This window comes from Brytella acorum, assembly GCF_029309905.1.
GTDB lineage: Bacteria > Pseudomonadota > Alphaproteobacteria > Acetobacterales > Acetobacteraceae > Brytella > Brytella acorum.
Genome location: NZ_JARBJP010000013.1, coordinates 1 through 47623 on the forward strand (window position 1 = coordinate 1; position 47623 = coordinate 47623).

General features: G+C 55.8%; 44 protein-coding genes and 4 pseudogenes. 27 read left to right on the forward strand and 21 right to left on the reverse strand.

Going from position 1 to position 47623, the window contains the following annotated elements; all coding sequences use genetic code 11:
* Nucleotides 1–180: 180 nt before the first annotated feature.
* Together PWM43_RS13755 and PWM43_RS13760 are read right to left on the reverse strand one after the other, a co-directional pair.
* The gene (locus PWM43_RS13755; RefSeq protein WP_317134994.1) at nucleotides 181–501 is read right to left on the reverse strand and encodes an MFS transporter; all 321 of its coding nucleotides are present in this window, start codon (nucleotides 499–501) and stop codon (nucleotides 181–183) included.
* A gap of 57 nt (nucleotides 502–558) precedes the next feature.
* Entirely contained in the window at nucleotides 559–1350 is a 792-nt protein-coding gene (locus PWM43_RS13760; RefSeq protein ID WP_289843098.1) for an MFS transporter, read from the reverse strand.
* A 544-nt stretch (nucleotides 1351–1894) separates the two neighbouring features.
* Between PWM43_RS13760 and PWM43_RS13765 the strand changes: the two genes are divergently transcribed.
* The gene (locus PWM43_RS13765; RefSeq protein ID WP_394356093.1) at nucleotides 1895–2509 is read left to right on the forward strand and encodes an arginase family protein; all 615 of its coding nucleotides are present in this window, start codon (nucleotides 1895–1897) and stop codon (nucleotides 2507–2509) included.
* A 204-nt stretch (nucleotides 2510–2713) separates the two neighbouring features.
* Here PWM43_RS13765 and PWM43_RS13770 read toward each other — a convergent pair whose 3' ends face one another.
* Nucleotides 2714–3604: a LysR family transcriptional regulator gene (locus PWM43_RS13770; RefSeq protein ID WP_289843100.1), complete on the reverse strand. Its 891-nt coding sequence runs from the start codon at nucleotides 3602–3604 to the stop codon at nucleotides 2714–2716.
* A gap of 348 nt (nucleotides 3605–3952) precedes the next feature.
* Nucleotides 3953–4786 carry a helix-turn-helix transcriptional regulator gene (locus PWM43_RS13775; RefSeq protein WP_289843101.1) on the reverse strand — a complete coding sequence of 278 codons (834 nt, stop codon included), beginning with the start codon at nucleotides 4784–4786 and terminating at the stop codon, nucleotides 3953–3955.
* A gap of 114 nt (nucleotides 4787–4900) precedes the next feature.
* Here PWM43_RS13775 and PWM43_RS13780 point away from each other — a divergent pair, with 114 nt between their 5' ends.
* From PWM43_RS13780 to PWM43_RS13810, 7 genes are all read left to right on the forward strand, one after another.
* A complete protein-coding gene (locus PWM43_RS13780) occupies nucleotides 4901–5632 on the forward strand; it encodes an aspartate/glutamate racemase family protein (RefSeq protein WP_289843102.1) in 732 nt (243 codons plus the stop codon).
* 52 nt (nucleotides 5633–5684) lie between these two features.
* The gene (locus tag PWM43_RS13785) at nucleotides 5685–6380 is read left to right on the forward strand and encodes an aspartate/glutamate racemase family protein (RefSeq protein ID WP_289843103.1); all 696 of its coding nucleotides are present in this window, start codon (nucleotides 5685–5687) and stop codon (nucleotides 6378–6380) included.
* 58 nt (nucleotides 6381–6438) lie between these two features.
* On the forward strand, nucleotides 6439–6813 hold the full coding sequence (locus PWM43_RS13790) for a hypothetical protein (protein WP_289843104.1): 375 nt from the start codon (nucleotides 6439–6441) through the stop codon (nucleotides 6811–6813).
* Between the two features lie 520 nt (nucleotides 6814–7333).
* Complete coding sequence (locus tag PWM43_RS13795; RefSeq protein ID WP_289843105.1) at nucleotides 7334–7669, forward strand: SDR family oxidoreductase; 336 nt, start codon at nucleotides 7334–7336, stop codon at nucleotides 7667–7669.
* A gap of 40 nt (nucleotides 7670–7709) precedes the next feature.
* Complete coding sequence (locus tag PWM43_RS13800; RefSeq protein WP_289843106.1) at nucleotides 7710–8036, forward strand: carboxymuconolactone decarboxylase family protein; 327 nt, start codon at nucleotides 7710–7712, stop codon at nucleotides 8034–8036.
* 4 nt (nucleotides 8037–8040) lie between these two features.
* Complete coding sequence (locus PWM43_RS13805; RefSeq protein ID WP_289843107.1) at nucleotides 8041–8208, forward strand: SDR family NAD(P)-dependent oxidoreductase; 168 nt, start codon at nucleotides 8041–8043, stop codon at nucleotides 8206–8208.
* Between the two features lie 205 nt (nucleotides 8209–8413).
* Entirely contained in the window at nucleotides 8414–8932 is a 519-nt protein-coding gene (locus tag PWM43_RS13810; protein WP_289843108.1) for a dihydrofolate reductase family protein, read from the forward strand.
* 10 nt (nucleotides 8933–8942) lie between these two features.
* Here PWM43_RS13810 and PWM43_RS13815 read toward each other — a convergent pair whose 3' ends face one another.
* The gene (locus tag PWM43_RS13815) at nucleotides 8943–9836 is read right to left on the reverse strand and encodes a LysR family transcriptional regulator (protein ID WP_289843109.1); all 894 of its coding nucleotides are present in this window, start codon (nucleotides 9834–9836) and stop codon (nucleotides 8943–8945) included.
* A 129-nt stretch (nucleotides 9837–9965) separates the two neighbouring features.
* Between PWM43_RS13815 and PWM43_RS15365 the strand changes: the two genes are divergently transcribed.
* Nucleotides 9966–10115 carry a cupin domain-containing protein gene (locus PWM43_RS15365; RefSeq protein WP_317134993.1) on the forward strand — a complete coding sequence of 50 codons (150 nt, stop codon included), beginning with the start codon at nucleotides 9966–9968 and terminating at the stop codon, nucleotides 10113–10115.
* Between the two features lie 12 nt (nucleotides 10116–10127).
* Nucleotides 10128–10355: pseudogene (locus PWM43_RS15370) on the forward strand (cupin domain-containing protein); the annotation flags it as partial.
* 173 nt (nucleotides 10356–10528) lie between these two features.
* Here the strand turns inward: PWM43_RS15370 and PWM43_RS13825 are convergent.
* A complete protein-coding gene (locus tag PWM43_RS13825) occupies nucleotides 10529–11758 on the reverse strand; it encodes a multidrug effflux MFS transporter (protein WP_289843133.1) in 1230 nt (409 codons plus the stop codon).
* Nucleotides 11759–11872: 114 nt separating this feature from the next.
* Nucleotides 11873–12922, reverse strand: a complete 1050-nt coding sequence (locus PWM43_RS13830; protein WP_289843110.1) for an NAD(P)-dependent alcohol dehydrogenase — start codon at nucleotides 12920–12922, stop codon at nucleotides 11873–11875.
* A 244-nt stretch (nucleotides 12923–13166) separates the two neighbouring features.
* On the opposite strand from PWM43_RS13830, the gene PWM43_RS13835 reads away from it, so the two are divergent.
* The 10 genes and pseudogenes from PWM43_RS13835 to PWM43_RS13880 all read left to right on the forward strand — a co-directional run bounded on the left by PWM43_RS13835 (nucleotide 13167) and on the right by PWM43_RS13880 (nucleotide 26061).
* A complete protein-coding gene (locus PWM43_RS13835) occupies nucleotides 13167–14273 on the forward strand; it encodes an aldo/keto reductase (protein ID WP_289843111.1) in 1107 nt (368 codons plus the stop codon).
* Nucleotides 14274–14316: 43 nt separating this feature from the next.
* On the forward strand, nucleotides 14317–15306 hold the full coding sequence (locus tag PWM43_RS13840; protein ID WP_289843112.1) for an aldo/keto reductase: 990 nt from the start codon (nucleotides 14317–14319) through the stop codon (nucleotides 15304–15306).
* A 58-nt stretch (nucleotides 15307–15364) separates the two neighbouring features.
* Nucleotides 15365–16165 carry an SDR family oxidoreductase gene (locus PWM43_RS13845; RefSeq protein WP_289843113.1) on the forward strand — a complete coding sequence of 267 codons (801 nt, stop codon included), beginning with the start codon at nucleotides 15365–15367 and terminating at the stop codon, nucleotides 16163–16165.
* Between the two features lie 113 nt (nucleotides 16166–16278).
* A pseudogene (locus tag PWM43_RS13850) lies at nucleotides 16279–16936 on the forward strand (transposase); the annotation flags it as partial.
* Nucleotides 16937–17957: 1021 nt separating this feature from the next.
* A complete protein-coding gene (locus PWM43_RS13855; RefSeq protein ID WP_048854121.1) occupies nucleotides 17958–18590 on the forward strand; it encodes a restriction endonuclease subunit S in 633 nt (210 codons plus the stop codon).
* Between the two features lie 7 nt (nucleotides 18591–18597).
* Nucleotides 18598–20124 (forward strand): type I restriction-modification system subunit M, encoded by a 1527-nt coding sequence (locus PWM43_RS13860; RefSeq protein ID WP_289843114.1) that lies wholly within the window; start codon nucleotides 18598–18600, stop codon nucleotides 20122–20124.
* Nucleotides 20114–21421, forward strand: a complete 1308-nt coding sequence (locus PWM43_RS13865) for a restriction endonuclease subunit S (protein WP_289843115.1) — start codon at nucleotides 20114–20116, stop codon at nucleotides 21419–21421. Before PWM43_RS13860 ends, PWM43_RS13865 begins: the two co-directional genes overlap by 11 nt.
* Nucleotides 21418–24387: a type I restriction endonuclease subunit R gene (locus PWM43_RS13870; RefSeq protein ID WP_289843116.1), complete on the forward strand. Its 2970-nt coding sequence runs from the start codon at nucleotides 21418–21420 to the stop codon at nucleotides 24385–24387. Before PWM43_RS13865 ends, PWM43_RS13870 begins: the two co-directional genes overlap by 4 nt.
* A complete protein-coding gene (locus PWM43_RS13875) occupies nucleotides 24384–25124 on the forward strand; it encodes a M48 family metallopeptidase (RefSeq protein ID WP_289843117.1) in 741 nt (246 codons plus the stop codon). The genes PWM43_RS13870 and PWM43_RS13875 overlap by 4 nt, the downstream gene beginning before the upstream one ends.
* Before the next feature lie 7 nt (nucleotides 25125–25131).
* The gene (locus PWM43_RS13880) at nucleotides 25132–26061 is read left to right on the forward strand and encodes a DUF5655 domain-containing protein (protein WP_289843118.1); all 930 of its coding nucleotides are present in this window, start codon (nucleotides 25132–25134) and stop codon (nucleotides 26059–26061) included.
* Nucleotides 26062–26584: 523 nt separating this feature from the next.
* Here the strand turns inward: PWM43_RS13880 and PWM43_RS13885 are convergent.
* From PWM43_RS13885 to PWM43_RS13910, 6 genes are read right to left on the reverse strand one after another with little or no spacing between them, the layout of a single operon-like run.
* The gene (locus tag PWM43_RS13885; protein WP_042058412.1) at nucleotides 26585–27271 is read right to left on the reverse strand and encodes a response regulator; all 687 of its coding nucleotides are present in this window, start codon (nucleotides 27269–27271) and stop codon (nucleotides 26585–26587) included.
* A complete protein-coding gene (locus tag PWM43_RS13890; RefSeq protein WP_289843119.1) occupies nucleotides 27268–29949 on the reverse strand; it encodes a sensor histidine kinase in 2682 nt (893 codons plus the stop codon). Before PWM43_RS13890 ends, PWM43_RS13885 begins: the two co-directional genes overlap by 4 nt.
* A gap of 3 nt (nucleotides 29950–29952) precedes the next feature.
* A complete protein-coding gene (gene kdpC, locus PWM43_RS13895; protein WP_289843120.1) occupies nucleotides 29953–30567 on the reverse strand; it encodes a potassium-transporting ATPase subunit KdpC in 615 nt (204 codons plus the stop codon).
* Nucleotides 30568–30580: 13 nt separating this feature from the next.
* Nucleotides 30581–32680, reverse strand: a complete 2100-nt coding sequence (gene kdpB, locus PWM43_RS13900; protein ID WP_042058420.1) for a potassium-transporting ATPase subunit KdpB — start codon at nucleotides 32678–32680, stop codon at nucleotides 30581–30583.
* A gap of 33 nt (nucleotides 32681–32713) precedes the next feature.
* Nucleotides 32714–34420, reverse strand: a complete 1707-nt coding sequence (gene kdpA / locus PWM43_RS13905; protein WP_042058423.1) for a potassium-transporting ATPase subunit KdpA — start codon at nucleotides 34418–34420, stop codon at nucleotides 32714–32716.
* 3 nt (nucleotides 34421–34423) lie between these two features.
* On the reverse strand, nucleotides 34424–34513 hold the full coding sequence (locus PWM43_RS13910) for a K(+)-transporting ATPase subunit F (protein ID WP_077813867.1): 90 nt from the start codon (nucleotides 34511–34513) through the stop codon (nucleotides 34424–34426).
* A gap of 404 nt (nucleotides 34514–34917) precedes the next feature.
* Here PWM43_RS13910 and PWM43_RS13915 point away from each other — a divergent pair, with 404 nt between their 5' ends.
* From PWM43_RS13915 to PWM43_RS13925, 3 genes are all read left to right on the forward strand, one after another.
* Nucleotides 34918–36141, forward strand: a complete 1224-nt coding sequence (locus PWM43_RS13915; RefSeq protein WP_289843121.1) for an outer membrane beta-barrel protein — start codon at nucleotides 34918–34920, stop codon at nucleotides 36139–36141.
* Nucleotides 36142–36232: 91 nt separating this feature from the next.
* On the forward strand, nucleotides 36233–38155 hold the full coding sequence (locus PWM43_RS13920; protein ID WP_289843122.1) for a potassium transporter Kup: 1923 nt from the start codon (nucleotides 36233–36235) through the stop codon (nucleotides 38153–38155).
* Nucleotides 38156–38304: 149 nt separating this feature from the next.
* Nucleotides 38305–38754 (forward strand): phosphate-starvation-inducible PsiE family protein, encoded by a 450-nt coding sequence (locus PWM43_RS13925; RefSeq protein WP_062106294.1) that lies wholly within the window; start codon nucleotides 38305–38307, stop codon nucleotides 38752–38754.
* A gap of 366 nt (nucleotides 38755–39120) precedes the next feature.
* Here the strand turns inward: PWM43_RS13925 and PWM43_RS13930 are convergent, their stop codons facing one another.
* The 8 genes and pseudogenes from PWM43_RS13930 to PWM43_RS13960 all read right to left on the reverse strand — a co-directional run bounded on the left by PWM43_RS13930 (nucleotide 39121) and on the right by PWM43_RS13960 (nucleotide 45754).
* On the reverse strand, nucleotides 39121–39552 hold the full coding sequence (locus tag PWM43_RS13930; protein ID WP_132127028.1) for a ribbon-helix-helix domain-containing protein: 432 nt from the start codon (nucleotides 39550–39552) through the stop codon (nucleotides 39121–39123).
* 162 nt (nucleotides 39553–39714) lie between these two features.
* Nucleotides 39715–41121, reverse strand: a complete 1407-nt coding sequence (locus PWM43_RS13935; protein ID WP_289843123.1) for a DUF3363 domain-containing protein — start codon at nucleotides 41119–41121, stop codon at nucleotides 39715–39717.
* Nucleotides 41122–41191: 70 nt separating this feature from the next.
* A pseudogene (locus PWM43_RS15450) lies at nucleotides 41192–41284 on the reverse strand (hypothetical protein); the annotation flags it as partial.
* Between the two features lie 215 nt (nucleotides 41285–41499).
* Nucleotides 41500–41817 carry a hypothetical protein gene (locus PWM43_RS13945; RefSeq protein ID WP_289843125.1) on the reverse strand — a complete coding sequence of 106 codons (318 nt, stop codon included), beginning with the start codon at nucleotides 41815–41817 and terminating at the stop codon, nucleotides 41500–41502.
* A 753-nt stretch (nucleotides 41818–42570) separates the two neighbouring features.
* Nucleotides 42571–43048: pseudogene (locus PWM43_RS13950) on the reverse strand (DUF2840 domain-containing protein).
* Nucleotides 43049–43129: 81 nt separating this feature from the next.
* Nucleotides 43130–43582 (reverse strand): GNAT family N-acetyltransferase, encoded by a 453-nt coding sequence (locus PWM43_RS13955; RefSeq protein ID WP_289843126.1) that lies wholly within the window; start codon nucleotides 43580–43582, stop codon nucleotides 43130–43132.
* Between the two features lie 295 nt (nucleotides 43583–43877).
* Entirely contained in the window at nucleotides 43878–44582 is a 705-nt protein-coding gene (locus PWM43_RS15455; protein WP_394356092.1) for a toll/interleukin-1 receptor domain-containing protein, read from the reverse strand.
* Nucleotides 44583–44686: 104 nt separating this feature from the next.
* The gene (locus PWM43_RS13960; protein WP_289843127.1) at nucleotides 44687–45754 is read right to left on the reverse strand and encodes a hypothetical protein; all 1068 of its coding nucleotides are present in this window, start codon (nucleotides 45752–45754) and stop codon (nucleotides 44687–44689) included.
* Between the two features lie 630 nt (nucleotides 45755–46384).
* Between PWM43_RS13960 and PWM43_RS13965 the strand changes: the two genes are divergently transcribed.
* The 4 genes from PWM43_RS13965 to PWM43_RS13980 all read left to right on the forward strand — a co-directional run.
* On the forward strand, nucleotides 46385–46645 hold the full coding sequence (locus tag PWM43_RS13965) for a hypothetical protein (RefSeq protein ID WP_289843128.1): 261 nt from the start codon (nucleotides 46385–46387) through the stop codon (nucleotides 46643–46645).
* 107 nt (nucleotides 46646–46752) lie between these two features.
* Nucleotides 46753–47016 carry a type II toxin-antitoxin system RelB/DinJ family antitoxin gene (locus PWM43_RS13970; RefSeq protein ID WP_289843129.1) on the forward strand — a complete coding sequence of 88 codons (264 nt, stop codon included), beginning with the start codon at nucleotides 46753–46755 and terminating at the stop codon, nucleotides 47014–47016.
* On the forward strand, nucleotides 47009–47353 hold the full coding sequence (locus tag PWM43_RS13975) for a type II toxin-antitoxin system RelE family toxin (RefSeq protein WP_289843130.1): 345 nt from the start codon (nucleotides 47009–47011) through the stop codon (nucleotides 47351–47353). Before PWM43_RS13970 ends, PWM43_RS13975 begins: the two co-directional genes overlap by 8 nt.
* A gap of 32 nt (nucleotides 47354–47385) precedes the next feature.
* Nucleotides 47386–47623: recombinase family protein (locus PWM43_RS13980; RefSeq protein WP_289843131.1), on the forward strand; the 238-nt coding region annotated here is incomplete at its 3' end.

Below are 47623 nucleotides of genomic sequence, written 5' to 3' on the forward strand. Positions count from 1 at the left end.
AGGTCACAGGGCGCGGCTTGCTCATGCCAACCCGCTACCAGACTGCCCTCACTCCGTGAATCCCGCCGCAGCCATTTGCGCAACAGAGTCGTGACAGGCGGATTGCTGTTGATCGTTTTCGTAATTTTTGAACCGTCCTCTCTTGCAGACGTATTCTCTCAGCGCATGACACTCACAAAATTACTCTGCCTTTCTGTGAGTGGCCAGATAGAAAGCGCTCAGAATAACAATCAAAGCGCTCATCCAGAAATTGGCTCTTAGCCCGAAGTGATCGACTATCGCGCCTCCAAGACTTGAACCGATCGCAATGGCAACCTGCGCGGTAAAAGTGAACATGGCGGTGGCAGCTTCCGAATGTTCGGTCTCGATACTGCGGTGCCACGTATTCAGGCACAGTGGCAGAGCTCCCCAAGCGACGGCCCAGAGAAGAATGAGCACCGTTTCAAACTTTGGAAAGATCAGCAGCACCGGCAGGAGCAGAAAGAGTATTGCCAGCGATATTTTCGAAGCAAAAGCGTTGCTTTAAGATTATTTTTCAAAAAGCGGCTGGCCACAAGGTTAGATGCAAACCCGATAGCACCATAAACCAATAACAGGAGCGTCACAGCCGCCGAAGGAATACCTGCTTCGGGGATGAGAGGGGTCAGGTAAGTATAAGCTGCAAAATGCGCCGCAAAAAACGGCAGCAATCATAACGATACTTTTCCGTGCTTCGGGTAGTCTGACGAATGCTTTGAAGTCAGTGAGCCGGACATGGCTTTCCGCTGGAACAGTTGGAAGCATTCTCCACTGCATGACTAAAGCGGCAATAGCGATGATTGCGGCGGCCACGAATGCACCGCGCCAGGATGAGTACTCGGCTACAAGAGATCCCATTGGAACCCCAAGGATCATGGCTGCCGTGACCCCTGCAAAAACAGCTGCTGCTGCCTTATGCGCTTTTTGCTTGGCAACGAGTTCTACGGCAACAGAGAGGCCCATGGCCCAGAATGCACCAAGACTGATACCGACCAGTGCCCGGCTGAGCAGCATCACTGCAAATGTCGGTGCCATGGTGGCAGTAAGGCAACCTGCGAGCAGAATAAGGGAGAGCCATAAAATAATCCTGCGACGATCTGTGCGTCCGGAAAACAGCATGACTCCGGGAGCAGAAAGTGCTGCCATCATTCCAGGAACTGTCATGGTAAGCCCCGCCGTTCCCGGACTTACAGAAAATGTTCTCGAAATATGAAGCAGGATACCTACAGGAAGAAATTCGGTGGTGACTGACGCAAATGATCCCAACGCCAGAGACAGAACGGCCAATCTCTGGTGACCGGAAGAAAGCTCCCGAGAAGTCAAATGCTGCATGATGGGAACATTTTTGCTGAAACTTCAGGTTGAAAAAATATATTCCGAGATAACGCACTAATAATACAAAACAAAATAATTAAGTATTTACTGAGTGTGAAGTAATTATATTTATTTATGCACCAATTCCCATATTAATTCAGATATGAACAATCTACACGACGTGGATACAGCGTTGGCATCTTTCAGATATTTTTCTATCTTAAAATCGAAGGGTCTGCATGGCTATAGAGTTTTTCGTCAAAATATTTGTGAGCAAATTTCAGTAATGAATATCTATTAATTCTATCATTCTCATGAAATACTCTAGTGTATGAAGTGGCTCGGAAAATCTCGGATTTTTTACGAAAGAAGAAAGATAATCGCCCTCACATCTGGTGCGATGGTGAGTTGTCTGATCGGTGCCGAGGCATACCGCATGCACTTACCTGACAGGAGGTCTTCCATGGCAGATCAGAATGCCCAAACTTTGAGACTTATTTTCCCTCAGTGGCAGGGCGGCGATAATCCTCCCTATTATCTGGGATCAAAACTTCTGGCCTAGCTGGCTCCTCCTTCTGCTGGCCCTGTTGAGGAGGTTCCGGTTGGCGCTCCGACTGACGTCCCTTTGCCAGTCGAAGACGGAATGCGTGGACGCAGTGTTCTGCTGAAACAGATTCAGGAAGCCCGGAAAATCATTGAACGCCGTCAACCGAAGTCACTGGCGGTTCTGGGTGGGGACTGTCTTGTCTCGCTCGTGCCTTTTTCGTGGCTTTCAGAACGCTATGGCGACAGGCTGGGTGTGCTCTGGATTGATACTCATCCAGACGTTCAGACCCCAAAGCAGTATACGAACGCACATGCGCACGTTCTGGGGGCTCTGTTAGGCCATGGAGACCCCGACCTGACCAGGGCAGTGACGAAGCCGGTTCCTGCAAAGAATGTGATGATTGCAGGCATCCACGACCCACTTGCGTTCGAAGCTCAGTTCATCGCAGATCATGGATTGCGGACATGTTCACCCCAGCAGGTGCGGGATGGCGCACAGCCCGTCATGGAATGGCTAAAAGACAGTCAGATCGAAGTGCTTGCCATTCATCTGGATCTGGATGTGCTGGATCCGCACAACTTCCGTTCTCTACTGTTTGCAAAGCCGGGTCGTGGAAAGCATGATTTCTGAGATGTTGCCGAAGGCAAGCTCAACATCCCTGATGTTCTGAAACTGATTCAGGAAGTGGCAACCGAAAAAGAAGTGGTCGGTATGACAATTGCCGAGCACATGCCTTGGGATGCGGTAAACCTGCAGGAAATGCTCAAACAGCTTCCTCTTATCGGCAGTTAAACCTTCGCGCCAGAAAGCCTGTATTCTTAAGAGCAGGCTTTCTCATTTTACTTTCATTTCCTCGACAAACAGCGACAGAGGCATCGAATATCGATGGTGTCGGGGGTAGAAGAGATGAAACCCCAAATGCGTCGGACAGAATGGCTCCAGAACTGATATCAGTTTGCCATTCTGGATATGTTCTTCTGCAACAATTTTAGGAATATAGGCGAGGCCGATGCCGTCTAGGCAGGCATCCCGGGCGCCGAACACATTGTTGCATACAAATTGGCCGACGGGCTGAAACTTCAGGTCTTTTCCCTTCTGTCTGAAGCGCCACGGATAAATCTTTCCGTGGGTTGGCAGGCGAACAGCGATACAGTTGTGCTCTTGCAGACGAGCCGGAATTTTGGGGGTGACATGACTTTTGAAATAGGTCGGAGACCCAACAACCGCAAATTGGATGTCAGGCGATACAGGCACTGAAATCATGCCCTGTGTCACCAGTTCTCCAAGGCGCACGCCCGCATCGAAGCGTTCATCCACGATATCAATAAGGCGCAGATCCGTTGAGATCTCAAGGGAGATTTCGGGGTAGTTCTTTAGAAAATCTGCAATACGGGGTCGAAGAAAGAATCCCAGAGATTCATCTGTCACTGTGATCCGGATATTGCCTCTGGGGCATTTACGGAATTCATCAAGACTGGCCATCCGGTTCTCGATTTCGTCGAAAAGCGGCTGAATATTTTGCAGGAGATAGTCTCCCGCAGGCGTGGGAACGACACGCCGTGTTGTTCTCGTCAGAAGGGTGACACCCAGTCGTTCCTCCAGAAGACGCATGGTGTGACTTATTGCGGATGGCGTAACACCTCTGCGGGCCGCCGCCTTTGTGAAGCTCCGTTCTTGGGCAACTGCCAAAAAAGAAAGTAGTTCGCTGAAATTTTCTCGTGACACTTGCTGACCAGAACCCTGTTTTATCCCTTGTTATCACTGACAATCTTAACATCAAATGTCTTTGGGATCACGGTGTATCCTGATCATGAATGACTGGCTTTTGCTCTTCATCTGGGATCCCTCTGGCTTCTTAGACGTCCGTTTTTCTATATCTTTTGTGCGACAGGAGACGTGCCGTCCTCCCCCCTTTACTGACGAAGCACAGACATCAATCACAATGATGTCGTTGGGCGAGACGACTCTAGTTAGTGATCCGGCTCGGTGTCAGTTTGCATATCGTCGCTCATTCACGATTGACCCATACCCACAGAAACAGACGAGAGTGAGCTAGTTGTTCGTTCGATCTGCCTACCGTGATGCTATTGCGTACTGCTTTGGCGTAACCCCGAAATGTCGACGAAACTGATTGATTAAGTGGCTCTGGTCATAAAAGCCAACGCTCGTCGCCGTTTGCGCGGCACTGACGCCTCGGGCGAGCAGGGTCTTGGCGTGACTAAGCCGAATTTGTGTCAGGAATTGATGGACGGACAGTCCTGTCGCCGCACGAAAACTGCGCATGAGATGATATTGGCTGATCCCAACGACTGAAGCGACCTCATCAATGCTCAGAGGTTCACGGAATTCATCTGCGAGAAATGTCTGTGCCTTTCGGATATCGGCAGAACGCGATGCAGCTTTGACCGATCGTCCTGTGCGTTCGCCATAGCGTGCGATGACATGACCCAGCGCTTCATAGACAGCACATTGCCGCTCGAGCGGATCCTGAGACTGTGAGGCGAGCAACGAGGTCTGTAAGAACCTATCGGCGAGGTCCGTGTTCTGGCGAAGAAGGTCAAGTCCAAAATCGAGGTTGCCCGCCCCCGGCAAGATATCTGCCGCTAGCACGTCGATGAACTGGGCAGTTGGATAGAAAGCGCAGTAATCCCACCCGAGATCGCATTCTACGGCTTCGCCAGTATGCACTTCTCCCGGTGGGATAATCATGACGGTACCTGGCTCAGCGACGCCTTGATAGCGCGCAATGCGGTGTCGTTGAGCGCCGCGAACGAACGCGGCAATGACGAATTCATCATGCGAGTGCGCAGGATAGCGATAATCGAAGCAGGATGCCCGCAGCACATCCATCCCACCCTGCAGGCTGGAATCACGCCACAATTTCAACCTGTCTCGGGGGTTCGCCATCGATCCTTCATCCCAATCTGTGCCCTGTGACGCATCAGAGCAGGATTTTCCAATCCTGTCCCGAATGCATCGATTAGTCAGGATACAGATTATTATGGAGATGAGCGATCAGACATGAATGAGATTTCATCTCAGCGCCCTTTACGCCAGAAGACTATCGGCATTCTCGGCGGCATGAGCAATCAGGCGACTGGCGAATATTATCGGATGCTTAACGAGCAACTGAACCAGCACCTCGGCGGCTGGGATAATGGTGAGATCATCATCGCATCGGTTAATTTTGGGAACATCCAGTCTTTCGTGCGTGAAGATCGCTGGGAAGAAGCCGCGGCCTATCTGGAGGACAAGATCCTGCGTCTTGAAGCGGCAGGTGTTGATGTCATCGCCTGCGTCTCCAACACCATGCACCGCGTTGTCGAGCCTGCCATGGTGGGACGCACGACGCCGTTCATCCATATCGCCGATCCGACCGGCGAAGCCATACGCAAGGCCGAGATAGGCCGCGTAGCCTTGCTGGGCACGATGCCGGTCATGCAATCGGAAGCGCTACGCAAACGCTATCGCGAGAAATTTGGTGTAGAGGTGATTGTCCCGAACGAGACCGACAAGGAGATTGTCGATCGCATCATCTTTGACGAATTGGTTCGTGGTGATCTGAGGCCGGAATCCAAGGCCGAATATCTCCGTGTGGTTGAAGCACTGCGGGCCGAGGGCGCGGAAGGCGTAATTCTGGGTTGCACCGAGATATTCCTGCTTATCAACCAGCCAGATTTTCAAGACTTCCCTGTCTTTGATACGACCGCTCTGCATATTCAGGCCATCGTAGACTTTGCTCTGGAAAAATAACTGCTCACCGTGACCTGTGAAGAAACGACACCGACATTCAGGAGAGAATAATATGCACATGATCGGCCTTATCGGGGGCATGAGCTGGGAAAGCTCCGCAGAATATTACCGCATCATCAACGAAGGCGTTCGCAATCAGCGTGGGCCAACGGCATCCGCACCCTGCCTGCTCTGGTCTTTCGACTTTTCCGAGATCGAGGCGCTTCAGCATAAAGGGGACTGGGAAGGCCTGACCGCAAAAATGGTCGATGCGGCGCAGCGGCTCGAAGCTTGTGGAGCCAAGGTTCTGCTGATCTGCACCAACACCATGCATCGCATGGCCCCTGCTGTACAGGCGGCGGTCAGCATTCCGCTCCTGCACATTGCTGATCCAACAGCAGAGCGGATCAAGGCCGCAGGTTTTTCGAGAGTTGGCCTGCTGGGCACGGCTTTCACGATGGAGCATGATTTCTACAAAGGTCGCCTGATCAACAACCATGGTCTCGACCTCATCGTGCCAAACGACGAGGATCGCGCTACCGTTCACCGCATTATTTATGAAGAGCTGGTGGCAGGCCAGATCAAGGAGTCATCCCGCGCAGCCTACAAAGCAGTCATTGCCCGTTTAGTCGAAGCGGGTGCAGAAGCCATCATTCTGGGCTGTACCGAAATCATGCTGCTGGTAAGGCCCGAGGACAGTAGTGTGCCGATCTTTGACACCACAGTGCTCCACGCTGAGGCCGCGATAGAGTACACACTCAAAGATTGACGATTTCGCATCCGTTATACGATTGACGTACTGGCAAGTCAGGTCAGGGAATATGAGAATGAAATCCGTCTGGGTACTGTTCCTCGCGATTTACCTTCTGGCCTCACCCGCTGGCGCGCAAACGATCAAAACCGATTATCCCGCCTGCAACCTGATGGCGCAACACGAACTTGTCGGCACTGTTGGAGCCGAGATCACGGATCCGCAACAGGCGCATATTGCGGAACGCGCTAACATCCTTCAGGCGGACATTGGAACCGCCCGCAAGGCGCGCCGCATTTCACAACGACTGGCCGATCGTCTGTGGCGCAAGGTTGAGACTGTTCGTACGAATGCGAACACCCTCAAGCGCAATCAAACACTTCTGGGTGCGACAGAACGCGCATCTTATGACCGGCAACTTGATAGCATTGCTGGCACGTTATGCCGCTGACGGTATGGAAATTAGAACGTCTAAAGAAGCGCTATTTTCCGCAATAAGCCAACTTTCAGTTCCCTCCCCCAAGAACAAAATACGCATTCAGCCGATGGAATTGGAAAGACTTTCATTGGTTTCGTTCAGTAATGGGACAGCATATGAAGGAAGGCAATGCACAGGTCGAATTGGGCTATGGGCTCGTGCAATACATGATGGCAACCGATGAGAGCATGTGTGGTTGCGGGTAATCAGGTACAGAAACAAATTTCGTTACCCTAACGCACGAACCTCGACAACCATATAAAAATTCGTCATTTCATTTATGAATTTGAGAGATAGCTTCATACGAAATATATTGACTAATCATTGAAGTAAATCAGCTTTTAAATTTCACACCCGGCAACTCGAAACAAGGACGAAGGTGTGACAGAAACATTTTCCGGCAAGATCGCCTTCGTAACCGGTTCGGGTGCGGGAATGGGGCTGGCACCTGCACAGACCTTTGCCCGTGCAGGCGCGTCAGTAGCGCTTGCAGATGTCAATCCAGATGCGGCTAACCGAAGCCGCCCGATCCCTTATTCCTGAAAGAGCGACTGCCTTAGCCATGCGGTGCGATGTCGCTGTTGAACACGATGTTGCCGCCACTACCCAGATCAATGCGGTCTGCCCGGGTGTCATTCAAACGCCCATGCTGGACGGGCTGACCGCCGGAGATGAAGCGGCAAAAGCGGAGCTAATCAAAGCGCAGCCGATCGGACGTTTAGGCAAACCCGAGGAAATTGCGGACGCGCTGCTCGGGCTTTGCAGTTCACGTGCCAGCCTTGTGCTCGGGCACGCGCTTTCTGTCGCTGGCGGCTACTCCGCTCAGTAAATCAACCCTTGCAATAAACAACACGTAGAAAGTTCGACACATGCCCGATACTCCTTCACCCGCCCGTAAGGCTTTTGGTGATATCGCTCCCGGCCTTGCCGACTACACAGATCATGTTCTGTTCGGTGATGTCTGGGAACGGCCAGGTCTTGCCCCACGTGAGCGCTGTATTGTGACAGTCAGCAGTCTGATCTCGCTTTATCGCACCAACGAACTGGGTTTTCATATCCGTAAGGCGCTCGCCACCGGCGTCACCAAAGCGGAGATCATCGAGATTATTACGCATCTCGCCTTCTATTCCGGGTGGCCCACGGCATCCGCCGCTCTGACCATCGCGCGCGGCGTTTTTGACGAGCAGAAAGGCTGAATTCATGACGCAAAATGTTCAGGGGACAATCGTCGTTGTCACGGGTGCCCGCAGTGGACTTAGTGAGGCCACAGTTTACTCCGCGACCAAAACAGCTGTTCGGGTCATCTCCAAAGGTCTGCGTCAGGACGTTAAACCCTATAATCTTCGTCCGACCAGACAGGACTACTGAGTATTATGCAGCCCTTCATTATCTGCCATATGATCAGCTCAATTGATGGTCGCATTGTGCCTGATCGTTGGACTATTCCCGTTGATGGGGTTAATCGAGACAGTCTCGTCAACCAGTATTATGATGTTGAAAAGACATACGATGCCGATGGCTGGATTATCGGACGAGCAACTGCCTCTGAACATTTTGTAAAGACGACCGAGCCGTGGAAAGGCACCACCAACCAGTTTCCACGAGAACCTTATGTGGCACAAAACCTGACCGAACGCCTCGCGATCTTTATGACCCGCACGGCAAGTTGCAATATGAGCGTTCTGATATTGAAGAAGACGGCATTGTTGCAGTCCTTGCAGATAATGTTGCTGACGATTATCTGCAAACATTACGCGACAATGGTATCTCTTATTGTTTTGCTGGGCCAGATGGACGTAACATTCAAAAAGCCGGTGCAGTTCTAAGAAATACATTTAGACGTCGTAAACTGCTGCTCGAAGGTGGGGGCTTGATTAATGGTGCCTTCCTGCAAGCAGGAACCATTAACGAAATCAGTTTAATGATTTATCCAGGGATCGATGGTGTATCAGGAATTGCCAGTAGCTTCGACTGGGTTTGTGCAACAGACAATCAACCAGCGCGTGGGCAAGCCTTAAGCCTTCTACATGTTGAAAAACGCGATAACGGTGTTCTATGGTTGAGATATAAAATAGAAAAAACAATTTCTTGAATAAGGTTTTTTATTTCCTGTAGCGTAGAGCTTCCACAATCAAACGGAAGGCCGCAGACGATTGGCGGCGGCTTGGGTAATAGAGATGATATCCGGGAAAAGCCGGGCACCAGTCTTCCAAAACACGTATCAAACGCCCCTCCTCCAGATATGCCGCTATCTGGTCTTCCATAACACAGGCCAGACCAAAACCATCCAGCGCCGCCTGACGGATCATTGGCACATTATTGAACGTTAGTTGTCCATCCACACGCACACGCAGCGCCCGTTTCCCCTTTTCCAGCTCCCACGCATAAACACCGCCAGAGGTCGGAAGACGCAGATTGATACAGGTATGCTGGGATAAGTCCTGTGGTTTTCTTGGGATAGGATGCCGCTCAAAATAGGACGGTGTCCCGACGACGGCCATACGCAAAGGAGGTCCGATAGGAACCGCAATCATGTCGCGGGCAATTGTTTCCTCAAGGCGTACCCCGGCATCAAAACGTTCGGCAACAATATCGGTTAGACTGGCATCGATCGCCAGTTCAACATGCAAATCCGGATAATTGGGCAGAATTTTAGCAAGTGCTGGCCACAGCAGCGTCTTGGCGGCATGTTCGGAAGTCGTAATCCGGACTGTGCCTGATGGTCTCTCAGAAAGTTCGCTGAGGGAGGAAATTTCACCACTGATTGTGTCGAGCGCTGGCACAAGTGTTGTTAACAGACGTTCGCCCGCTTCCGTCGGGGCAACCCGGCGGGTCGTGCGTGTAAGAAGCCTGACATTCAGACGAGTTTCCAGTCGACGGATCGTATGGCTCAACGTGGATTGGGACGTACCAAGTTTCGCAGCTGCCCGTGTAAAACTCTGTTCTTCCGCGACCACCATGAACGCATTGAGATCGACCAGTTCCTCGCGACGCATTTATGAACTCCAAGCATAAGATCAAGCTGATCATAGCATCTAATCATGGAAATGACCTCATGCTTTGATGTCTGATGAACCTATTGGGTGGTGTTTTGCCCGTTAGGCACTCTTTGAAGGAGACTATGTATGGATATCCGTCGTCCTGGTTTCAAACCCTCCGTTAAAGGATCGGCCGAATGGTTTACCGGCGCTGTCCGGGTCGATGCGCCCTTTTCTGGTAGTGGTGCGCTTGCCTGCGCGACCGTCACTTTTGAGCCGGGCGCACGCACGGCCTAGCACACACACCCGCTCGGCCAGACTCTCCTCATCACTGAAGGCTTCGGCTGGGTTCAGCGTGAGGGCGGACCAATCGAAGATGTGCACCCCGGTGATATCGTCTGGTTTGAACCTGAGGAGAAGCATTGGCATGGTGCATCGCCAGAATGTGCTATGACCCATATCGCCATCACTGAAGCGAAAGACGGTAAATCTGTGGACTGTATGGAGTATGTCAGCAACGAACAGTATCGCCGCTGAAGTCCTAAAGGCATAAGACCTCGACCTGTACTGCAATCGGAAAATTCTATTGGGGAGTGGGGCAGTCATGACTATTACAGAACCCAGCACATTCCACTGGCAAACAGCGTATGGAAGCCATTGGGCCTGATTTCGGCGACAGCATTTTCTCTAAGTCCGGCGCCAAATGGCAATCATGCAATCTGCGAATGTGTTTTTGAAGGAGAAAGCGCGCACAGAAAACTGCCAACTCCTGTTAATGCGACCACCCAGCCCATAGGCCATGGAGTACCATCGGCAAAAAACCCGATCAGGCCGGAGCCAAGTATGCCGCTCCCATATTGCGCCGCACCCACAAATGCTGAAACCGACCCTGATCGTGCGGGAGAAACGTTAAGAGCGCCAGAAATCGAATTGGCAACAATAAAACCGGTCGCCGAGGCAAAGATGAAAAGTGGAACAATCAGTCCCCATAATCCTCCGTAGCCGCCCCACGCCGCGAGGGCTACCAGTATGCCTGCTGCGGCAGCCTGAAACGTTCCGAACCGGAGCATGCGATCACTGCCGATCCTGTGCGCCAGTCTGGCATTGAGCATGTTCGTTGCCATAATTCCAAGAATACCGGCACCGAACAGCAGACCATAATAACGCGGCGGCACATGATAGAAAGAAATATAGGCGAACGGCGTTCCCGCGACATAGGCGAACATCCCGCTATAAAAAAATGCTCCCGCACCCGTATAAGCCAGAAGACGTGGGGTCGTCAGAAGTTCGGCGTAGCGCAGGAATGCGCGCGAGAGTGGTTCGTGGTGACGTCTGGTAGGCGGCAGTGTCTCAGGCAGAGTGAAAATCGCTACAAGCGTGGCAATGCCGACAAAAGCCAGCACGCCAAAGACCGCCCGCCAGCCACCGATCGACAGGATCTGCGCCCCCACGATTGGTCCAAGTAGCGGAGCAATGGCCATAACGGTAATCAGCGTTGACAACATGCGGACTGCGTGATGGCCTTCATACAGGTCCCGCACCATCGCACGGGACAGCACCACCCCTGCGGAGGCCCCCAGAGCCTGAACAACCCGCCATACGATCAGACTGCCGATACTTCCGGCCCAAGCACACAGGACAGAACCGATGATGAAGATCACGATCCCGGTCGCAACCGGCACACGCCGCCCGTAACGGTCACTCACAGGCCCCCAGAAGAGCTGCCCAAGGCTGAACCCGACCAGATAGCCGGACACGGTCCACTCGACTGCTCCGGGAGAGGCCAGCAGTGCCTGCCCCATGGCAGGCATGGTCGGCAGGTAAATGTCTGTCGAGATCGATGCAAAGCCCATCAGAAGGCTCAACACCCCCAGAGTCCACCAGCGAGCCTCACGACTGGACCTGCATTCTGGTGCGGTGATGCTGGCCTTTACAGGCACACTCTTGCTCAAGGTCAGGATACGTTCCGTTTATTCATGAATGACTGGGGCGAACTGGCAAAGCATCCCTTGCTCCAGTTCTGGTTTGGCTGAAGATAAAGGCGTTTTCGTCGATCAGTTCAGCGTCGACATATCAACGACGAAGCGATAGCGCACATCATTGCGCTCCAGCCGTTCAAGCGCTGTATTGATCTCATCTGCGCGGATAAGTTCAATATCGGCAGTAATCTGATGTTCTGCGCAGAATTCCAGCATTTCCTGCGTCTCCGCGATACCACCGATGTTGGAGCCAGAAAAACTGCGGCGTCCCACGACGACATTGAACGCACCAACTTCTAGCGGTTCGGGAGGAAGGCCTACAAGCACCATGCTCCCATCAATCGCGAGCAACTGGAGATACATGTTAACATCGTGCTTCGCGGAGACCGTGTCGAGCAGCATATCGACCTTGGACGCAAAACGTTTCATTTGCTCGGGATCAGTCGAGAGAACTGCATCATGAGCCCCCAGCCTTCTGGCGTCCTCCATTTTTTCTGGTGATGTCGTGAACACCACGACATGCGCCCCCATTGCTCTGGCGATCCTGATGGCAACATGCCCCAAGCCGCCGATCCCTATGATGCCAACAACCTTGCCGGCTCCCGCGTTCCAGTGTTTCAGCGGGGAATACACCGTAATCCCCGCACAGAGCAGCGGGGCCGCAGCGGCAGGGGCCAGTGTATCGGGCATACGCAAGGTATAGTACTCCTTGCATACATAGCTTTGCGAAAAGCCCCCATATGTCATCCCGCCAAGGTATTTGTCGGGGGAGTTGAAAGAGAATGTCACGCCCGCTTCACAGAACTGTTCCAGATCGTGTCGGCAGGGAGAGCACGTACCACATGAATCCACAATGCAGCCAACTGCTGCCATGTCACCGACCTTGAAGCGTGTGACCGCGCTGCCGATGCCCGTAACGCGTCCGACAATCTCGTGTCCCGGCACCAGAGGATAGTGCGCCATCCCGAAATCATTCTTGATCTGATGAAGATCAGAATGACAGATCCCACAATAAAGTATCTCTATCCTGACATCATCCGGAAGCAGATCCCGACGTGCGATCTGCATGACCGCGAGCGGTTGATCCGCAGCCTGTGTGCCAACGGCCTTGACGGAAGTGGTCATCGGAATCCTCGCGCGTTATTTCTATGACTATCCGACCGGATGGTGCTGGCAGGGCGACAGAAAGCCAGAAAAACCGGCTTTAGGCTTCCGCCTCACATGTACTGGTCGCATCATCATTGGTAATCGGCGATGGGCGGCCCGGACAAGACGGTATAATCAGATTGCCGTTATATCCATAATTCATGAATTGCAGTGCCCGCGCTCCCAGACAACACCGGCATTCATGAACCCCTGACATGAGGCCATGCAAAATCAGGCGACTAATCGCATCCCGCCAGAACATGTATCATTTTCCATCGACCTGAAGTTGCTCGAACTTGCAAAGCGTTACTCGGTCGCCCTGAGCATCAGAGATAGGGGAATTAAGATGGATTATGTACGCCTTGGTGAATCCGGCCTGAAAGTCAGCCCCCTTACTCTAGGGTGCATGAGCTTCGGAAGCGGTGGTTTTTCCGGCGGATGGTCACTCAGTGAGACAGACGCTGAACCGATCTTCCGGCTCGCGCTGGATCTCGGAATCACTTTCTGGGACACAGCAAACGTCTATGGCAAGGGAACGTCCGAAGAAATTACCGGCAGGATGCTCGCCAGACTGGCACGGCGCGACGACATTGTGCTGGCGACCAAGCTCTTCGGCCCGATGAACGATGGCCCTGGTGGCGCCGGCCTGTCGCGCAAGGCAGTGATGGAGCAGATCGACGCGTCATTAAAGCGCCTCGGCACGGACTACATTGATCTCTATCAGATTCATCGTTTTGACCCGAACACCCCGGTCGAAGAGACGATGGAAGCGCTTCATGACATCGTAAAGGCGGGGAAAGTTCGCTACATCGGTGCTTCGTCCATGTGGGCATGGCAGTTTTCGAAAATGCAATATGCTGCCAACCTCAATGGCTGGACGCGCTTCATCTCGATGCAGCACCAGTATAACCTGGTTCAGAGAGAGGAGGAACGCGAGATGTTCCCTCTCATTACGGATCAGAGCGTGGGCTCAATGCCCTGGAGTCCGCTTGCAGCCGGTCTGCTCACCAGACCCTGGGGCGAGAAAAGCACAACGCGGGCCAAGGATAATCCGGTCACGGATTTTGCCGGACGCCCGCTTTTTCTTGAAAGTGACAAGGCCATCATCGATGCCCTCCAGAAGATCGCTGGCGTCCATGGCGTGTCGATGGCAACCGTTGCGATGGCCTGGGTGTTCCACAACCCACGCGTCACCTCACCAATCATCGGTGCGACCAAGCCTAAACATCTTGAAGATGCGGTCGCGGCACTTGAGATCAAGCTGACCGATGAAGAGGTCGCCGAACTGGAAGCACCCTATACACCGAGACTACCGACCTACTTTGTCTAAATACTCGACAACTACATAAAGACGAACAACAGGGACTCTTACCATGCAAAAGCGCATTCTCGGAAAGACCGGCCTTGAAGTTTCAGCTCTTGGTTATGGCTGCATGGGACTGGATTTCAGTTATGGCCATAAACTGAGCAAGGGCGATGGTATCACTCTAATTCGCCAAGCGGTCGATCTTGGCGTAACCTTTTTTGATACGGCTGAGGTTTATGGCCCTTTTACAAATGAGGAAATGGTTGGTGAAGCTTTACATCCGGTCCGTGAGCGGGTCGTAATCGCGACCAAATTCGGTTTTAATATCGTTGATGGCAAAATGGCAGGTTTGAACAGCCGCCCTGAACATATCAAGACCGTTGCCGAGGCTTCCCTGAAGCGTCTTGGTATCGAGCAGATTGATCTGTTCTACCAGCATCGCGTTGACCCTGAAGTGCCCATTGAAGATGTGGCGGGTGCAGTCAGGGATCTGATTTCTGAAGGGAAAGTCAAACATTTCGGTATGTCTGAGCCAAGTGCCGCAACCGCTCGACGCGCCCATACGGTTCAGCCGATTGCCGCCCTACAAAATGAATATTCGCTGTGGACACGTGGTGTTGAGACAAACGGCATTCTAGAGTTGTGCGAAGAACTCGGCATTGGCTTGGTTCCCTATAGCCCGCTCGGCAAGGGCTTTCTCACCGGCGCGATGAGCAAGGATACGAAGCTCGGCCAAGGCGATTTCCGTGCCATGCTCCCGCGCTTCACGCCAGAAGCGATAGCCCACAATCAGGCACTTGTCGATCTGCTGAAGCAGATCGGCACCGAGAAAGACGCGACGCCAGCCCAGATCGCGTTGGCCTGGCTGTTGGCGAAAAAGCCCTGGATCGTACCGATCCCGGGTACCACAAGGCTGGACCGTCTCAAGGAAAATCTCGGTGCTGCCGATATTACCCTGACGGCGGACGACGTGACTCGGATCGAGAAAGCAGCCGCAGCAATCCAGATCGAAGGCGATCGTTACCCGGCCCAGCTTCAAGCCATGATCGGTCGTTGACAGGTATTGCCGACGGCGGTCTTGAGTATCGCCGTCTTACATAATAACGGGCGAGCAAATGACTGGAACCAGGCTGAACATTCTTGTCGTTGGTGCGACCGGGAGCATAGGACGGCATGTTGTAGACGTGGCGCGAGAAGAGGGGCATGGCGTACGCGCCCTTGTGCGAGACCCTTCCAGAGGGCGAACGCTTCTGCCCGGAACTGAGCTTGCAAGCGGCGACCTTACCCAGGCGAAGACGCTGATTGCCGCTGTACAAGGAATTGATGCAGTTATCTTCACTCATGGCTCCAATGGCGGCAAGGAAGCAAACGAGGCCGTTGATTATGGAGGGGTTCGTAACATCCTTGCCGCCCTAGGCCCCTGTCAGGCACGGATCTCGCTCATGACATCCATTGGTGTGACAGAGCGAAATGGGCCATACAACCAGCGAACGGAAGCCCATGACTGGAAGCGCCGTTCGGAACGGCTGGTCCGGGCCAGTAGCTTGCCCTACACAATCGTTCGGCCCGGCTGGTTTGATTACAACAAGTCTGACGAGCACCGATTGGTTCTCTTGCAGGGAGATCGAAAGTATTCTGGAACACCAGACGATGGCGTGATCGCCCGCCGACAGATTGCCGAGGTTCTGGTGCATGCGCTGACATCAGTATCCGCTGCGGGAAAAACATTTGAACTCATTGCCGAACGTGGCAAGTCTCAGAATGATTGGGACGCCCTTTTTGCACCGTTGAAAAAGGACGGTTCTGGCGCACTCGATGGAATTGCGGATGAAGACAACATGCCTCACGCAGATGAGCCTAATCGCGTGAAAACTGATCTTGAGGCAGAACGCGCACCTCGTAAGACTACCTTTTAACAGCATTCAGCGAACCCGCACGCTCGGTAGCACAACGCGTGCAGGACTGTCTGTGACCTTGCCCCCTGAAATGCCCTCGCATCGAAGTAAGGTCTGTCCACTAGAGACAGACGATGAAGAAAGCGCGATTTACGCAGGACCAGATTATCGGGGTCCTGAAAGAGCATCAGACGGGCGCTACGGCTGCGGATCTGTGCCCCAAGCACGGGATCAGTGACGCGACCGTCTACACCTAGCGGTCGAACTACGACGGGATGGAGGTGTCGGAAGCGCGGCGGCTCAAGGCTCTGGAAAAAGAGAACGCGAAGCTGAAGCGGCTTCTGGCGGAGAGCGTGATGGCCGTCTCGACACTGAAGGAACTACTGGCAAAAAAACTCGTGACGCCCGGTTTGCGGCGGGAAGCCGTGACCTGGGCGATCCGGGAGAAAGAGTATTCGCAGCGACGGGCTATGCCGGCTCATTGGCATGGCCCCGAAGACCTGGCGCCATGCGTCACGCCGCCCGGATGATGCCGCAGCGCGTGGGCAGCTGCGCGAACTGACTCAGGATCGACGGCGATTTGGCTACCGGCGGGTGCATAACCTGCTCGACCGAGAAGGGATCGCTATGAACCACAAGAGGCTGTTTTGGCTGTACTGCGAGGAGGGTCTGTCCGTCCGCAAGCGGGGCGATCGGTAACGGACGCTGGGCACACGCTCGCCGATGATGCTGCCCGACGGGCAGAACCAGCGCTCGAGCCTGGACTGCATGCTGGGCGCGTTGAGCAACGGATCAGTGTCATAGTGGCTTCGCGAACTCGTCACGCAGACGTGAAAACCGACAAAATTGCGCCTGAATTCCTTTTCGTTTGTTTCCTATGTGTTTCCTGGGGGGGTGATTTGGGCACAAAAAAACCCGCTTGGTGAGGGCGGATTTATCGTGCCCTATCAAGGGCTTAGTTTGTGGTTGCGGGGGAAGACAACCAACGATACTTGCGATTGGTAGACCGTGAGATACCCCGCATCGCGGCATGAGAGAGTAACCCTGCCAGAGCACATGGGCACATCCAACTAGGATCCTTGTTATAAGCAAGCCGCCTCATATGCGATCCTGTATCATGGTCAATATATGAGGCTACTTTCTTCACTGACGCCTTCGATCCGTCTGCACTGATTACGGTGTGTACACCACACAGGAGGAACTGGCTCCCCTTGAAAAGCCAGAATCACCCTCCTGCGTTCGTGCGAAGGATTTTAAACATTGTATCGGACCCTCTCGGGCCGGAAATATGACCCGCCCGAAGCGTCGGATCATTGATTTTTGAAATGGGGCCAACTAGGTTAATGGTTCTGAAGCATGCTTAGCGGGCTTCGGCCCAGGTATTTGGAAATCGGCTGGTTTACGAGGCCAGTCGGTTTTCCATCCAGCTTGCCTTAGGAGTCAGATACGGCCCCCTAGGCGGAAGCTCATCAGGACTGGCCGGCGGAACTTCAGGAAACCGCCTCCCATCCTTTACCTCAGCGATCCGCCCCTGATTGAGGCCGAAGAACGCTGCGATGTCGTGGTGCCGATCGCCCCGCTCCACCATTCCCCGAATAAGCGCCACATCGCGCTCTGTGATTGTGAGGCCGCTCGGCCTCGCACGCAGTGTCATATGCTTCTCCTATATTTCTAAAGTCAGACTCTGGCCTGACACCCCGTATGTGAAAAAAAATCGGTGGGAAGTCAAGGTTAAATTTAATTATTACGATCCGTAGCATGTTACGATTTTATATCCCTTGACGTTGTAGCTTGCTACGGATATCACTTTCATATGAAAGATCGAAAGAAAACTGTCTCCCTATGTCGCTCCAGCGCACGCCTTTTGGATGTCGCGGAGGTTTTTGCGGGCGTTGGTGTGTCGCGCGAGGAAAAGGTAGTCCGCTCGGGTAAAAGACTGCCGGTTATCGGAGTGCGTGACTTTCAAGATGGCGCTGTAGCCGCACGAGAAGCGCTAGACACAGTAGGTTTTTCGTCCCCCGCCAAAGCCGCGACCTATGCGGTGCAGGTCGACGACGTTCTCGTCACGGGGCGCGGCACGCTGCTAAAATTCGGCCTCGTAGGTGATGAGACCGCAGGGGCTATCGCCAGCGCAAACATCATTGTCGTGCGGCCCGGCCCTGATGTGGCGGGCGGTGCCCTGTTTGCAATCCTGTCCAGCGATGTGTTTCGCCCAAAGATCGAGGTCCTACGAAGAGGGGCGACGACGCTGCTGTCCCTGTCGCCGAAAGACCTTGCCAAGCTCGAAATCAATCTGCCGTCGCGGAACGAACAGGAGCGCATAGCCGCCCTCGTTAAGAACGCGCAAATCGCCTACCGCACCGCCCTGGAGGCTGCCGAAATCCGCCGCTCACTCGCGCGGCGTCTGATTGACGCTCGTCTATTTGGCGACAACCAGAACAATTGAGGAAAACATGGCCAAGCTTACACGCACCGAACTGGAAAATCATCTTTGGAAATCCGCCGACATCCTGCGCGGCTCCATCGATAGTTCCGATTACAAGATCTACATCTTTGGCTTTCTGTTCCTGAAGCGACTGTCTGATCGCTTTGAAGAAGAAGTTAAGGAGGCCATGCGTCAGGGTCTGCCGGAGGATGTCGCCTACAGCGACCCGGACGAGCACGAGTTCTTTCTAGTTGAACGCGCGCGCTGGTCGTCGATCAAAAAGCTGACGACGGGCATTGGTGACCACCTCAACAAGGCATGCGCCGCGATTGAGGACGCCAATCCCTCGATTGAAGGCGTACTGGCCAATATCGACTTCAATTCCGAATCACGCCTTGGCGACGCCAAGAACCGCGAAGGCGTTTTATCGCGTCTGATCGATCACTTCTCACGCATTGACCTGTCGAACGCCTCGCTTTCCGAGCCGGACATGCTTGGTCGCGCCTATGAATACCTGATCGATAAGTTTGCAGATGATGCAGGCAAGAAGGGTGGCGAGTTCTATACCCCCCATCATGTCGTGCGGCTGATTGTCGAGTTACTGGACCCCAAGCCAGGCATGCGCATTAGCGATCCCACCTGCGGCTCCGGCGGCATGTTGGTTCAGGTCGCGGAGCATGTGGCGAAGCTTGAAGGTAAGAGGCTGGGTGAAGCACTCAACATCACGCTGCATGGACAGGAAAAGAACCTCGGCACATGGGCCATCGCTAAGATGAACCTGCTGCTGCACGGGCTTCGCGATGCGCGAATTGAAAAGGGTGATACGATCCGTAATCCGCGCCTGCTCGATAAGGACGGCAACCTCTTCCTTTATGATCGCGTGATCGCCAACCCGCCTTTCTCTCTGGATAGCTGGGGCGCAGAGGACGTCTCAGGCGACACCGAGAAGAAGGGACATAACCGATTCATCTACGGCATCCCCCCTAAAAATATGGGCGATCTGGCCTTCGTTCAGCACATGGTGGCGACGCTCAACGCTAAAGGTGTTTGTGGCGTGGTGATGCCGCACGGGGTGCTGTTCCGCGGCTCAGGTGACGGGCGCATTCGCGAAGCGATGCTAAAAGCCGATCTGTTCGAGGCGATCATCGGCCTGCCGGAAAACCTGTTCGCAGGCACCGGCATCCCCGCAACTGTTTTGATCCTCAACAAGGCAAAAGCGCCCGAGCGTAAAGGCAAAGTTCTGTTTATCCACGGCGCGAAGAAGTTTGAGGAGCGGCCCAAAAAGAACATCTTGGGTGAAGGCAATATCAGAGACATCTGTGACGCCTTCCGTGCATGGAAAGATGAGGACCGCTTCTGCCGCATCGTCGACGTGAAGGAAATTGAGGAGAATGATTTCAACCTCAACATCTCCCGCTACATCGACACGCTTGAGCCCGAAAAGCCAATCGATGTGAAAGCTGAGCTTGACAAGCTCTGGACCGCCGAGAAGGCACGCGATGAAGCCGCCGCGCGCATGAATGCCCTTCTCAAGGAGATGGGTTATGTCGGTTAAGGTGCCAAAAGGTTGGACTGCCGTGCGGTTTGGCGATGCAATGCGTTTGGAGGGGCGGCGCGAACCAATTGATCCCTCACGCTCTTATAAACTTCTCGGGGTACGTTGGTACGGAAATGGTGCTTTCTTACGTGAAGAGCGGATTGGCCAAGGGTTATCGGCGCATCACATCTATCGGGTTCAGCCGGGAGATGTGATCTACAATCGGCTGTTCGCCTGGAAGGGCTCGTTTGGATTAGTTGGCGACGATCTAGCGGATTGTTATGTCTCGAATGAATTCCCGCTATTTTCGGCGAGACTGGATAGAGTTGATCCCCAATTCCTACTCCGCGTCCTGCAGCATCCGCGAACGTCAGAGCGTGCGGACGCCTTCTCGACGGGAACAACTTCGATCAGCCGAAACCGATTGAGCGAAGACGATTTTCTTCATTTCCCTCTTGTCCTTCCTCCGCTCGCTGAACAACGCGCGATTGCCAAGGTCTTAGGTACGGTGGAGGAGGCCATCGCTAAGATTGAGGCGCTGATCGTGGCGCTCGTCGACGCCAAGCACGCCACCATGCGGGAACTGCTAACGCGTGGCGTTCGACGCGAGAAGGCTCCGATGAAGCGGTTACCAGCGCGCTGGGTACTTGGGCGAGTAGCCGAGGGTATCACGCATATCCCGGCAGATTGGGACCTCGTGACGCTGACGAAGGTTGCTAAACTCGAAAGTGGCCACACGCCCGACCGCAAGGAACCCACCTATTGGGACGGAAATATCCCGTGGATATCACTGCAGGATGCCGATGCACTCACCAAAGTGACCATCTCTGAAAGCGCCGAAGCCATCGGGGCTTTGGGCTTGGCCAACTCATCGGCACGCATGCTTCCGGTAGGAACTGTAGTGCTTCAACGAACTGCGAACGTCGGTCTTGCTTCGGTCATGGGGCGCGAGATGTGCACCAGTCAGCATTTCGCGAATTGGATCTGCGGAAACAAGCTTGATCCATACTATCTTCAGCAGGTTTTCCGGCACATGTCGCGTGAGTGGGAGCGTCTTGTCGCCGGGAGCGTCCTGCCTGACATCTACATGGGAACCTTCAAGGCATTGCAAATTCTTCTTCCACCATTGGCGGAGCAGAAGAAAATTGGCGAGGTCGGCGTCGCCTTCGACCTGAGGATTGAAGAAGAGCGAAGCACGTTGACCGCCCTAAGTGAGAACCGCAAGGCGCTTGCGCAAGAACTGCTCTCGGGTCGGGTCCGCCTTCCAGACAGCATGATTGCGCATCATCGTGACAAAGCCGGACAAGCTGCATGAACGAGACCAGTGAACAGCTTGAGCGCGAATGGGTTGAGGTGCCGGCGACGGACCTGCTGCGGGTGCTGTTCGATTATAGACCATTGTCTCCAAACGATGTGCGACTGTTGCGCGACGGGCTAGCAACCGAGCCGGTTCTGACGGTTCGCCTCGCGGAATGCCTGAAGCGCCTTAATCCGTGGCTTGGTGATGACGGTGTTAGCCGCGCTGTAGCCACTGTCACGCGGGTTACCGCCGTCGATGTGATGGAGGCGAACGAGAGCGCCTATACGGCTCTCACCTACGGCGTGACGGCCTCCCATACTGAAGGTGGCAGACGACAGGACCGCAATGTGCGGTTCTTCGATTTCGACGATCCATCCGCCAACACATTTGAGTTCGCGCGGCAAGTTGCCATCAGGGGCGCACGTCAGGACATTATTCCCGATATCGTCGTTTACGTGAACGGTCTCCCGCTCGCTGCCATCGAATGCAAATCGCCATCACTGGCCGACCCGATGGGTGAGGCGATCTGCCAATTCCGCCGCTATGAAAGCCGGGATGAATTCGCCGGGCTTGGCGCTACTCGCCTGTTCGAGACGGCTCAAATTTCCATTGCACTGGCGCGCGATGTGGCGAAGTACGGCACGACGCTCACGCCTGCTCGCCAATGGGCTGAGTGGAAAGACCCATATCCGCTCACGCTCGATGCGCTCGCGGCGCAATTGGGTCGGACACCAACCGGGCAAGACATCTTACTCGCCGGACTTCTCGCGCCGGCCAATCTGCTCGATCTCATCCGCAACTTCGTTATGTTCGAGACTATCGACGGACGGCGCATCAAGAAGCTGGCGCGCTATCAGCAGTTCGTTGCCATCGGAAAGGCGATTGAGCGCATCCGGACCGCACCTAACCCACAACGCCGTGGCGGGGTTATCCACCACACCCAAGGCTCCGGTAAGTCGCTGACAATGGTGTTTCTTGCGACCAAACTGCGCCGCCTTCCCGAAGCCGAAAATCCGACGATTGTCATCGTTACGGATAGAACCGACCTTGATGACCAGATCACCGGACAATTCCAGCGTTCAGGATTTGCCAACCCCATCCAGGCCGAAAGCGGAGACGCGCTGCGCAACGCTCTATCGGGCGGCGCTGGAACCACAGTTCTGACCACCGTCCACAAGTTTCACAGCGCCGTGCCGAAACGCTCTTCGGTCATTTCTAAAGCGCAGAACGTCTTCGTCATGGTTGATGAAGCGCACCGGACGCAATATGGTGCGCTTGCCGCTCGGATGCGGGCAGGACTGCCCAATGCCTGCATGATCGCCTTTACCGGCACGCCCATTGACAAAAAGGACCGCAACACCCGTGAGGTCTTCGGCGACTATCTGCACCGCTACTTGATCGACCAGGCTGTGAAGGATGGAGCGACCGTCCCAATCTATTACGAGATGCGCGACGCACAACTACGGATCGACGGCCGCGATCTCGAACGGGATATTCGGGCCATGTTCCCTGAACTGTCGAACGAAGAGATTGAGAAACTGAAGCGTGGCATGCGGCTTCAGGAGAAACTTGCCGGAGCTCAAGTTCGTGTTGAGGCCATCGCCAAAGATATCCTTGCACACTATCGAAGCACTATCGAACCGAATGGTTTCAAAGCCCAAATAGTGACGGTCAGCCGAGACGTCGCCGTGACCTACGTCGAATCTTTGCGGCAACTCGGTGCGCCAGAATGCGCGCTGATCATGTCCGCATCCAACAACGACAGCGCCCGGTTGCAAGCCCATCACCTGTCCAAACGCGACCGCGACACCATGATTGGCCGGTTCAAGAAGCGTGACGATCCACTGAAAATTTTGGTCGTGTGCGATATGCTGCTCACCGGTTTTGACGCGCCGGTAGAGCAGGTTCTGTATCTCGATGCCCCTCTACGAGAGCATACGCTTTTGCAGGCCATCGCCCGCGTGAACCGGGCCGCTGACGGTAAGACCTATGGGCTGGTCGTTGACTATTGGGGCGACAATCGACGCATTTCTGATGCCCTGGATATGTTCTCGGACGAAGACGGCATAGCCAGTGCGCTTCGTCCACTATCCGAGAAAGTCCAGCTTCTTGAAAGTCGGCACCGAGCGGCCATTCGGCTCTTCGAGGGTGTTGGCCGCGAGGACGATACGACGTGCGTCGAGCTGCTGCGCCCCGACGACATCCGCGCCAAATTCGAACTCGACTTCCTACGCTTTGCCGAGGCCATGGACATGGTCTTGCCTGACCCAAAGGCATTGGAAGAACCCTATCCATCCGACTTGAAGTGGCTATCGCGCATCCGCGTTCTCGCCCGTCGTGCCTATCACGAGGAGCCATTTGATCCGAAGGACTACGGCGCGAAAGTGGGCGAGATTATGACCAGCCACCTCTCGGTGACGGGTGTCGAACAGTTGTTGGTGAAGTTCGATATTCTCGACCCCGCCTTCCGTCCGCATCTGGAAAGCCTCAGGTCGAGCGATGCCAAGGCAGCGGAAATCGAGCACGCCATCCGCCAGGAGATCCATGTCCACCGCGACGAGAACCCCACGGCTTATGCCTCGCTTTGGGAGCAGTTGGAGCGGATCGTCAATGATAGGCGGGAAGCTCGCGTGTCCGCTGCCAGCGCCTTGACCCAGCTTGAAGCAATGGTCGGGCAAGCCGCAGATATTCGCTCGGGCTCAGCGGGCAGAGGCGACGGCCTTACTGGAACGGCTGCCGCCATCCTGCCCTTCATTGACGCAGACCTACCAGAACCCGAACGCTCCCGGAGCGCTGCCGGTATCACCAAGGCGCTTGAGGAATATGCCGAGGTTGTCGACTGGCATCAAAAGGAGGACGTCCAGCGACAGATGCGCCGAGCCATCAAGGAGCAATTGCGCAGCTTGGGACTGGATGCGCACAAGGTTGAAGCCACGACGGCAAAGATCATGGATGTCGCCCGCGCGAGGTATGCGGGATGACGGACGCGGCTCAGTATTCCATCGTTTTCGGTAACGAAACGTTTACGTTCCTGATCGAGCGGACGGCGCGTCGGAAGACCGTGGCAATATCCGTTGGCTTCGATGGGGTGCGCGTCCTCGCACCGTCGGACCTGGACGATGACCGCGTCCTCGGCATCGTTCGCAAGAAAGGCGCTTGGCTGCTTCGCAAACAGGCGGCGTATCGCGAACTTGGGGGGCAGGCGGCCGTCAAGGAATTTGTGAGTGGCGAGACCTTTCACTACCTCGGTCGGCAATATCGCCTGAAGCTCATTCCCGACGAAACCGCCGTCACGACCCGGATTGCTGCGAGGGGTTCAACCCTTGTCGCTCCGGTACTACCGAATGGCCATGAATCCATTCAGCGCGCCGCTGTCCGCAGCGGGCTCAGGCACTGGTACCGAGCACATGCGATCCAGCATTTTCCTGCCCGTGCGCGAATGATCGCAGAGATACTTGGCATTCCAACACCGACCGTCAATGTCGTTGACCAGTCCAAACGCTGGGGAAGTTGCGATTCACGGGGACGCATTCGCCTCAACTGGCGCTTGGTGATGGCTCCCATGCCGCTGGTCGACTACGTTATTGCACACGAGGCTTGTCACGTTCTTGAGCACAATCATTCACGGCGATTTTGGCGGTCGTTGGAAACGATCATGCCGGATTACGAGGATCGCCTAAGAAGACTTGATAGAATGGGGCATCAGTTCATTTGGTGATTTTTGTATGAGTGATATAAAACTCTTTCGCACGGACACTGCTTCGGTCACAGAGCTTCGTGGCAGCGCGGTCGCGCTGGAGAAGTCGTTGCAGACCCTTATTGAGCGCAACATGGAAGCGTTCCTCGGTGTGCGGTTTCTTGCATCGGAGTTTTCGACGACGAACGGCGGACGCATGGATTCGCTGGGCATCGACGAAAATGGTTCGCCTGTGATCGTCGAGTACAAACGGGCCAGCAATGAGAACGTCATCAACCAAGGCTTATTCTACCTCGACTGGCTGATGGATCACCGCCGTGATTTCGAATGGCTTGTTCTAGAGCGCTTCGGCGCCGAAGAAGCGAAGGCCGTCGATTGGACGACGCCCCGACTGATCTGCATCGCCGGTGATTTCACAAAATACGATGCTCATGCGGTCAACCAGATGAACCGAAATATCGCGCTGGTTCGCTATCGCCGCTTTAGTGACGAACTCTTGCTGTTCGAACTGCTGACCTCGGCATCGGAGCGGCCCGCGCGCGAAATCCCTGTCAGCGTTAACGCCCAAGCCGAGCCTACGGCAATGCGACCTCGGTCGCGCCAGAAAACTGTTACGCGGTACCTCGCGGATGCGGACCAAGACCTTGTAGATCTCTACGAGGCAACAAAGGCGTACCTGCTGGCGCTAGGCGATGATGTCGAGTTGAAGACTCTGGACAACTATGTCGCCTTCCGCCGCCTGAAGAACTTTGCGTGCGTCGAGGTCAAGCCGCAGATTAGGCACCTTAAAGTTTTCGTCAAGGTCGATCCTGCAACCATACAACTTGAGCCGGGTTTTACCCGCGACGTGCGCAATATCGGTCACTTCGGCACTGGCGATCTCGAAATCATCATCACTGATGTGGCTACGCTGGACAAAGCCAAGCCACTAATGGACCAGAGTTATGACGGTGCCTGAAGAGCCCTCGATTTGAAGTAAGGCCTGTCTATTATGGACAATAAAGAGAGCACTATTTACGCAGAATTAGATTATCGGGCTCCTGAAGGAGCAGCAAGCGGCCGCAACGGCGGCGGGCTATACGGCAAGCACGAGATTAGCGACACAACTCTCTATACGTGGCGTCCAAATACGGAGGCCAGAATGTGTATGGTTGCGGGTACGGCGGTCCCGATTTGAACCTGTGAAACCAAGCGATTGATTTGTTTGGTTTTATTTTCGTTCAGCCATGCAGGCAAAGAAAAACCCCACGAACCTATTGGTTTCGTGGGGTTTTCTATATGTCGTCTGGTTGCGGAGGCACGGTTTGGCCGATACCGACATTCACTTCAGATCAAAATATAATTACGATATTTCAATGTTTTAACACTTTAAATATGGACAAGTGTCTATTTGCGGCCTATGAAAGCTAATACTAAGAAGGCGAAGCAACTACCCAAGAATTATACATCTACTCACAAAGCTACCCAGCGTCCGAATGACCTCACTCCACAAGGGTCAGACGGTACCCAACCCCAGTCTCTGTGATAATGTGCTGCGGCCTCTCAGGGTTAATTTCCAACTTCTGGCGCAGTTGCCGAATATACACCCTTAACTGCTGGACATCTCCGTTCGCCCCCCAAAGCTGCCCCAATATATGCTTATGGGTCAGGACACGTCCTGCATGACGGATCAGGAGTCGTAGAATATCCCATTCTCGCGGCGAAAGATGGACTTCATCGCCGCTACGGGTCACAATTCGACGAACGAGATCCACGTTGAGATCACCTGAGACATAGAGCGGAATCGTGCCTTCTTTCTGAAGGGCATGCCTGAGCGCGGCGCGCAGCCGGGCGATCAGCTCGGCCATGCCGAAAGGTTTGGTAACATAATCATCCGCTCCTAGGTCCAGGGCAGCCACTTTGCCCCGTTCGTCATCGCGCACCGAAAGTACGACAATCGGCAAAGTGGGCAACGTCAGGCGTATCTGGCGAATGACTTCGATACCGTCCATGTCTGGAAGTCCCAGATCAAGCAGCACGACATCGATCTCTTCGGCTTTCACCGCCGCCAGCGCGCTCATGCCGTTTCCAGCCTCGATCACGCGCCAGTCCTGGGTCGCGAGACTGGTTCGCAGAAGACGCCGGATGGCGGGTTCGTCATCGACAACGAGGACACGCGGCGCACTCATCCTGATACCTCCGCTACAATCGGAAAACTTATCGTAAACACGGCACCGGTGCGATCAGGACGGTTTTCCGCCGTGATCGAACCACCCGCAGTTTCGACAAATCCTTTAGCGATCGCGAGACCAAGTCCCGTTCCCGGTCGCTGCCGATCCGAGAATTGGATACGTGTGAATTTGTCGAATACCCGTTCAGGATTGTCGGCGGGCAGACCAGGGCCTTCGTCGGTCAGACGCAGGCGGATACTTCCCCCTTTTCGTGCGATTTCGATCATCACCATGCTGCCCTCGGGAGTATATTTCGCGGCGTTATCGAGAATATTGAATAATGCCTGCTCCACGAGAACGTCATCCAGCGGGACCAGTGGCAGATCGGGTGCGACCTTGAGCGATACGTGATGATGCCGGAGAATCACGGCAGCACGCGCCAGCGCGCTTCCGGCAATCTCGCCCAGATCGCAGAGTTGTCGCGCGGGGGTCAGAGCTCCGGCTTCCAGCCTCGTCATGTCGAGCAAGTTAGCGACGAAACGCGAGAGGCGTTCAGCTTCCTCACGAATAGTGGACAGAAGCTCTTTCCGATCCTTGTCATCCAGCAGAGCGTCATAACTATCGAGACTGGACGCCGCCCCGAGGATGGAGGAAAGCGGTGTGCGCAGGTCGTGCGAGATCGATGAAAGAAGCGCCCCACGCAAACGTTCGGTTTCCGCGTGCAAACGCGCCTGATCGAGATCCTGTGACAAGACGATGCGCTCGATCGCGAGTGCAGTCTGATCGCCCAACGCATCGACGAGACGCTGCTGCTCCTGCCCGAGCAGGAGTCCGGGACCATCAGAATCCAAACCAATCACCCCGATAGGTCCACGTGCTGTCCGCAATGGCACAAACAACCGACGTGCACCCGGAAGATTATCGGAGCCCCGTCCCGCCGCACGATCATGTCGCCACGCCCATGTCGCCGCCGCAAGGTCAGCAGAGTCCAAACTTTTTTCCGGCGGATCGCTGGCGCGGATGATGAGTTTGTCGTCGTGCGGCAGAAGAATGACGATCTGCCGGTCGAGCATTTCGGCGATCTGCCGACAGGTCGTCCACAAAAGCTCATCCATGGATGTGATGCCGGTGAGCTTACGACTGAACTCGTACAATGACTCGGTAATCTCCGCCCGATGCCGCGCAACGATCGCCTGCGCACGGACCCGATTGCCAAGGTGACTGGCCGTGACGGCGGTTATGGAAAAAAAAACGAGAGCCGCGATGTTGTCGGGCGAAGATATAACGAACGTATAAAGTGGCGGCAGAAAGAAAAAATTGAACAACAGCACGGCCATGACCGAGGCGTAGAGTGAGGGCCATAAGCCAAAGCCGAGAGCAACACCGAGCACGGCTGTCAAGAATGTCAGCGAGACATTCTGAACCTCCATCCCATGACGAAGCGCTAGAGACAGAACAAGTGCGGCAGCCACAATGCCGGTCGCCGCGATATAGGGACTGAAGGCGAGCGGGCGCTTTTCCGACCTTTCTTCTACGTCGCCATCAACATCGGTCGCCCCCACGACATGGACCGGAATATCTCCAGCCCGGTCGGCCAGAATACGCGTTACCGATGCCCAAGCCCATGGCATCAGCCAGTTTGTCCAGGGACTGCTTACGGGACGTCCGGCGACAATCTGCGTGATATTGTGGCGCCGCGCCCAGACCAGTGTCTCGGCCGCAACGTCCTGGCCCGGTATCGTGACCGTCTCCGCACCCATCGACTGCGCGAGATGCATCTGGCTTGCCGTGCGCTGACGAATTGTCACACCAGCTTCCCGGCTGGTCTCCACATGCAGCACCGTCCAGGGTGCGTGAAACCGTTCGGCGAGCCGCCGTCCATAGCGTAGCAGGCTTCCATCAATATCCTGAAGCGTGAGGCAGACAAGAATCCGCTCTCCCGCTGCCCATGGACCGTTGATCGCGTTGGAGCGCATATGGTCGATCAACTGGGCGTCGACCTGCCGCGCGGTCTGTCGCAGTGCAAGTTCGCGCAACGCGGTCAGATTTCCCGGCGAGAAATAATTCCGCATCGCCCGCGCCGCCGCCGGCGCCGTATAGACCTTGCCTTCGCGCAGCCGTTGCAAAAGGTCGGCTGGCGTCAGGTCAATCAACTCGATCTCGTCGGCCCGGTCAATCACAGTATCGGGCACGGTTTCACGTACGCGAATCCGGGTAATACCGGCAACGATGTCGTTCAGGCTCTCCAGATGCTGGATATTGACCGTGGTGAAGACATCAATTCCGACAGCGAGTAGCTCCTCGACATCCATCCAGCGTTTCGGATGACGGCTGCCCGATCCATTCGTATGCGCCAGTTCATCGACCAGTACCAGCCGGGGCTGACGGGCGAGGATCGCGTCCAGATCCATCTCAGTCAGCGTCTGGCCCCGGTAAGCCACGACACGACGGGGCACGACCTCCAGACCGTCGAGCAGGGCCGCAGTTTCGGATCGCCCGTGTGTCTCGACGATGCCCACCACGACGTCGACGCCATCCCTTATGAGCCGGTGCGCCGTCGTGAGCATCTCGAAGGTTTTGCCCACGCCGGGAGCCGCGCCGACAAATATCTTTAGCCGACCGCGCGTCCCGCCCATTTCATGGGTGGTCTGGCGCAGAAGCGCATCAGGATCGGGTCTGTCGATACGGTCCTCCATCAGCTATTTCATAGCATCAAGTGCCAAGTTCAACCGCAGGACATTTATACGCGGCTCTCCAAGCACTCCCGCCAGCGGCGCCTGGGTCATGCGCAGGATCAGGTCGTGTACCCTCTCCTCAGGAAGTTTCCGGGCCGCAGCGATCCGGGACACCTGGAACCGGGCGGCCTGGGGTGAGATGTCCGGGTCCAGACCGCTGCCCGACGTCGTCACCAGATCGGCCGGAATGGCAAGCCCCTCTCTGAGGGCCTCCGGATTTTCAGCCCGTAGCGCGGCGACGCTTGCCGTGACCCTGTCCACGAGAGATTTCGAGGTCGGACCGAGGTTGGAGCCCACGGACGCTGCGGCATTGTAGGGCAGCGGCCCCGATTTCGACGCATCGACCGGATCTGGACCGCTGGTAGCTGAGGGGCGGGGATGGAAATAGCGCGGCGAGGTGAAATTCTGCCCGATGAGTTCAGAGCCGACCGGCTTGCCATCCACAAGGACGAGACTTCCCCCCGCCTGTCGCGGAAAAAGGACGCTTGCGGCCCCTGTGATGGCCAGCGGATAGAGCACGCCAGTGACAACGGAAAGGAAGAGAAACAGGACGAGGGCGGGTCTCAGTTCGCGAAGCATGGAACTTTTTCCTTCAGGCGATGCCAAGCGCGTTGACGAGCAGGTCGATCAGCTTGATGCCGACGAACGGCGCCACGACACCGCCAACACCGAAAGCGAGAAGATTGCGTCGCAGGAGCGCGGCCGCCCCGACGGGGCGATAGCGCACCCCCGTGAGCGAAAGGGGAATAAGAAAGATGATGATGAGGGCGTTGAAGATGATCGCTGACAGGATGGCGCTCTGCGGCGTGCCTAGGCGCATGACGTTCAACGCCGAGAGCTGCGGATAAAAGCCTATGAACATGGCCGGGATGATGGCGAAATATTTCGCCACGTCGTTGGCGATTGAGAACGTGGTCAGCGCGCCGCGTGTCATCAGGAGCTGTTTGCCGATCCCCACGATCTCGATCAGCTTCGTCGGATCGCTGTCGAGATCGACCATGTTTCCGGCTTCGCGGGCAGCCATTGTGCCGGTGTTCATCGCCACACCGACATCCGCCTGCGCCAGAGCGGGAGCATCGTTGGTACCGTCGCCGCACATGGCCACAAGCTTGCCTTCAGCCTGTTCCTTGCGAATCAATGCGAGCTTGGCTTCTGGCGTGGCTTGAGCAAGAAAATCGTCCACGCCACTTTCGGCAGCGATCGCAGCGGCCGTGAGAGGATTGTCGCCCGTTATCATGACCGTGCGGATACCCATACGGCGCAATTCGGCGAAACGCTCACGAATGCCACCCTTGACGACGTCCTTGAGCGCCACGATCCCGAGCAACCTGTCGTCGTCCACCACGGCCAGCGGCGTGCCCCCGGCGCGTCCCACGGTGTCCGCGTTCGCAATCGCCGCCTGGGCGGAAGCATCTGCCGGATTGCCAAGATAGGCCAGCACACTGTCCACGGCTCCCTTGCGGATGCAACGCTCGCCGATGTCAACGCCGCTCATGCGGGTCTGGGCGGTAAACGGAACAAACTGCATCCCGGCCTGTGCCATTTCCCGGGCACGGATGTTGAAACGCTCCTTCGCCAGCACAACGATTGAACGCCCCTCCGGGGTCTCATCGGCCAGCGAGGCAAGTTGGGCCGCGTCCGCGAGTTCCTGTTCCGTCACACCCGGAACCGGAAGAAAATCCGAGGCCTGACGATTGCCTATGGTGATCGTACCGGTCTTGTCCAACAACAGCGTATCGACATCACCCGCTGCCTCCACCGCTCGACCGGACATGGCGAGCACATTGAAGCGGATCAGCCGATCCATGCCTGCGATGCCGATGGACGAAAGCAGCGCGCCGATGGTGGTCGGAATGAGCGTCACGAACAGCGCGACCAGCACAAGAACGGGAATCTGTCCGCCGGCATAGGCGGCGAAAGACGGAATCGTCGCAATCGCGAAGATGAAGACGAGCGTAAGTCCCGCAAGCAGAATATTGAGAGCGATCTCATTGGGCGTTTTCTGTCGCTGCGCCCCCTCGACAAGCCCGATCATGCGGTCCAGGAAGGTTGAGCCCTGCGCGGCGGTAATTCTGACGATAATCCAATCCGACAGGACGCGTGTGCCACCAGTGACAGCAGAACGATCGCCACCGCTCTCCCGCACAACCGGCGCTGACTCGCCAGTAATCGCGGACTCGTCAATTGAGGCGACACCATCAATCACCTCACCGTCACTCGGCATGAAATCACCCGCCTCGACGAGCACCACGTCGCCGGGCTGAAGCTCGGGCGCGGGCACTTCTTCGTACACACCCGCATAGGACCATTTGCCAGTATCGGTGGGCAGAAGCCGCTTACCCGTCGCATCCGTCCGTGCCCGGCGAAGACTTGCCGCCTGAGCTTTCCCGCGCCCCTCTGCGACGGCTTCGGCAAAATTCGCGAACAGCACCGTAAACCAGAGCCAGAGATTGATCTGGATGGCGAAGCCAATATGCGGTGCTCCCGTCGCAAGGTCGCGGAGCAGCAGGATCGTGGTCAGTGTGGAAACGATCTCTACGACGAACATGACCGGGTTATGCCACATGACACGCGGATCGAGCTTGCGAAAGCTCTCGCGGATCGCGGGCACCAGAAGATCGGCACGCAGAAGACTCGAACGGCCCGGATTGCGGCCACTCTCTTTTCCGCCCGGTCCATCATGAGCCGGCATTATAGATTGAACAGTCATGATGATGCTATCCCGTCAATAGAGCGTACCGGCGCCCATCGCGAGATGCTCGACGATAGGACCGAGGGCGAGGGCAGGCAGAAAGGTCAGGCCTCCCACGATCAGGATCACGCCGATCACGAGACCGATGAACAGCCCGCCATGGGTGGGAAACGTGCCAACAGAGGGTGCAACCGTCTTCTTGGCGGCGAGCGAACCCGCGAGGGCCAGCGCGGGAATGATGACGAAGAACCGACCGATCATCATCGTGATTCCGAGTGTGATATTCCAGAAACTGTTGGCCGTCAGACCGGAAAAGGCGCTGCCGTTATTAGCGCCGGCTGACGTGTATTCATACAGCACCTCGGTGAAGCCATGCGGACCGCTGGCGGACATTGCAGAGGTGCCTGGAGCAACAACTATGGCGATGGCTGTCATCGTGAGGATCATCATGGGGGGCACCAGGATGCCCAGCATGGTCATCTTGATCTCGCGCGCTTCGATTTTCTTGCCGAGATACTCTGGTGTGCGCCCGACCATCAGCCCTGCGATAAACACCGAGACGACCGCGAACAGCAGGAAGCCGTACATTCCCGAGCCGACGCCGCCGAAGATCACCTCGCCAAGCATCATATTGACCAGCGGAACCATTCCGCCCAGTGGCAGGAAGCTCTCGTGCATGGCATTGACCGCACCGCAGGAAGCATCGGTCGTCACAGTGGCGAACAGCGAGGACGCCGCGATCCCGAACCGCGTTTCCTTGCCTTCCATGTTGCCCAAGCCCGGATCAACGCCAAGCGCCGCGAATGCCGGGTTGGCGTGCCCTTCGGCCCAGTAAGTCACGGCCACACCCACGACGAACAGCGCCGCCATGACGGAGAACACCGCCCATCCCTGCCGCCTGTCGCCCACCATGCGCCCGAAAGCGGAGGTCAGCCCCCCCCCGATCACGAAAATTGCCAGCATCTCGATGAAATTCGTAAGAGGTGTGGGATTCTCGAACGGATGCGCCGAGTTCGTGTTAAAGAACCCGCCGCCGTTGGTTCCCAGCATCTTGATCGCTTCCTGCGAGGCGACCGGCCCGACAGCAATGGTTTGGTGCGCGCCTTCGAGCGTGGTGACCGCAATGCTATTCGAGAAGGTTTGCGGCACGCCTTGCCATACGAGGAATAAGGCCAGGACTACACTTCCCGGGACCAGCACATACAACGTGATCCGCGTCAGATCGACCCAGAAATTGCCGATCGTCTTGGCACTACCCCGGGCGAACCCCCGAAATACGGCGAACGCAATGGCGATACCCGCGGCGGCCGAGGTGAAATTCTGCACCGTCAGCGCCGCCATCTGGCTGAGATAACTCATTGTCGTCTCGCCGGCGTAACTCTGCCAGTTGGTATTCGTCATGAAACTGATGGCGGTATTGTAAGCAAGATCCGGTGTCAGCGAGCCGAGACCAAGCGGATTGAGGGGGAGATGCGCCTGCAAGCGCAAGAATGAGTAGACCACTAGGAAACAGACCAGCTTGAAAACCAGCATGGCGAGGGCGTAGCCCCACCAGCTTTGTTCCCGGGCCGCATCTATCCCGGCAAGCCTGTAGAGACCTGCCTCCAACGGTCTGAAGAAGCGTCCGACGGCTCCCATGGACGCGCCCATCACACGCGTCATGGCATTACCGGCAACGGGAGTGAGGAGAACCGTCGCGACCAGGAAGGCGGCTATGAGCGTCCAGCCAGTGATCGTCATTTCTCAGAACCTTTCCGGACGCACCAGCGCAAAGAAGACGTAGACCAGAAGGCCAAGGGTCACCGCGCCGCCTAAAATGAAATCAAGCGACATGACGCTAGATCCGTTCACAAAAGGACAGGAAGCCCAGGGAAATCAAAAAACCCACGATTCCAAGTCCGCAATAAAGAACATCAAGCATAGAAATCCATTCCTTCTGCCAAAACAGGTTATCGCAGCATCCGCATAGGAAAGAGAGAGGGCATTCGCCGCCGCAATATATGAATCTCATAGGAATTCGGGTGAAAATGGGCGACGGAAAGGCCCTTGCTCTTGTCAGACCCATGACCCGATGCCTACTCGGCTAAGAAAATCTCGAGCCGGGAATGATCGCTGATATGAAATATGTGGCTTATAGTCTGCAGCGTCTCCGACGATTGCGCGGGACGTTCTATTCGGTGGGCAGCGTAAAAATCATGCTTGCACCGCAGCTATCTGAAGTCGGGGCAAACCGGGACATGGTCCGTCGGCTCGGTTTCGCCACGATGATCTTGCTGGCAGCGTCGCATTGGGCCGTGCCCAGTGCCTTCGCTTCCGATCTCGGAAGCTGGGCGAAGTCCATCACCTACGGCGCACAGATTGAAGGAGGCATCAACGCCAATCCCGCCCGACCCGATAACGGCGTCAATTTTGGCCAGTTCTTCGGCGATCGCGCCAATCAACCGCAGCTAGACCAGATTCTTCTGACGGTCAACCGCGCTGTCGATACGACAGCACATGACTATCAGATCGGTTTTTTTCTTCAGGGTATGTATGGTGCCGATGCACGTTACTTCCAGATAGCCGGGATTACTTCGAACGCGATTTCCAGTCGCTACCAGTTCATCCTCCCCCAGGCGCATCTTGACCTGCATCTGCCCTGGCTGACCCGGCACGGGCTGGATATGCAAGCAGGTATCCTCACTTCTCCAATGGGTGTGGAATCCTATGATCCCTCACTGAGGCCCTTCTACACGCTATCCTACACGACCCAGTATTCCACCACCTTCGAACATGTCGGCGGGATGTTCCAATGGCATGTCGATGACCATTTCAGTGCGCTTTTCGGTGTCGATACCGGTAATCAGGTCTCGTTTGGTGGAGGCGACAACAATCACGCGGCAGCCGGCTATTTCGGCGTCAATGGCAGCGGGCTGCTTGGCGGAAAATTTTCCTTTACTTATCTCGGCCGCGTCGGCCCGGAAGACGCCATCCGGACATTGGGCAAACAGGCCAATTCTTCCCAGAGGTTCTGGAACGACCTGAACGGAACGTACAAGATCAACGACAAGCTCTCCGTGACCGGCGAGTTCAACTATATGCATGACGATGGCCTTCGCGCGGATGCTTACAGCTTCGTCAGTTATGTGAGCTATCAGATCACACCAAGCCTCACGCTGAACTATCGCGGCGAGATCTATCGCGATAATACGGGCCTATTCGTCACCTCGTTCCTTGGCGACACCTCCTATATCCGGGCCACGTTGGGCAAGAGCGCGTATACCCAGTCTGCCCCACCCACGACTTATGGCGCGCTCACGCTCGGCACGAACTGGCATCCGGCCTTCGGACACCACGTCAAGCTGTTCGAGATTCGCCCGGAAATACGCTTCGATCGCTCCCTCAATGGCACGACGCCCTTCAACGACCTGCGCAACACAGGCCAGTTCACCTTTGGCGCAGATGCGGTGCTCGGCTTTTAATGACAGGTAATTCTTCACACTGCGATGCACAGATCAAAAAGCATGCACGGAATACTCGGCTTGATCAATCAATATTACTGGAGATGAGATAGTGTCTTTAACAGCACCGGTCGCCGTTCAGGGCGGAAAGGGGTCAGCGGGACATGATGCTCGTCCTGCCGGCTTTGCCGCGATATTAGGCGCGCTTGGGGTCGTGTTCGGCGACATCGGTACCAGCCCGCTTTATGCATTGCGCACGACAGCTCAAGTCGTATCGGATCACGGAACTATCTCCGCAAGCGAGGTGCTGGGAGTTGAAAGCCTCCTGTTCTGGACGCTCATGCTCGTCGTGACGGTAAAATACGTCATTCTTGTCATGCGCGCCGACTATAATGGCGAGGGTGGCATTATCGCTCTGATGTCTCTGGCGCAGCAGAACGCGAAGCGTAAATCCGTCAAGCTGCTTCTTGGAATGATCGGTGTCATAGGGGCCTGCCTGTTCTTTGGCGATGGCATCATTACACCAGCAGTCTCGGTCATCTCGGCAATCGAGGGCATCGAGGTTTCGTTTTCGGCCGCGAGCCATCTTGTTGTCCCTTTATCAATTGCCGTTCTGATCGGACTGTTCTCGATCCAGTTTCATGGCACGGGCAAGATCGGCATCATTTTTGGTCCGGTGATGGTACTCTGGTTTCTGATGATTGGGGTTTTAGGCATTCTTGCCATCCTTCACCACCCTACGATCCTGCTTGCACTTTCACCTACCTATGCGATCATGTTCATCGCCCGGCATGGTTATCTGTCGTTCCTGGCCCTTGGTTCCGTAGTCCTCGCCGTGACCGGTGCCGAAGCCCTTTATGCCGATATGAGCCATTTTGGGCGCAGGCCCATTCGCGAAACGTGGTTGTTTTTTGTCCTGCCCTGCCTGGCACTCAATTATTTCGGTCAAGGGGCATTGCTGATCTCTGATCCGGCAACGATCTCCAATCCGTTCTTTCTGCTGGGGCCGCAATGGCTTCAGATCCCTATGATCATCATATCGACAATTGCCACAGTCATTGCCAGCCAGGCGTGCATATCCGGAGGGTTTTCCCTGTGCCGACAATTAATCCAACTCGGTTATGTGCCGCGCATGCGGATCATGCACACAAACCCCACGGAAGAAAGCCAGATATACCTGCCTGGTCTCAACCATTCGCTCATGGTGGGCGCGTTGCTTCTCGTCATCGCGTTCCGTAGTTCCGAGGCTCTGGCGTCGGCCTATGGCATTGCCGTAACCGGCACATTTCTCTGCACCTGTATTCTCGCTGCTGTTGTTTATCGAGACCGGTACAAATGGTCTGCTTGGGCGACCATCACCGTGTTCGGCGGTTTCTTTATCATAGACGGAATTTTTTTCGCCTCGAACACTCTGAAAATCATTGAAGGCGGATGGGTGCCGGTTCTGCTAGCAGCCGTTTTGATCATGATGATGTTCACATGGAAAAAAGGGAGAAGCCTTGTTCTCTCACGGCAACAGCATGATGCGATGCCGGTAGGAACTTTCATTGCGCGTCTTCCTCATTCCCGGAGCATTATCCGTGTGCCAGGGACGGGTGTGTTCATGACGGCAAATCCTGAATACATTCCGACATCGCTTCTTCATAATCTCAAACACAACAAGGTATTACATGATCACGTTATTCTTCTCACGGTCAGGAACGTCAACATTCCTCAGGTGGCGCCCGACCAGCGGGCCGAAGTAACCGAGATCGCGCCAAACATTTATCGGGTCATGCTTTGTTATGGCTTCATGGAAATGCCGAATCTTCCGGTGGCTCTTGCTCAACTACAGGTTGGGGATACCGGTTTCGACTTGCCGCAGGCCTCCTATTTCGTGTCGCGTGAATTGCTGGTCCGTGCGCAGCCGTCCCAGATCTCACGTTGGCGCATGGCGCTGTTTCTTCTCATGACGCGAAATGCAACGCCCGTCACGGACTTCTTGCGTATACCACTCGATCGGGTTGTCGAACTGGGCGTCCGTATCGGTATCTGATGATCACCGCGCCGTATGAAACGGCGCGGTATACCGACAAAAAATAAGATGCATGGAAAATATAGTAAAAATTTAAAGAGAAACATGATCTGCTTCGACTGAAATAAAGGCAGGTATTCCCGTCGAAAATCAGAGGAATTTTTTCTAATATGTTCAAAGAACGTATTTTTGATCTGTTCGAACAGTGCGTGATGACGACACTAAGCGCGATCATCATGTTGATCGCGAGCGTTTCCCTTCTTCATCTCACCGTGTCGATCGTAGTAATGCTTGCCGATCGCGGAATAAACTCGACCACACCTGAGAACCTTCAAGCAGTTTTTGGAATGTTCTTTACAATTCTAATTGCACTTGAATTCAAAAGATCATTTATTACGCCGTCAGCAGGAAAACAGCATGGCATTATTCGTATCGAGCCCATTCTCCTTATCGGCATATTGGCGACCGTCAGAAAGTTTATCGTTCTCGATCTAAAAGAAATCGACTTCAACGAAATGCTTGGCCTTTCCGCCGCCATTCTTTCCTTAGGCCTGGTTTATTGGTTTATACAGCCTCGATACCAACCGCAGCCTCCTGCTTTGCAATCAGACAATTTCTGAGTTAATTCTGTCCACTAATCTAAACGCTTTCGTTCCGTTCTCTGATCTTGGCGACTCAAAATGGAGAACGGATTATTATCGAGCATATCCGCGTGCAGCATCATGGATCGCAGACATCGGGGGAATATCTTTCAGACCAGATAATGTCGATCGAAGCTTCTACGCTCCTGCTAGGAGGCGATAATGATCCTATTAGTGGCATCGCCGCTGGGCATCGCCTATTGCCTAGTTTACCGAACTCCCACCTTTATCCAACCTTCATGTCAATAACTGCGAGGATCACGATCTCGCCCAAACTCACGCTGGAACTGTCGCGAAACTTATCGGGTATCATTTTGCGGACGCCTCGTGAGCGCTGGCAGCAATTTACATATCGTTTCCTCTTTTCTGCCCTGCGACATCCCTTACCCGATCATGTAGGAACCGCTGCCCCTTCGCCAGCCGCCGGACCAATACCTCGTTGAACCGGGCATACATCTCCGCGCCCCGATCCTTCGCGGCCTCGTTCTCGTTCGCCGGGATGGGAAGCTGGTGCCTCATCCAGGCACGGGTATAGAGCGCGAACGCTTCCCCCAGCACGGCGACGGCCTCGTCCACATCGTCGATCCGCCGCCCGAGCCGGTCCAGGCGCTTCGACAGGGCCGCATCCCGGCGTCCATCGTCCTCGCCGGACACGAGCGACAGCACCGCCGCCTCGATCACCGCCGATTTCGACACTTTCCGGCGCTCGGCCAGCGCCTCGACCTGCTTCAGCAGGCCCGGCTCGAAATATACGTTCATCCGCTGCCGTCTGACCATCGCCGTGCTCCCGATCTGGAGGTCCGATGACAGATTGACGCGGAATTTTTGTGGCGCAAACCCTTGTTCGATCGGCATCGTACGGGGGCGTAGCCTGGCGTAAAATTGGCGGCTTTTGTCGGTGTTTGTCTGCCTTCCGAAACGACTCGCGGGGGCATCCTGCTACAAGCCAAGCCCCCTGCCCCGACCCAGCTCCCACGAGATACCACCGTGCTCGTCCATGGAAATGGCCATCTCCTTCTGGCGCTGTTTCCCGATCTCCGGTCTCCAGGGCACCAGCGAGAATTCATGTCCGCTTTCCAGCACCGCGAAGCGCCCGCTGGCCAGATCGACCGGGCCTTTCAGCGTGCCCTGAATGGTCTCGAAGCGATCGAGCGGACGCCATAACTTCCCCCGCTTTTCGGCCATCACCTGTCCGACCCGTTCCACCTCCCGCCCTTCCAGCGTCGCCAGCAGGTTCCTGCGATAGCGGACCACGCCCTCCGGGGTGAGGCTGGCATCCCCACGGTCGATCAGGGCCTTTTGCCGTCTGGCCAGGGCATCGCCGACTTCACCCCCGAACCCGGCCTCCACCCGGTCGTCGTCGCGTCTGGTCCCAGCCACCAGACGCCGGTCGAGCCAGGTCGCCCCGTCGGAACCGATCTGCACCTCCAGATCGAAGGCCGAGAGCAGCCGCACCGTCGCCTTCGGGGCACGCGCCGCGTCATAAGCGATGGCCTTCTTCTGGAAGTCTTCCGGGATGCGCCAGCGGTCGGCCTCAAACCGTTCAACAATCCCCGCCCGACGCAGAGCTTCCAGACGGCGGACATGCCCCTTGATCAGGTCTTCCGGCGTGCCTTTGAGGTTCCAGCGGTCGAGCTGCATCTGTTCCAGATGGGTGGAGGGGCGATAGATCCCGTCCTCGGTATGGGCGAGGATCGCCCGATCGGACGGGCGCGGTTTGTCGAGGACAGGAGCTGCCGCGATCTCCACGATCGCGCTACGGGGGATGTCCTCCATCTGGGCTGGATCGAAACCGCGCAGATGATGCACCCGTCCGTCGATCCCAGCGACCACCAGCGACAGTTTCTCCCCGAGTTCGTCGGTCAGGTGCCGGTCCACCAGCCGCCCGGTGACCGGTTTTTCCGGAACCTCGCCATGGAAGCGGAAATGCGCGGGATCGCGCGTCGGCGCTGTGCCCTTGTCGCGCGCTTTCAGGGCGCGATGCATCTGCCGGGTAATTTCATCCCGTTCGCCGAGATTGCGCAGGCGTTCTTCCAGCCGGTCGTCGAGCGTCCACCGCCCCGGTTCCGTCTGGCTGGCCAGTCCCATGCGTTCCAGTTTGGTCAGACGTGACAGGCACAGCCGCCGGTCCACCAGATCGGACGATGCGACGTCGCTGCCAGGGCGCATGTCGAGGGAACCATCCTGCGCCTGCGCCAGCAGGGCACGGTCGATGCGGGTGAAGCGGTCGCGGTCGATCTCGGTTTCCAGCTTCTGCCGCTGCTCGATCTCGGACACGGGGCCGAGGTCCAGCGTGACAAAATTCAGACGCGCGTTCGCGCAGGCCGTGCGTGATATACCCGCCATCAATGACGAGATCCTTGCCCTGATCGTCTCGGCCATTGATAACGACATGGACATGGGGATGCGCGGTATTGAAATGGTTCACTGCCACCCAGTCCAGACGTGTGCCGAGATCGGCTTCCATCCGCGTCATCAGGTCGCGGGTGAAGTCCGTCAGATCCTCCATCCGGTCGGCATCTTCCGGCGAGACGATGAAGCGGAACTGATGCCGGTCCTCCGCAGCACGTTCGAGGAAGGTTTTCGCATCGGCACGGTCGGTCTCCGCGCCATACAGGACACCACGCTCGCCGTCGCGGGAGGTGCCGTCACGCTGGATGTAACGCAGGTGGGCAGCGGCTCCTCCTCCCTTCCCGGCCTGACGCACCACACGCGCCTTCACGGTCACACGCCGGGCACCGGATAGCTGATGCCGCCAGCCGGCGATCCCGCGCGCCCGGACGAAGGACGCGCCACGCCCGCGACCCACCCCACGGGTGGAACCGGAACGCCCCGCGCTTCCCGCACGCGAGGCCGCACCCGACCCAACAGATGAACGGCGACCACTGCCGCCGCCCGACCCGCTGCCGCCCCTCTTTCCGGGGGACAGGGATTGCCGCCGAACCTGTGTGCGGATGCCCGCCAGAAAGTCGGTGCGACCGCGCGCCGGACCGCCCTTCGAACGGAGGCGTCCAACTCTGGGGCGAAACGCGGTGTCGTCATCCTGCGCCATGGCCAGACCTCGCGAAAACCAGGCTTTTCGGGGAACAGTGCCGTCAGAAACGGCGGGAAACCCTCACTCCTGAAAAATGACGGCTCATACGCCAGAAATCCAGAGTGCCTCCCGAACTTTCTCTAACCCCATGTGCAGACAGAGAAAACCGCAGGGCTGGACCGGCAGGAGTGCCACGTCCTTTAATCTTGCCCTCACGTTTTTTCGACTTTTCGGAATCCAGCACTCACTTCGGGATATCCGTGCCAAGGCCCGAAAATCTGCCATGACGCACCTGCCGACACCAATCGAACGGGACGTCGAAACGCTGCACCGCGACCCGTCTTCGATGTCTCTTATGACGTGCCGAACACACGTCAAAACCATGCGCCTGACCTGATCGAAAACGACCTCCGCACATCACGGGGGATTGCCAAACGGACGACACTTCCGGCGACGATAACCGATCGGTCAGCATGCGTTCGTCGCGCATCCGGGCCGACCGTCCAGCGCATGCGGACGGTGTTCCGGATGCGGGAAAACTCGTGCCACTCAACGCCACAATCGTTAGTAGAAGCGGTGTCCGAACACGTCCGAAGGTGAGAAAAATACACGCGGCGGCGCAGCCGGCACCTTCCGCTCGCGGCGCGAAGCGTCGCGTTGTCCCGGCACAAAACGGACGCGACAGGAGGATGGACAAGCTGGCCGGAAAGAGAAGGGAAAGGCACGGGCCAACGTCGGTAAGCCAGACGCGGACAGCGCACTCAATGCAACGCGCGACGACGCAGCCATGCCCGATGCCGTGCTTTGGTATAGGCATCGGGCTGCTGCCGGGCCTCCAGCCGATGGTGAAGTTGACACCAGTAATCGGGACTGACCTCTGTCGAGGTCGATGTCCAGCGCCTCGACCACGTCGATCGCTTCCATTACACGCTGGACGCGCGGCCATGAATTCTGGTGCAGCAACACCTCGGCACCGGGCCGCACGCATGGGACAGTCTGGTAGTCTTCGCCCGAACCCACCGTGCGCACGATGTCGATGTGCGATTCAACCGTGCCATACTCGTTGGCGGCCCAGCGCACGAAGGCGAACACGCTGCCGGGCGCGAAGCTGAGCATGCGCCGCTGACGGTCAAGGATCGTGTCCGAGACAGGCCGCCCGAAGCGCAGCCAGCGTTCCACCTGCTTCTCGATCCAGGTCAGTTCGACTGTCGTGATCAGGGCGAACGGATCCTCAGGCATCACGTCTGTTTCCTCTTCACGGCCGACGCTCCCGCCAGCACAGACTTTGCCGGGAGGATGACGGCAATAAGAAGACTGCCGTCAGGGTAATCGCTTGAACAGGTAGATTGCCACCCCGCCGTTTCGGGCCTCTTCACGTTCGATTTCGTAACCCAGTGATGCGTATAAGCGAAGATTTTCTTCGAACAGAGAGTTCGTATACAGGCGGACAATGCCTACACCGGCCTGGGCGGCCAGTTGCTCCGCATATGCAAGCATTTTTCTTCCATAGCCACGCTTCTGGAAGCGAGGATCAACGGCGACGTTTTCAATCAGAATGTCGTTTTCATGCTGGATTGTTTCGAGAAGCGCCACCAAATCTGAACCAGCGAACAGAAGGTCTACCCGGTGGTCACGAATGAATGCGGCGTGGTCTGCCTTCATCGGGAGCGGTTCTCGCCCGATCACTGGCACCCATTTGGCGTAAGCTGCTCTGGTAAGCGCTGCGACGGCCTCGGCATCGCTGATCGTCGCAACTCGAATCATCTCAGTCATATTTTTATATGGTGAGTTCTAAAAACGAGCCAAACCACTCCAAACGACAACAAAGAGGGAACCGGAATGTTGTCTGGTCGGCGTGAGGGATTAGACAAGCAATCATTCGTGATGTCGACGTTCATGCCATATACGCCTATTTTGGACTTTCAACCCTCAACTTTGACTTACTCAAAACGGCTGCGACGAACGATTTTGAAGGCTTTGAATAGCAAAAGGAAGACATATCACCACGAGAACCCTGATCCAAATGTCCAAAGTTAAGGTAATAACGTCTTCTTGTCTTTCAACTGGACTAAGTTGCAACCAGCTCAGCGATCTTAGCTGCAACTTCCGCCAATGACTCTTCGGCAGTGCTTAGCCCAGCCCGAGACGCTAGCAGAAGGCTGACCTTCTCCAATTCTTCGTATGTTGTTCCATGTACGACGGGCACGAGCCTCTCACGCCGGAGGAGAGCCGAAAGCTCTTTGTCGGCGACACCTTCTGCGGGAAGGCGACGCAACATGGCAGGCGTAACTAGTACTATACCGATGCGAGAATTCACCAAACCCTTATCAATTGCCCGCATCATAGGCACGCCGAGGCCAAGGTCTTTCTCGCTGAACCATACACGAACGCCGCGTTTTTCAAGTAGGTCATGAAGGTCTTTTGCGGCCCCCTGACGGTCATCCCACGCGTGGCACAGAAAAACATCTCTAAGATCAGGTTGCGAGATCGCGAGGTTTTCGACAGATTCACGGATAGGAGTAAGTGCCCTTACTTCTTCAGGTGCGTACCACACTCCCGAACTCGGTGTAGACCATCGTGGCTTTGAACTATGCCGCGCCGAACTACCGGTGCTCCGGCTCCCGGAAGGAGAAGGCCGATAGCTGCCATAGTCACTGTAACTACTGTAGCCACCATATCCCCGTGAACTACTGTATCGCCCTCCGCAAGCAGGGCAGTCAGCCGCCGCCGCAGCCGAGCGATGTCCCCTTACCGGTGCAGTACATTGGGCCATGTATTCTCCCTTCTTGTCGGCTTTTCTGCCAGAAATTTAAAATAATTATATTCTCACTACGTCCAACGTAAGCAATGCATTTGTCCCGGATTATTCCCGGCAAATCAGCGACGGCGCCGCTTCGATCTATAACCACTGCGCCGCCGCCGTAAGCCGCGCTCAAAAAGCTTATCATGCAGTAGCGATGTAAATCGATCTTGCCATCCATCAGCATGCACCACGCGATCAAAATGTGCGTCCTGATCGCGGAGAAGATCAAGTCGGGACCGTTGGGATGCTTCGTCCCAATCCTGATAAAGTAAATAGATTGCATTACCGTATTTGAGGTTCTCGAACACGACTAAATTGTCAGCGAACTTTGCGCCGAAATATGAGCCAAAGCCACCCTGGCCCCGAATGTAAGCTTTCGGCTCGAAGCCCTCGAACAATCGCACCCGCTCGCGAACATGTTTCTCGAAGTCAGGAGCGTTCGTCGGATGCGCCGATCCCAACAAGCGAGCAACAACTTCGTCAGCAGTCCCCGGTGGAAAAATCTGCCAGTCAAGCGTGATGGTTGAGAGGTATTCTTCCCGTTTGGCGTCGCTCGCGAATACGCCAGTGACGCCCGTATTCTCTTGCAGAACATTGACCGCCCAGAGCAGCATCAACTCGAACTCGGCCATACTGCGGCTCAGCATGGGCGCGAGCGCAAATATGATCACCACCTCCTCACCACCTTTATCTTGAAGCACACTTGCTTCGATGGTCATGCCCTGCGGCTCAAAAATTTGGTGTTGGTAGACGTCTTTCGTCCAAGAACGCATCGTCCAGCCGTTGCGCGCGCCGTCACCAAAATTAGGTGATTCGAAGGTCCATGTTTTCTGGACCATCGGCCAATCTTCGCGCTTGCGGTCCCAGCCATGAGCGTTTCGCTCAGACCACTTTCCAGCGTCGGCAGGCGGTTGGGTCGGACCTGCGGCGATGACGGAAGAACCGTCTATGCTCAATCCAACGTGGCTATATTGCCCTGTCTCAATATCCCTGCGCTTGATCTTCTTGGTCGCGGCAACGACGATGAGATCGCTGTCAATGTTATTCAGTGCATTCTGCACAAACAGAGGAATTTGACGGTAATTGCTCTTCCAAGGAAAACGCTTTGCCACCCTTGATCCCCTTGCTGCGATGTAGAACATATAGGGATCGAGAATGCGCGAACAAGAGCCGCATGAAAATACTTTTCAAGTATTATGTAAATAATCAGCGCAAGCAGAGGCACCGATCAATGCAATGCGGTCGCTCGATCCACTGAACGCTACTAACCACATGCGATCGCCGGAATGGCTCGCAGGGGCTTGGCTACACGCTCGAGTCCCTTTCCACGATATACGCGATGAGAGAATGTGCTACATTTTTGCTAATCTCCTGCCAATGTAAATCGCACGTGGATCCTGCGGAAATGTCGGCTCTTTCCCTTATCTATACTGAAGTTAAAGCAACCGGAATCGGTTCATCTATGCATAAATTTTGAACTAATGACATCCGCTATGATGACTAGGCTTGAGGCCTACTACTCATGTCTGGAATGAGGGCAGAAACTGCTCTTACAACAAAGTAGACGAATCGTTCCCCCTGAATTAATTATTCACCAACTTGTGATTTCTCGTTTTTCTTACAAAACACCGCCACGTGTACGCCTGACTACGCCCCAGTACGCAGCACCTAACGTACGCCGACAATCCATTGAAATGGCTTAATTTTTTCGGTTGCACGGCGTCTTTCCGCACGTGATGCTGCTGTCCTCTCCAAACGGAAAGGGCTGCACGATGACGGACGAAAACCGCATATCGAACGCCGGACCGAAATCTCCGGCCAACGATAACAAACCCACGGATACTGTCCAGTCCGCCCTTCCAGATCCGGCCATGAAGGCGCGAACGGATGCATTGATCCTCATCCTGGCGCGCCTGCTGGGACGGCAGATCGCCCGCGAGGAATTCGAACGGCGGATAGGTCAGATTGACGCCGCCAACGACAACGCTTCGTCAGACCGAGGAGCAGCCAGTCGGAAGGAACCTGATGAATGATGCCAGTCCCATCCAAGGCACCACTTCAGGCAGGCCGGGATCACCTGTTTTGCGCTTCCCATATTCGTACAAATGTATTACATTTGTCTTGCAATCAGGAGGAAGCCATGTCCGCCGTGACGTTCCGTGTCGATGACACCCTCAAGGCCGCCGCTGTCGCGAAGCTGTCGGCGCAAGGCATGTCCCTGTCCGACGTGCTGCGCGATACCCTGGCCTATATCGCCGAGACCGGCCAGCCGCCGGTCAAGCGGCGGCTTGTGACCGACGAAGATGCAAGGCTGATCGAAATCGTCCGCGAACGCCTCGCCAATCCCGCCCCCCGCCACCGCATGACGCTGGCAGAACTCAAGGCCCGCCATCCCGATGACTGAATACGCGATCGAATTTGATGATCGCGCACTTCGGGAATGGGACGGGCTGGACGGCAGCATTCGCAGGAAATTCGAGAAAAAGCTCGAAAAACTGGTTCTGAACCCGCATTCTCCCGGCAACGAACTGCACGGCGATCTCGCCGGATTTTACAAGATCAAGCTGCGCCAGGACGGCTATCGCCTCGTCTATCAGGTCGTGGAACAGCGGATCGTCATCTTCGTCATCGCGGTGGGACATCGCGAGGATAATGAAATCTACACGGCGGCAACCGGGCGCGTCCCGGAGACGCCAGCCGATCGGACAAAGCCATCCAGCGGTAAACGTCGCATAAGGTAAACCGTACGAAATCATTTGCCAGGAGTTTCGCCATGACCCGTGTCGCGCTCTATGCCCGCTACTCCTCGGACAACCAGCTGGCGGCCTCGATCGAGGACCAGTTCCGGCTCTGTGAAGAGCGCGCCGCGCGCGAGGGTTGGCAGGTGGTGGATTATTACCGTGACGCGGCCATTTCCGGGGCCAGCATGATCCTGCGCCCCGGCATCCAGACGCTTCTGCGCGACGCGCAAGCCGGGCAGTTCGACATCGTGCTCGCCGAGGCGCTGGATC

Coding starts and splice junctions, on each gene's coding strand:
- kdpB (WP_042058420.1), bottom strand. CDS start 32,680: ATGCCGGCTCATGATGGACCGGGCGGAAAAGAGAGTGGCCGCAATCCG.
- PWM43_RS13840 (WP_289843112.1), top strand. CDS start 14,317: ATGCAAAAGCGCATTCTCGGAAAGACCGGCCTTGAAGTTTCAGCTCTT.
- PWM43_RS13800 (WP_289843106.1), top strand. CDS start 7,710: ATGCCCGATACTCCTTCACCCGCCCGTAAGGCTTTTGGTGATATCGCT.
- PWM43_RS13970 (WP_289843129.1), top strand. CDS start 46,753: ATGTCCGCCGTGACGTTCCGTGTCGATGACACCCTCAAGGCCGCCGCT.
- PWM43_RS15455 (WP_394356092.1), bottom strand. CDS start 44,582: ATGGCCCAATGTACTGCACCGGTAAGGGGACATCGCTCGGCTGCGGCG.
- PWM43_RS13975 (WP_289843130.1), top strand. CDS start 47,009: ATGACTGAATACGCGATCGAATTTGATGATCGCGCACTTCGGGAATGG.
- PWM43_RS13855 (WP_048854121.1), top strand. CDS start 17,958: ATGAAAGATCGAAAGAAAACTGTCTCCCTATGTCGCTCCAGCGCACGC.
- PWM43_RS13960 (WP_289843127.1), bottom strand. CDS start 45,754: ATGTTCTACATCGCAGCAAGGGGATCAAGGGTGGCAAAGCGTTTTCCT.
- PWM43_RS13815 (WP_289843109.1), bottom strand. CDS start 9,836: ATGCGTCGCGAGGAACTGGTCGATCTCAATGCGTTCATGGTGGTCGCG.
- PWM43_RS13880 (WP_289843118.1), top strand. CDS start 25,132: ATGAGTGATATAAAACTCTTTCGCACGGACACTGCTTCGGTCACAGAG.
- PWM43_RS13885 (WP_042058412.1), bottom strand. CDS start 27,271: ATGAGTGCGCCGCGTGTCCTCGTTGTCGATGACGAACCCGCCATCCGG.
- PWM43_RS13760 (WP_289843098.1), bottom strand. CDS start 1,350: ATGCAGCATTTGACTTCTCGGGAGCTTTCTTCCGGTCACCAGAGATTG.
- PWM43_RS13870 (WP_289843116.1), top strand. CDS start 21,418: ATGAACGAGACCAGTGAACAGCTTGAGCGCGAATGGGTTGAGGTGCCG.
- PWM43_RS15365 (WP_317134993.1), top strand. CDS start 9,966: ATGGATATCCGTCGTCCTGGTTTCAAACCCTCCGTTAAAGGATCGGCC.
- PWM43_RS13915 (WP_289843121.1), top strand. CDS start 34,918: ATGGTCCGTCGGCTCGGTTTCGCCACGATGATCTTGCTGGCAGCGTCG.
- PWM43_RS13945 (WP_289843125.1), bottom strand. CDS start 41,817: ATGACGACACCGCGTTTCGCCCCAGAGTTGGACGCCTCCGTTCGAAGG.
- PWM43_RS13780 (WP_289843102.1), top strand. CDS start 4,901: ATGAATGAGATTTCATCTCAGCGCCCTTTACGCCAGAAGACTATCGGC.
- kdpC (WP_289843120.1), bottom strand. CDS start 30,567: ATGCTTCGCGAACTGAGACCCGCCCTCGTCCTGTTTCTCTTCCTTTCC.
- PWM43_RS13865 (WP_289843115.1), top strand. CDS start 20,114: ATGTCGGTTAAGGTGCCAAAAGGTTGGACTGCCGTGCGGTTTGGCGAT.
- PWM43_RS13875 (WP_289843117.1), top strand. CDS start 24,384: ATGACGGACGCGGCTCAGTATTCCATCGTTTTCGGTAACGAAACGTTT.
- PWM43_RS13795 (WP_289843105.1), top strand. CDS start 7,334: ATGTCAATCCAGATGCGGCTAACCGAAGCCGCCCGATCCCTTATTCCT.
- PWM43_RS13925 (WP_062106294.1), top strand. CDS start 38,305: ATGTTCAAAGAACGTATTTTTGATCTGTTCGAACAGTGCGTGATGACG.
- PWM43_RS13890 (WP_289843119.1), bottom strand. CDS start 29,949: ATGGAGGACCGTATCGACAGACCCGATCCTGATGCGCTTCTGCGCCAG.
- PWM43_RS13830 (WP_289843110.1), bottom strand. CDS start 12,922: ATGACCACTTCCGTCAAGGCCGTTGGCACACAGGCTGCGGATCAACCG.
- PWM43_RS13910 (WP_077813867.1), bottom strand. CDS start 34,513: ATGTCGCTTGATTTCATTTTAGGCGGCGCGGTGACCCTTGGCCTTCTG.
- PWM43_RS13805 (WP_289843107.1), top strand. CDS start 8,041: ATGACGCAAAATGTTCAGGGGACAATCGTCGTTGTCACGGGTGCCCGC.
- PWM43_RS13785 (WP_289843103.1), top strand. CDS start 5,685: ATGCACATGATCGGCCTTATCGGGGGCATGAGCTGGGAAAGCTCCGCA.
- PWM43_RS13835 (WP_289843111.1), top strand. CDS start 13,167: ATGCAAAATCAGGCGACTAATCGCATCCCGCCAGAACATGTATCATTT.
- PWM43_RS13775 (WP_289843101.1), bottom strand. CDS start 4,786: ATGGCGAACCCCCGAGACAGGTTGAAATTGTGGCGTGATTCCAGCCTG.
- kdpA (WP_042058423.1), bottom strand. CDS start 34,420: ATGACGATCACTGGCTGGACGCTCATAGCCGCCTTCCTGGTCGCGACG.
- PWM43_RS13965 (WP_289843128.1), top strand. CDS start 46,385: ATGACGGACGAAAACCGCATATCGAACGCCGGACCGAAATCTCCGGCC.
- PWM43_RS13955 (WP_289843126.1), bottom strand. CDS start 43,582: ATGACTGAGATGATTCGAGTTGCGACGATCAGCGATGCCGAGGCCGTC.
- PWM43_RS13845 (WP_289843113.1), top strand. CDS start 15,365: ATGACTGGAACCAGGCTGAACATTCTTGTCGTTGGTGCGACCGGGAGC.
- PWM43_RS13860 (WP_289843114.1), top strand. CDS start 18,598: ATGGCCAAGCTTACACGCACCGAACTGGAAAATCATCTTTGGAAATCC.
- PWM43_RS13790 (WP_289843104.1), top strand. CDS start 6,439: ATGAAATCCGTCTGGGTACTGTTCCTCGCGATTTACCTTCTGGCCTCA.
- PWM43_RS13935 (WP_289843123.1), bottom strand. CDS start 41,121: ATGGCGGGTATATCACGCACGGCCTGCGCGAACGCGCGTCTGAATTTT.
- PWM43_RS13930 (WP_132127028.1), bottom strand. CDS start 39,552: ATGGTCAGACGGCAGCGGATGAACGTATATTTCGAGCCGGGCCTGCTG.